At 41.6% G+C, this 57,671-nt stretch carries 52 protein-coding genes, 1 tRNA gene and 2 pseudogenes (2 of these 55 running past the window's edge); 19 read left to right on the top strand and 36 right to left on the bottom strand.

The window, feature by feature from the left end; translation table 11 throughout:
* Positions 1 to 166: the 5' end (the start) of a TetR/AcrR family transcriptional regulator gene (locus N7U62_RS07270; protein ID WP_264137246.1), read on the bottom strand. Its footprint begins 395 nt before the window's first position; 166 of the gene's 561 nt are visible here — the first part of the coding sequence; the start codon lies at positions 164 to 166; its stop codon lies off the left edge, out of view.
* A gap of 77 nt (positions 167 to 243) precedes the next feature.
* Here N7U62_RS07270 and N7U62_RS07265 point away from each other — a divergent pair, with 77 nt between their 5' ends.
* Positions 244 to 819, top strand: coding sequence for an NAD(P)H-dependent oxidoreductase (locus tag N7U62_RS07265; RefSeq protein ID WP_264137245.1), 576 nt, complete (start codon positions 244 to 246; stop codon positions 817 to 819).
* An 11-nt stretch (positions 820 to 830) separates the two neighbouring features.
* On the opposite strand, the gene N7U62_RS07260 is transcribed toward N7U62_RS07265, so the two are convergent.
* From N7U62_RS07260 to N7U62_RS07240, 5 genes are read right to left on the bottom strand one after another with little or no spacing between them, the layout of a single operon-like run.
* Complete coding sequence (locus N7U62_RS07260; RefSeq protein WP_264137243.1) at positions 831 to 1,379, bottom strand: DUF4136 domain-containing protein; 549 nt, start codon at positions 1,377 to 1,379, stop codon at positions 831 to 833.
* An 8-nt stretch (positions 1,380 to 1,387) separates the two neighbouring features.
* Entirely contained in the window at positions 1,388 to 2,212 is an 825-nt protein-coding gene (gene menB / locus N7U62_RS07255; RefSeq protein WP_444875410.1) for a 1,4-dihydroxy-2-naphthoyl-CoA synthase, read from the bottom strand.
* Between the two features lie 24 nt (positions 2,213 to 2,236).
* The gene (menD, locus tag N7U62_RS07250; protein WP_264137241.1) at positions 2,237 to 3,916 is read right to left on the bottom strand and encodes a 2-succinyl-5-enolpyruvyl-6-hydroxy-3-cyclohexene-1-carboxylic-acid synthase; all 1,680 of its coding nucleotides are present in this window, start codon (positions 3,914 to 3,916) and stop codon (positions 2,237 to 2,239) included.
* Positions 3,916 to 5,133, bottom strand: coding sequence for a chorismate-binding protein (locus tag N7U62_RS07245; RefSeq protein ID WP_264137240.1), 1,218 nt, complete (start codon positions 5,131 to 5,133; stop codon positions 3,916 to 3,918). Before N7U62_RS07245 ends, menD begins: the two co-directional genes overlap by 1 nt.
* Positions 5,130 to 5,552 (bottom strand): hotdog fold thioesterase, encoded by a 423-nt coding sequence (locus N7U62_RS07240; protein WP_264137239.1) that lies wholly within the window; start codon positions 5,550 to 5,552, stop codon positions 5,130 to 5,132. The genes N7U62_RS07245 and N7U62_RS07240 overlap by 4 nt, the downstream gene beginning before the upstream one ends.
* Before the next feature lie 57 nt (positions 5,553 to 5,609).
* On the opposite strand from N7U62_RS07240, the gene N7U62_RS07235 reads away from it, so the two are divergent.
* Positions 5,610 to 6,233, top strand: a complete 624-nt coding sequence (locus N7U62_RS07235; RefSeq protein WP_264137238.1) for a histidine phosphatase family protein — start codon at positions 5,610 to 5,612, stop codon at positions 6,231 to 6,233.
* 269 nt (positions 6,234 to 6,502) lie between these two features.
* Here N7U62_RS07235 and N7U62_RS07230 read toward each other — a convergent pair.
* Positions 6,503 to 6,576, bottom strand: a tRNA-Asp gene (locus N7U62_RS07230).
* 291 nt (positions 6,577 to 6,867) lie between these two features.
* Between N7U62_RS07230 and N7U62_RS07225 the strand changes: the two genes are divergently transcribed.
* On the top strand, positions 6,868 to 8,667 hold the full coding sequence (locus N7U62_RS07225; RefSeq protein WP_264137237.1) for an acyl-CoA dehydrogenase: 1,800 nt from the start codon (positions 6,868 to 6,870) through the stop codon (positions 8,665 to 8,667).
* Between the two features lie 251 nt (positions 8,668 to 8,918).
* Here N7U62_RS07225 and N7U62_RS07220 read toward each other — a convergent pair whose 3' ends face one another.
* The 5 genes from N7U62_RS07220 to N7U62_RS07200 form a co-directional block, all read right to left on the bottom strand.
* On the bottom strand, positions 8,919 to 9,107 hold the full coding sequence (locus N7U62_RS07220) for a hypothetical protein (protein ID WP_264137236.1): 189 nt from the start codon (positions 9,105 to 9,107) through the stop codon (positions 8,919 to 8,921).
* Between the two features lie 76 nt (positions 9,108 to 9,183).
* Complete coding sequence (locus N7U62_RS07215) at positions 9,184 to 10,479, bottom strand: response regulator (protein WP_264137235.1); 1,296 nt, start codon at positions 10,477 to 10,479, stop codon at positions 9,184 to 9,186.
* Positions 10,480 to 10,495: 16 nt separating this feature from the next.
* On the bottom strand, positions 10,496 to 12,397 hold the full coding sequence (locus N7U62_RS07210) for a sensor histidine kinase (protein ID WP_264137234.1): 1,902 nt from the start codon (positions 12,395 to 12,397) through the stop codon (positions 10,496 to 10,498).
* Between the two features lie 30 nt (positions 12,398 to 12,427).
* Complete coding sequence (locus tag N7U62_RS07205) at positions 12,428 to 12,973, bottom strand: hypothetical protein (protein ID WP_264137233.1); 546 nt, start codon at positions 12,971 to 12,973, stop codon at positions 12,428 to 12,430.
* A gap of 21 nt (positions 12,974 to 12,994) precedes the next feature.
* A complete protein-coding gene (locus tag N7U62_RS07200) occupies positions 12,995 to 13,567 on the bottom strand; it encodes a SiaB family protein kinase (protein WP_264137232.1) in 573 nt (190 codons plus the stop codon).
* 250 nt (positions 13,568 to 13,817) lie between these two features.
* On the opposite strand from N7U62_RS07200, the gene N7U62_RS07195 reads away from it, so the two are divergent.
* From N7U62_RS07195 to thrS, 3 genes are all read left to right on the top strand, one after another.
* A complete protein-coding gene (locus tag N7U62_RS07195; protein ID WP_264137231.1) occupies positions 13,818 to 13,979 on the top strand; it encodes a hypothetical protein in 162 nt (53 codons plus the stop codon).
* A 120-nt stretch (positions 13,980 to 14,099) separates the two neighbouring features.
* Entirely contained in the window at positions 14,100 to 15,095 is a 996-nt protein-coding gene (locus tag N7U62_RS07190; protein ID WP_264137230.1) for a tetratricopeptide repeat protein, read from the top strand.
* Positions 15,096 to 15,110: 15 nt separating this feature from the next.
* Positions 15,111 to 17,048 carry a threonine--tRNA ligase gene (thrS, locus tag N7U62_RS07185; protein ID WP_264137229.1) on the top strand — a complete coding sequence of 646 codons (1,938 nt, stop codon included), beginning with the start codon at positions 15,111 to 15,113 and terminating at the stop codon, positions 17,046 to 17,048.
* 168 nt (positions 17,049 to 17,216) lie between these two features.
* Here the strand turns inward: thrS and N7U62_RS07180 are convergent, their stop codons facing one another.
* Both N7U62_RS07180 and N7U62_RS23220 read right to left on the bottom strand, forming a co-directional pair.
* Positions 17,217 to 18,161 carry an FKBP-type peptidyl-prolyl cis-trans isomerase gene (locus tag N7U62_RS07180; protein WP_264137228.1) on the bottom strand — a complete coding sequence of 315 codons (945 nt, stop codon included), beginning with the start codon at positions 18,159 to 18,161 and terminating at the stop codon, positions 17,217 to 17,219.
* Positions 18,162 to 18,446: 285 nt separating this feature from the next.
* Positions 18,447 to 19,540 (bottom strand): annotated as a pseudogene (locus N7U62_RS23220) (ISAs1 family transposase).
* Between the two features lie 119 nt (positions 19,541 to 19,659).
* Between N7U62_RS23220 and mnmE the strand changes: the two are divergent.
* From mnmE to N7U62_RS07145, 5 genes are all read left to right on the top strand, one after another.
* Positions 19,660 to 21,015 carry a tRNA uridine-5-carboxymethylaminomethyl(34) synthesis GTPase MnmE gene (gene mnmE / locus N7U62_RS07165; protein WP_264137227.1) on the top strand — a complete coding sequence of 452 codons (1,356 nt, stop codon included), beginning with the start codon at positions 19,660 to 19,662 and terminating at the stop codon, positions 21,013 to 21,015.
* A gap of 29 nt (positions 21,016 to 21,044) precedes the next feature.
* Entirely contained in the window at positions 21,045 to 21,368 is a 324-nt protein-coding gene (locus N7U62_RS07160) for a hypothetical protein (RefSeq protein ID WP_264137226.1), read from the top strand.
* A gap of 17 nt (positions 21,369 to 21,385) precedes the next feature.
* Complete coding sequence (locus tag N7U62_RS07155; protein ID WP_264137224.1) at positions 21,386 to 21,754, top strand: hypothetical protein; 369 nt, start codon at positions 21,386 to 21,388, stop codon at positions 21,752 to 21,754.
* A 198-nt stretch (positions 21,755 to 21,952) separates the two neighbouring features.
* The gene (locus tag N7U62_RS07150; RefSeq protein ID WP_264137223.1) at positions 21,953 to 22,921 is read left to right on the top strand and encodes a retron St85 family RNA-directed DNA polymerase; all 969 of its coding nucleotides are present in this window, start codon (positions 21,953 to 21,955) and stop codon (positions 22,919 to 22,921) included.
* A 1,148-nt stretch (positions 22,922 to 24,069) separates the two neighbouring features.
* Positions 24,070 to 25,194: an ABC transporter substrate-binding protein gene (locus N7U62_RS07145; protein ID WP_264137222.1), complete on the top strand. Its 1,125-nt coding sequence runs from the start codon at positions 24,070 to 24,072 to the stop codon at positions 25,192 to 25,194.
* Between the two features lie 81 nt (positions 25,195 to 25,275).
* On the opposite strand, the pseudogene N7U62_RS07140 reads toward N7U62_RS07145, so the two are convergent.
* The 11 genes and pseudogenes from N7U62_RS07140 to N7U62_RS07085 form a co-directional block, all read right to left on the bottom strand.
* Positions 25,276 to 26,069, bottom strand: a pseudogene (locus tag N7U62_RS07140) (ISAs1 family transposase).
* Positions 26,066 to 26,368 carry a transposase family protein gene (locus N7U62_RS07130; RefSeq protein ID WP_264137221.1) on the bottom strand — a complete coding sequence of 101 codons (303 nt, stop codon included), beginning with the start codon at positions 26,366 to 26,368 and terminating at the stop codon, positions 26,066 to 26,068. The pseudogene N7U62_RS07140 and the gene N7U62_RS07130 overlap by 4 nt, the downstream one beginning before the upstream one ends.
* A gap of 72 nt (positions 26,369 to 26,440) precedes the next feature.
* The gene (locus N7U62_RS07125) at positions 26,441 to 26,671 is read right to left on the bottom strand and encodes a hypothetical protein (RefSeq protein ID WP_264137220.1); all 231 of its coding nucleotides are present in this window, start codon (positions 26,669 to 26,671) and stop codon (positions 26,441 to 26,443) included.
* On the bottom strand, positions 26,668 to 26,850 hold the full coding sequence (locus tag N7U62_RS07120; RefSeq protein WP_264137219.1) for a hypothetical protein: 183 nt from the start codon (positions 26,848 to 26,850) through the stop codon (positions 26,668 to 26,670). Before N7U62_RS07120 ends, N7U62_RS07125 begins: the two co-directional genes overlap by 4 nt.
* Before the next feature lie 47 nt (positions 26,851 to 26,897).
* Complete coding sequence (locus N7U62_RS07115; RefSeq protein WP_264137218.1) at positions 26,898 to 29,330, bottom strand: TonB-dependent receptor; 2,433 nt, start codon at positions 29,328 to 29,330, stop codon at positions 26,898 to 26,900.
* Positions 29,331 to 29,591: 261 nt separating this feature from the next.
* Positions 29,592 to 30,107, bottom strand: coding sequence for a GIN domain-containing protein (locus N7U62_RS07110; RefSeq protein ID WP_264137217.1), 516 nt, complete (start codon positions 30,105 to 30,107; stop codon positions 29,592 to 29,594).
* 21 nt (positions 30,108 to 30,128) lie between these two features.
* On the bottom strand, positions 30,129 to 30,497 hold the full coding sequence (locus N7U62_RS07105; RefSeq protein ID WP_264137216.1) for a GntR family transcriptional regulator: 369 nt from the start codon (positions 30,495 to 30,497) through the stop codon (positions 30,129 to 30,131).
* Between the two features lies 1 nt (position 30,498).
* Complete coding sequence (locus N7U62_RS07100; protein WP_264137215.1) at positions 30,499 to 31,251, bottom strand: hypothetical protein; 753 nt, start codon at positions 31,249 to 31,251, stop codon at positions 30,499 to 30,501.
* Between the two features lie 4 nt (positions 31,252 to 31,255).
* Positions 31,256 to 32,089: an ABC transporter ATP-binding protein gene (locus N7U62_RS07095; protein WP_264137214.1), complete on the bottom strand. Its 834-nt coding sequence runs from the start codon at positions 32,087 to 32,089 to the stop codon at positions 31,256 to 31,258.
* Positions 32,090 to 32,205: 116 nt separating this feature from the next.
* Positions 32,206 to 33,267, bottom strand: coding sequence for an acyltransferase family protein (locus tag N7U62_RS07090; RefSeq protein WP_264137213.1), 1,062 nt, complete (start codon positions 33,265 to 33,267; stop codon positions 32,206 to 32,208).
* Positions 33,268 to 33,286: 19 nt separating this feature from the next.
* Positions 33,287 to 33,856, bottom strand: a complete 570-nt coding sequence (locus tag N7U62_RS07085; protein WP_264137212.1) for an ankyrin repeat domain-containing protein — start codon at positions 33,854 to 33,856, stop codon at positions 33,287 to 33,289.
* A 235-nt stretch (positions 33,857 to 34,091) separates the two neighbouring features.
* Between N7U62_RS07085 and N7U62_RS07080 the strand changes: the two genes are divergently transcribed.
* Positions 34,092 to 36,152: a helix-turn-helix domain-containing protein gene (locus N7U62_RS07080; protein WP_264137211.1), complete on the top strand. Its 2,061-nt coding sequence runs from the start codon at positions 34,092 to 34,094 to the stop codon at positions 36,150 to 36,152.
* On the opposite strand, the gene N7U62_RS07075 is transcribed toward N7U62_RS07080, so the two are convergent.
* Both N7U62_RS07075 and N7U62_RS07070 read right to left on the bottom strand, forming a co-directional pair.
* Positions 36,141 to 36,863 (bottom strand): DUF3307 domain-containing protein, encoded by a 723-nt coding sequence (locus tag N7U62_RS07075; RefSeq protein WP_264137210.1) that lies wholly within the window; start codon positions 36,861 to 36,863, stop codon positions 36,141 to 36,143. The two genes, N7U62_RS07080 and N7U62_RS07075, sit on opposite strands and share 12 nt — an antisense overlap.
* Positions 36,860 to 37,462, bottom strand: a complete 603-nt coding sequence (locus N7U62_RS07070) for a SatD family protein (RefSeq protein WP_264137209.1) — start codon at positions 37,460 to 37,462, stop codon at positions 36,860 to 36,862. The genes N7U62_RS07075 and N7U62_RS07070 overlap by 4 nt, the downstream gene beginning before the upstream one ends.
* A gap of 211 nt (positions 37,463 to 37,673) precedes the next feature.
* Between N7U62_RS07070 and N7U62_RS07065 the strand changes: the two genes are divergently transcribed.
* Genes N7U62_RS07065 through N7U62_RS07055 form a run of 3 tightly spaced genes read left to right on the top strand, consistent with a single transcriptional unit; the run spans position 37,674 to position 40,017 of the window.
* Positions 37,674 to 38,255 (top strand): RNA polymerase sigma factor, encoded by a 582-nt coding sequence (locus N7U62_RS07065; protein ID WP_264137208.1) that lies wholly within the window; start codon positions 37,674 to 37,676, stop codon positions 38,253 to 38,255.
* A complete protein-coding gene (locus N7U62_RS07060; protein ID WP_264137207.1) occupies positions 38,245 to 38,934 on the top strand; it encodes a hypothetical protein in 690 nt (229 codons plus the stop codon). Before N7U62_RS07065 ends, N7U62_RS07060 begins: the two co-directional genes overlap by 11 nt.
* 6 nt (positions 38,935 to 38,940) lie before the next feature.
* Positions 38,941 to 40,017 carry a hypothetical protein gene (locus tag N7U62_RS07055; RefSeq protein WP_264137206.1) on the top strand — a complete coding sequence of 359 codons (1,077 nt, stop codon included), beginning with the start codon at positions 38,941 to 38,943 and terminating at the stop codon, positions 40,015 to 40,017.
* 60 nt (positions 40,018 to 40,077) lie between these two features.
* On the opposite strand, the gene N7U62_RS07050 is transcribed toward N7U62_RS07055, so the two are convergent.
* Positions 40,078 to 40,791: a pirin family protein gene (locus tag N7U62_RS07050; RefSeq protein ID WP_264137205.1), complete on the bottom strand. Its 714-nt coding sequence runs from the start codon at positions 40,789 to 40,791 to the stop codon at positions 40,078 to 40,080.
* Between the two features lie 138 nt (positions 40,792 to 40,929).
* Between N7U62_RS07050 and N7U62_RS07045 the strand changes: the two genes are divergently transcribed.
* Together N7U62_RS07045 and N7U62_RS07040 are read left to right on the top strand one after the other, a co-directional pair.
* A complete protein-coding gene (locus N7U62_RS07045; RefSeq protein WP_264137204.1) occupies positions 40,930 to 41,427 on the top strand; it encodes a GNAT family N-acetyltransferase in 498 nt (165 codons plus the stop codon).
* Between the two features lie 38 nt (positions 41,428 to 41,465).
* A complete protein-coding gene (locus N7U62_RS07040; protein ID WP_264137203.1) occupies positions 41,466 to 42,539 on the top strand; it encodes a hypothetical protein in 1,074 nt (357 codons plus the stop codon).
* On the opposite strand, the gene N7U62_RS07035 is transcribed toward N7U62_RS07040, so the two are convergent.
* The 5 genes from N7U62_RS07035 to modA form a co-directional block, all read right to left on the bottom strand.
* Entirely contained in the window at positions 42,536 to 43,141 is a 606-nt protein-coding gene (locus N7U62_RS07035) for an ATP-binding cassette domain-containing protein (RefSeq protein WP_264137202.1), read from the bottom strand. The two genes, N7U62_RS07040 and N7U62_RS07035, sit on opposite strands and share 4 nt — an antisense overlap.
* Positions 43,135 to 43,812 carry a molybdate ABC transporter permease subunit gene (modB, locus tag N7U62_RS07030; protein ID WP_264137201.1) on the bottom strand — a complete coding sequence of 226 codons (678 nt, stop codon included), beginning with the start codon at positions 43,810 to 43,812 and terminating at the stop codon, positions 43,135 to 43,137. The genes N7U62_RS07035 and modB overlap by 7 nt, the downstream gene beginning before the upstream one ends.
* A gap of 82 nt (positions 43,813 to 43,894) precedes the next feature.
* Positions 43,895 to 47,029 (bottom strand): T9SS type A sorting domain-containing protein, encoded by a 3,135-nt coding sequence (locus N7U62_RS07025; protein WP_264137199.1) that lies wholly within the window; start codon positions 47,027 to 47,029, stop codon positions 43,895 to 43,897.
* A complete protein-coding gene (locus tag N7U62_RS07020) occupies positions 47,001 to 51,959 on the bottom strand; it encodes a beta strand repeat-containing protein (RefSeq protein ID WP_264137198.1) in 4,959 nt (1,652 codons plus the stop codon). The genes N7U62_RS07025 and N7U62_RS07020 overlap by 29 nt, the downstream gene beginning before the upstream one ends.
* A 201-nt stretch (positions 51,960 to 52,160) precedes the next feature.
* Positions 52,161 to 52,895 carry a molybdate ABC transporter substrate-binding protein gene (gene modA, locus N7U62_RS07015; RefSeq protein ID WP_264137197.1) on the bottom strand — a complete coding sequence of 245 codons (735 nt, stop codon included), beginning with the start codon at positions 52,893 to 52,895 and terminating at the stop codon, positions 52,161 to 52,163.
* Positions 52,896 to 52,925: 30 nt separating this feature from the next.
* On the opposite strand from modA, the gene N7U62_RS07010 reads away from it, so the two are divergent.
* Positions 52,926 to 53,309, top strand: coding sequence for a DUF423 domain-containing protein (locus N7U62_RS07010; protein ID WP_264137195.1), 384 nt, complete (start codon positions 52,926 to 52,928; stop codon positions 53,307 to 53,309).
* Positions 53,310 to 53,340: 31 nt separating this feature from the next.
* Here the strand turns inward: N7U62_RS07010 and gyrB are convergent, their stop codons facing one another.
* A complete protein-coding gene (gene gyrB, locus N7U62_RS07005; RefSeq protein WP_264137194.1) occupies positions 53,341 to 55,299 on the bottom strand; it encodes a DNA topoisomerase (ATP-hydrolyzing) subunit B in 1,959 nt (652 codons plus the stop codon).
* A gap of 282 nt (positions 55,300 to 55,581) precedes the next feature.
* On the opposite strand from gyrB, the gene murB reads away from it, so the two are divergent.
* Positions 55,582 to 56,598: a UDP-N-acetylmuramate dehydrogenase gene (murB, locus tag N7U62_RS07000; protein ID WP_264137193.1), complete on the top strand. Its 1,017-nt coding sequence runs from the start codon at positions 55,582 to 55,584 to the stop codon at positions 56,596 to 56,598.
* On the opposite strand, the gene N7U62_RS06995 is transcribed toward murB, so the two are convergent.
* Both N7U62_RS06995 and N7U62_RS06990 read right to left on the bottom strand, forming a co-directional pair.
* Positions 56,595 to 57,647, bottom strand: coding sequence for a VWA domain-containing protein (locus N7U62_RS06995; RefSeq protein WP_264137192.1), 1,053 nt, complete (start codon positions 57,645 to 57,647; stop codon positions 56,595 to 56,597). The genes murB and N7U62_RS06995 overlap by 4 nt on opposite strands.
* Positions 57,640 to 57,671, bottom strand: the 3' end of a protein-coding gene (locus N7U62_RS06990) for a hypothetical protein (protein ID WP_264137191.1). The gene runs 820 nt beyond the window's last position; the window shows 32 of its 852 coding nt (coding positions 821-852); the start codon falls outside the window, past its right edge; its stop codon occupies positions 57,640 to 57,642. Before N7U62_RS06990 ends, N7U62_RS06995 begins: the two co-directional genes overlap by 8 nt.

The following is a 57,671-nucleotide window of genomic DNA, read 5'->3' as shown; positions in this document are numbered from 1 at the left end:
CGATCAGCAGACTGCTTTGGTCTTTAAAGTAGTACTGCAGATTGCTCAACGTGATGTTGGCCTCCTTGGCTACTCTTCGCATACTCATCTGCCCCTGACCCTCTTTTAGCAATATGTCAGTGGCTGTCTGAAGTATGTTTTGTACCGTTTCTTCTCTTTTTCCCATCTTTTATCATCAATGATTTTTAAATATAGGTCAAACGACCTATAATTGTTAGGTCAAGCGACCTAAAACATAGAAAGATGAAAAGAAAAATCTTAATAATTAATGGTAATCCTCAATCGGACAGTTTTTGTCATGCCCTGGTAGAAGCCTACATGAAAGGTGCCAATGGCACGGAAGTGAGGAAAATAGAGATGTCAGCTCTTGAATTCGATAGCAATTTGAAGGAGGGGTATAAGGAGCGACAGGATTGGGAGCCCGATCTCCAAGAAGCCATGGATCAGATCCTATGGGCCGATCATTTGGTTTGGGTGTATCCCGTCTGGTGGTACAGTTTGCCTGCGAAGATGAAGGGGTTTATCGATAGGCTGTTTTTGCCTCAGGTGACCTTTAGTTTTGAAAAGGGGTCTCCATTGCCTAAGCAGCTCCTGAAGGGGAAAACAGGCAGGATTATTACCACTGCTGACTCACCCAAGTGGTATTACGATTGGTTCATGAAGGCACCAGCGACACATCAGTTGAAGAGAGGAACGCTACAGTTCTGTGGTGTGAAGCCAGTGAAGACGGCCTTTTTTGGTCCTATGAAAGGGGCCTCTGATAAGAAGTTGAATCGCTGGTTGAGCAAAACAGAAAAGATGGGAAGGATTGATGCCTGATTGGATCTGGGCTATTTTTCTTTGACGATTTTTTCGTTTGAGCCAGCTTCGTATGGGTAGGTTTCGAATATTCTGTCTACCGCTTGTTTGATTGCCAAATCAGCGGTAGTCTTCTTCCCAAACCTTAAATCAAGGCTGGCTTGCCATACCAATTTTTTCCTGGACTTGTCTCTGAACTCTATCAGTAGGATGGCATCAGTGTAGTTTTTGGATTGGGCAGGGGGAGTGTAGTAGTAATAAGGATCGTAGTAGTAATTGTAGTTTCGTTGCGTCTCAGTAGTCGTGGTAGACATCAATTCATATCGGACGATCAGATCAGGATTATTGCGGTCTGAAGTGAAGTTTTTAAGCTTCATGTTGAGCTCAATCTCCTTTTCGATCTGGTCGAAAAGATGGAGTCCTTCTTGAGAGTAGTCCTTGTTTTCAGATTTGAAATTGATGAGACGATAGCTTTTGTAATCGCTAAAGTCCATGTCCGAGTTAACGAATTCAATCACTTTGGCAGGCCCACAGGTACTTGCCAAAGTGATTAATATGATCCATAATCCTATAAACCTCATGATAGGTTTTACGGGAATTTTGGATACTTGTCAAAATCTGGATCTCTTTTTTCCAAAAAGGCATTTTTACCTTCTTGTGCTTCTTCCATCAGGTAGTACATCAGGGTAGCATCTCCGGCAAATTCCATTAGTCCTCTTTGTCCATCCAACTCGGCATTCAATCCGCGTTTGATCATACGGAGGGCCATTGGGCTTCTCTTCATCATGGTGCGACACCAGTCTACAGTAGTCTCCTCCAGTTTGTCTAGCGGCACTACTGTGTTAACCATTCCCATTTCTTCTGCTTCTTTGGCAGTGTACTGATTGCAAAGGAACCAAATCTCTCTTGCTTTCTTTTGGCCTACGTGCCTCGCCAGGTAAGAGGAACCAAATCCTGCATCGAAGCTACCCACTTTAGGTCCTGTCTGACCGAATTTGGCATTGTCAGAGGCAATAGTCAAGTCACAAACCACGTGCAATACATGACCGCCCCCGATGGCATATCCATTGACCATGGCCACTACAGGCTTAGGCAGAGAGCGGATGGCTTTGTGCAGATCCAATACGTTCAGTCTAGGTACACCATTTTCACTGATGTAACCCCCAACGCCCTTTACGTTTTGATCTCCACCCGAACAGAATGCTTTGTCTCCGATACCTGTCAGTACCACTACTCTTACATCTTCACGCTCTCTGGCAATTTCCATCGCGTCCAACATTTCGAAGTTGGTTTCTGGACGAAAGGCATTGTAAACCTCAGGTCGGTTGATGGTGATTTTAGCGATACCCTCGAAAAACTCGTATTTGATATCTGTATATTCTTTGATGGTTTCCCAATTGAAATTACTCATGATATTGAAAGTTTTAGTCCGTCAAAATTAATTCGATAGGGATAAATCCCTCATTTTTTTAAATAATTGTTTGTAAGCCTTTTTGTTATCTTCTGCCTCAGTGAATATTTCCAGTATGCTTCTCTGGCCTTCGAAGGAGAAAAATTGGGGCAAATGTTCGTCTAATTCCTCCATGCTGGCAATAGGTCTGTAGTTGAAACCGAATTCTTCCGCCAGATGCAGGGCAGTCGATCGCTGATCCGTTTCGAAGAACTCCTTGAGCTCGGGTTGTTCAGACGGGCCTTGAATCATTCGGAAGATATTGCCCCCCTGGTTGTTGAATACGACGATTCGGAGCTGGTCGGGCACACGATTGTGCCAAAAGGCATTCCGATCATAAAGGAAGGCTACATCTCCAGTGAAAAGCAAGGTATTGCGCTTAGATGCAAGGGCGGTTCCTACAGCGGTGCTATTTGACCCGTCGATCCCACTGGTGCCTCGGTTGCAGTAGATTTCAATGTCTTTTTGTTTGATGCCCATCACATTGGCATATCTCACGGCCATGCTGTTGGCGAGATGCACATCTGTGTTTTGAGGGAGCTCTTTCATCAATCGGGCATAAAGGCTGCTTTCATTCCAATCCATGGGGTCGATGCCTTCAAGCAAAGCGTTGGCTTGTTGATTGGCTTTTTGCCAGTCTGAAAAGAAGCTTTTTTGCTCTGCAGATGGGTTTAAATCACTTTTGTTCCACGCATTTAGGAAGTCCAAGGCTGTGCAAGATAGCGTTTTACTCAGGTGGTCGTAGGTGTCTGCCGCATCTTCATTAGGCGTGATGTGCCAGTGTGCTATGTCCTTTTGTTCTCTTAGGAAAAGCTTTAGGTTTTTAGAAATCACGGATAAGCCAAAAGAAATCACCAGGTCGGGTTTGAGCCTGCTGTCTCGCTGGATGAGGAAAAGGTCTTGATGCTGGATGCAGTCTGTTACCTCTTGCGCGTTGGATATCACATCAGCGACTACAGGTATGTTTCTCTCTCTCGACAGTTGGCTCAAAGACTCATTCAATTCTGAATCCTTATGGCCTTGTCCTACTATGATCAAAACTCGTGGATATTTATCCATTTCCTGAATTTGTTCAGGCTTGACCTGTGTTTGGGGTGGAACTGCTTTGGTGATTCTAATGTTTTTTCGGGCCTGATAGCTTTTGTCTTTTTCAGGATAAAAAGGCTCCTGAAAAGGGATGTTGAGATGAACAGGGCCTTTTGCGCCCGTTAGGCAGGTGTTCAGGGCCTTTTCTAGTAGTTCCTGGGCTTGATCAGTGTCATCCTCCAGGGAGGGGAAGTCAAAATAAGCCTTGACATGAGGACCGTACAATTCTTTTTGGAAGATGGTCTGACCATCTCTCTTACCGATGAGTTCTGGCGGTCGATCTGCCGTCAGGATCAACAGCGGTACTTGATTGAAAAATGCTTCTGCCACAGCAGGAGCATAATTGAGACCGGCTGAGCCTGAGGTACAGACTATGACGGTCGGTACTTGTGTTTTGAGTGACAAACCTAAGGCGATGAAAGCCGCTGATCGTTCGTCAGGTACGCTTAGGCACTCGATCTGGGGGTGGCGGGCAAATGCAATGGTTAAGGCAGCATTGCGAGAGCCTGGTGAGATCACTGCATGCTTCACGCCAAACTGAAAGCAAATTTCTGGTATATCAAAGGTGGATTGGAGGTTCATCAGATGTTTTCGAAGACGTTGAGCAAGGTCCTGAATTTGATTTCCGTTTCGTTCCACTCCAGCTCTGGTATGCTGTCTTCTGTAACTCCCGCTCCAGCAAAAATAATCCCGCCATCTTTGAAGATCTGGGTACAACGTAGGTTCACAAAAACAGAGGTGGTTCCTTTGTCATTGACTGGACCCAGGTAGCCGCTGAAGAAGCTTCGGTCATAGCCTTCGTGCTGTTCCAGAAACTGTGCGGCTGGTTTCATCGGCATACCGCATACGGCGGAAGTAGGATGGAGGAGCTTGAGCATGACAGTGGCCAACTCCGGGAAGTTGGTGGCTTTCATGTCCACCTCAAAGCTCGTCTTTAGGTGAATCAAGTTACCGGCTTTTACGGTCTTCGGGCCATGCTCACTGAATTCGCGCAACCTGATCTGCTTGAAGCAGTTGATGATATAGCGACTGACGAGCGCCTGCTCTTCGATCTCTTTCTGGGTCCAGGCCGCCTGTGATAAGTTGAAGTTCTTAGGGATGCCCTGAGTACCTGCCAGAGATACGGTTCGGAAATATTGATCGTTTTCAGTCTCAATCAATAGTTCTGGGGTGGCTCCCAGCCATAGGCCATGCTCAGGAGTATACACTAATGAAACGAAAGCATTTTCATAGCTTTTGCAGAGCTTCATCAACTCATGCACAGGATGAAAGCCTTTGGGTAGCTGATACCGGGATCTTCTCGAAGGAACGATTTTCTGGTAATATCCTTCTTCTATGTGTGTTTTACACTTTTCTACCAATTGGATAAAGGCCTGCTTGTCGTCCAATACATGTGGAGCAGCTTTTAATTGCTCCTGAAAATTGAACTCAGTAGGGTCCTCTTGAAACTGAGCGAACTGATTGAAAAAATGATTCAGTCTATCTGAGCTTTCGAGCTTGGGGCTGATACTCAGGTTTTCGCTCTCCTGATCCAAATTGATTTCTGATCGGATGAAATTGCCCTGTTGGTTGGATTTAAAGCAATTGAAAAGGAAACCGGTAGAGGCGCTTTCAATTTCTTCTACAAAATCCAGTCCCTCGGTTACCTGACAGGTGGCTTGTATTTTTTCTTCTTGAGGTTTTCTCCATATGGCCACAGGGGTGTTGATTGCTACTGCGGTATGGAAGAAGGCTTTTAATTTTTCTTCGAAGCTTTTGCCCTCCAGAGTTTGATTGATCTTCTCTAACTCCTTATTCATTTTTTTCTGTCTAAAACTGCCAATGTTATTCTACTTACACAAACCAACTCCTTCTGTTCATTGGTGATTTTGATCTCCCACACCTGCGTTTTCTTACCTACATGCAGGGGACGAGCGGTGCCTTCTACTGTGCCTTCTCTGGCACTTTTGATGTGGTTGGCATTGATATCTAATCCTACGCAATATTGCTCCTCAGGATTCAATGTCATGGTGGCTGCTACACTGCCCAGAGTCTCCGCTAGTGCCACGGATGCCCCTCCATGTAACAGTCCCAAAGGCTGATGGGTACGTTTGTCCACGGGCATGGTGCCTTTGAGGTAGTCGTCCCCGATTTCGGTGAATTGAATGTCTATATGTTCAACTAAAGTGTTTTTCGACAAGTTATTGATCACTTCCAGCGTAAAGATCTCTTTGAACATATAAAACTTGGTTTTTCCTCTTAATTTCGTGCGGTCACAAACAAAAAGACATTTCCATTGAAAAGCAAAAATATCTATATCATCCGTCATGGTCAGACGGATTTCAATAAGCAAAAAAGAGTGCAGGGTAGAGGAGTGGATTCGGACTTGAATGAATTGGGAAGAAAACAGGCAGAGGCTTTTTTTGAGGCTTATCAGGATGTGCCTTTCGATAAAGTCTATACCTCATCTCTCAAACGTACGAAGCAATCCGTTCAGGGCTTTATCGATGCTGGATTGCCCTATGAGTCATTGTCAGGATTTGACGAAATCAGCTGGGGCGATCATGAAGGTTTGCCCTACGATGAAAAACGCCATGCGCTGTATCTGAAGGGACTCGAAGAATGGGCAAAGGGTAATTATGACTATGCAGTTGGCGGTGGAGATACGCCGTTGCAATTGCAGGCCAGACAAAAGGAAGCCATGGACTATGTGCTCTCGAAGGAAAATGAGGAAAATGTATTAATCGCCACCCACGGACGAGCCATGAGATTTATGATTTGCTGGCTGATGGGACTACCGCTGAATCAATCAGAACAATTTGAGCATGAAAACCTGTGTTTGTATCAACTGAAATATGAAGCAGATGAATTCGAAATCGTTAAACATGCCGATACAGAGCATCTGATGCAACTTTTATGATATAGATCATGAAAAAATCAGGGTACGAAATGAGGTAATATTTACGGAATTAAGTACTTTTAATCAAGTGATCGGCACGGCCCGATTGAAATGGTAGAGCATAGGACATCAGCGCCTACTCAGCCCAAAACCCGGTGAAGCCGGGTTTTGGTTTTTATAGCCTTTCTGATTTACCGTTTATTTAAAAATCCATGATTAGAATGATTCTGTTTTTACAAGAAAGGATTTAAAAACAAAAAAGCTTGTTAGAGTCTCTAACAAGCTTTTTGCGGAACGGACGGGACTCGAACCCGCGACCTCCTGCGTGACAGGCAGGCATTCTAACCAGCTGAACTACCGCTCCTTTTGGTCTGCATTTGTGTGTTTGTTTCCCTCAAATGCGATGCAAAAGTAGGAGCAAAAATTTTACTATACAACACCTTGGCAAGAATATTTTTTAGGAAATATTGAGAGTTATAGAGTGATCAAATCTTCTATGTTGATAATGAGAATTTTAACTTTATAAATGGCTGAAAATAATTTTTAAAAAATATTCAAAACATAATTTCTTCTCAGATAATACCTGTGATAAGAGATGTATTAGTTGCCATTTTGTTATCTTCAAATCCAATTACCAGATAAAATATTTCATAGGATGGCAGAATTCTATTCCCGTAGAAATTTAGAGTTTTTACTAACTGAAGTTTTTGATATAGAAGGTGTGTTGAAACTTGACAAATTCAAGAAACATGACCTCAATAGTATAAGATTGATGCTAGATGCTGCAGACCAGTTGGCTAAGACTCATCTATACCCATCTTATAGAGAAATGGATACTCAGGAGCCAGAGTTCAAGAATGGACGAGTACATGTCCACCCAAAGATCAAGGAGCTCATGAAGCGATTTGGTGAAGGAGGATGGATTGGTGCACAAGCGGATGAGGAGTTTGGAGGGCTGAATATACCTAGTATGGTCGCTTCATCTGCCAATTTTATTTTTGGTGCCGCTAATTTTTCGGCCAGTGTTTATCCTCAATTATCGACAGGGGCTGCACGGTTAATTGAGACATATGGTTCTGACTATCTAAAGCATACTTTTATCCCAAAGCTATACAGTGGTGCATGGCAGGGTACTATGGTCATGACAGAGCCCGAAAGTGGCAGTTCTCTAGCAGGTATTAAAACCTCAGCAACACCAATAGATGAGGATCGAGAGTTGTTTCGAATCAAAGGACAAAAAATATTTATTTCTGCTGGAGACCATGATGGGGTAGGGAATATTATTCATTTGGTATTAGCCCGAATTGAAGGAGCACCAGCCGGAACCAAAGGTCTTTCACTTTTTATTGTTCCTCAAAAAATGACAAATGAGGAAGATCAAATCGTGATGAATGATGTGAACACAGTGGGTATGTTTCACAAGATGGGGTATAAAGGGGCACCAATTGTTCACTTATCCTTTGGGGATAAGGATAAGTGTTATGGTTACCTTCTAGGGGAGGAAAATAAAGGGCTCTCTCACATGTTTCAGATGATGAATGAAGCCAGAATAGGTGTTGGGTTAAGTGCTGCCTCAATAGCATCCTCAGCCTACTACGCTTCGCTCGAATATGCCCAAGAAAGAGTGCAAGGCCAATTGCCTGATGAAAAAGATCCTGATAGCCCACAGGTGCCGATTATAGAGCATTCGGATGTGAAAAGGATGTTGCTGCAGCAACGAGCTATCATGGAGGGGTCTTTGTCCCTATTGATGAACTGTTCCTACTTTTCAGATCGAGCCACTGCGGATAAAATTGAGGTGAGAGAAATTTTTAGACTTACCTTAGACTTGTTGACCCCAGTGGCAAAAACCTACCCAAGTGAGTTCGGGATTTTATCAACTTCTAATGCCGTACAGATTTTTGGAGGGGCAGGCTATTGCAAGGATTTTCCTGCCGAGCAATATTTTAGAGATATTAGAATACATACCCTCCATGAAGGAACGTCTGGCATTCATGGATTAGACCTACTTGGTAGGAAAATAATCATGGGAGGCGGGATTGCATTTCGTGCTTTTACAGAAGAGGTTTCTAAAACAATCAAAAAAGTAAAGCTGGAGATAATAGAATTGAGCAAGTATGGTGAGAAGCTCAATGATGCTCTGTTTAGACTTCAAAACGTTACCATGAGGCTTTCTACCATGGCCATGAAGGAGAAGAAAGAAGTATTCTTGATGGATGCCACGTTGTATTTAGAGCTGTTTGGTATTGTAGCCATTGGTTGGCAATGGTTACTACAGGCTATACCATGCCAGATTGCTATTAATGAGAATAGGGGAGATGAATTTTATGAAAGTAAAATTTACACCATGAGGTATTACTTTGAATACGAACTTCCCAAAGCTGAAGCGATTGTTACCAGATTGAATAGTTCAGATACGTTGTTGATCGAAATGGATAAAAAGCATTTTATGTAATGAGAACTTAATAGGTTCTCATTCTAACTTTCTTTGTCCTTTTTCTTTTAGAGTGTTTTTGGTGGTTATATCTCGAGAAAACCCTGTTTTTAGGCTTGACTACAACTACTCTGTTGGAGAATAACTTAGGGCCGCAGGATGGAAGTCCTAGTATGAGAAGCGTAGATAGGAGGAGTATGATATGTTTTTTGATTCTCATAGGCATAAAAAAAGCTTCAAGGTGAAGCTAATTTTCTAAGTTGAAATTAGCACTACTGTATCTTATCCAAAACTTCTTTTGGAAAGCTAATATTGTAGAGACTATTTAATGCGTCCGAAAAGAGTTTGAACTCTTCTTCCTTGAATGCACGTTCTGGAGATGGTTCTTCGAGCTCTTCCAGTTCGAATCCCTTTTCTCTTAATTCGGGCAGGACCTTGATGATGATCCTTTGCCACGCCAATGGTGTAATGTTTTTATTGCACCAATTCTTTAATGTTATCACCTTTATCTTCATACACTCCTCCTTAGCTGATTCCTTATATTTGAATTCCCATGATCATGATATCATCAGTTTGTTTTTCATTACCGATCCAATCATCCAGAGTCTTCTCAATAATAGATTTTTGTTCGTCCATGGGTTTGTCCATGTTTTCTTCCAGGCATTTCGTCAAACGTGCTGCGCTGAATTTCTTGTTGTTTGGTCCACCAAATTGATCTGGGAAACCATCTGAAAACATATAGAAGCTTGTTTCTCCTTCGATGAAGTCTACTTCATGTTTTGTATGTTTTCTTTCCTGGTCGGTCATTCCACCAATAGAGAATCTATCTCCTTTGACGGTCTCTATTTTACCCTCTTTAGAATAGAGTAAGTTCTGTTTGGCACCTGAAAAATACACTTTAGACTTAGCTCTATCAATTACGAGAATACTAGCATCCATTCCATGGTGGTTTTCATTCTCTTCTTGATTCAGGATTTCAATGATACCAATATTGAGATTCACTAAAATTTCGTCAACGTCAGTGATTTCATGTTCGTGAACAATTTGGTTGAGCAGGGACTCACCGATCATACTCATCAGGGCTCCTGCTACACCATGGCCAGTACAATCTACACAAGCAATACAGGTTAAGGCATTTCCATCTTCATCCTCTACTTCGGCAATCCAATAGAAGTCACCACTTACAATGTCTAGTGGTCTAAAGATCAAGAAGAAATCTGAAATGGCCTCTTTGATCAGTTCTGGAGACACTAGCATGGCATTTTGAATCGTCATGGCGTATTTGATACTATCCATGAGTCTTTTGTTCACTTCTGCTAGTTCCTTGGTACGTTGTTCTACCTTTTCTTCCAGGCTTTCGTTAGCCTTTTCTAGTTCTCTAATTAGATTGATCTTGTCACTTTTTAGCTCATAGGCTTCAAGCGCTTTGTCAATCGTTAATTTCATCTCGCCCTTATCCCAGGGTTTGGTGATATACTTATAGATGCCGCATTTGTTGACGGCCTTTACGATCGCTTCTATGTCTGCAAAACCGGTAAGAATCATCCTAATGACATCAGGGAATTCAGGAAGCACTCTTTCGAGAAGTTCCGTACCTGTCATTTCTGGCATTTTCTGGTCAGTGATCAAACACTGTATATCATTCTCCCTTAGCATTTGGATGGCTTCATTACCACCTAGAGCTGTAAGTACATTGTACTCACGCTTGAATGCCATCCTAAAGATTCTCAGGTTGCTTTCCTCATCATCAACATAAAGTATCGTGTACTTATCTCTTGATTTTGGGGGCTTTGGCGCTTGCTCTTGCTCTACTACTAAATCGTTTTGCTCCATTATAATTTCTAATCAATTAGGCATTTTGAGATTGAGAAACTTTCTCCTGACCCTTCTTCTCTGCCAGGTGTTTTGGCAGTAGGATAGAAAACTCAGTACCTTTCCCTTCTTCACTATTTACATAGATATTACCTCCATGTTTTTCAATAATACCAAAGGTAATAGACATTCCCAGACCTGTCCCAATTCCTACAGGTTTGGTTGTAAAGAAAGGTTCAAATATTCTTCTTTTGACTTGCTCTGACATACCAGAGCCATTGTCTTTAATTTTGATCATGATGTGCTGATCCTGATTTTCAGTATACAGCTGTATTTCTCCATCTTTTCTTTCTTCAGGAATGGCCTGAATTGCATTACTCAAGATGTTCATGAATACTTGATTGAGCTGACCTGGGTAGCAGTTGATTTCATCCAGATCCTCATCATAGTATTTTTTGAGTTCGATGCGGTTTTTCGTTTTGTTACGTAGGAGAGTAAGGGTGGCATCCAATGCATCGTTAATCAATGCTGGCTTCATCTCCTCTTCATCTAGTCTAGAGAATACCCTTAGACCTTTTACAATCTCGATGGTTCTAACTGCTCCTTTCTTAATATCCGCTACCAGTTCTTTGAGATCTTCCAGAAGATCGTCATAAGAGAACTCCTCTTTAAGCTCTTTCAGTTCTTCGAGAGTCGCTTTGTAGTCTTCGCTGGTTTCTAGTTCTTCATATTTGTTTACAATGATCATCAGATCATCAAGCGATACCTTCAAAGTGTCAATACCATTGTAAACGAAGTTGATAGGGTTATTGATCTCGTGGGCAATACCTGCCGTCAACTGACCCAAAGACGCCATTTTTTCTGACTGAACCAGCTGAGATTGGGTACTCTTCAAGTTGTCCAGCGTGTTTTTGAGCTCTTGCTTACTGTCTTTTTCGTGTTCAAGTGCCATTTTCAACTGATTCTCCGTGATCATCAGTTTCTCTGTTGCTTCTAACTGCTCCTCAGCAATATTACGCATGCGCTCTTCTGAGTATTTTACTCGATCGTAGGCTTTTCTAAGTTCGTCCTGTACTTTGATCAATTTTTCGTTGACCTCTATTTGTTTTCTCGAACTCTTCAGGATTTCCTGCTCTGACAGTTTTAATTTTTTGTTACGCTGCTCAAGGGCACGTTGCGAAAGAATCAGCTTCTCGTTGGCTTCCAATTGCTTTTCAGCACTCTTTCTAATTTGCTCCTCAGATTTCTGAAGTCTAACGAATGCCTCATTTGCAGTCAAGAAGTTCTTGTAGGCCAGGTTAATTGCCGGTCTGAAAATAAAGGATGCCTGCACAAGTATGATACCTATAATAATAGCCATGATGATGAAGCCCATAGTGGATGAACCTCCTTTGTTGATACTGGCTTCCTCTTCGTACATGTCTGCTATATCATTGGCCAGCTGGGTATAGTCTGCTTGCTGGTCACGTATATTGATAAATGCACGATCAATGATCTGTTTTTTGGTCTCCAGATCGTCGTTATAACTTACGTTTATGATTTCTTTGGTTGCATCTCTAATTTCTTCAAAATACAAATCTGAATTTTCGAGAAGACTAATAACCTCATAAGAGTTTTCAACCTTGTTCAATCCTAATTCGGGATCGCCTTCTTTCAGGCCTTTTTGGATTTTGACAAACTCTTCGAGTGAAGAAACCAAACGTTTTTGGATAATGCTGAAGTTGCGCTCGCTGTTCATGATTCGATCGGTAGTGATCAGCGTGGCGTTTTTGGCTAAGTCCTCACTCAGGGTGGCTTGTCTTTGCGCGAGTTTTACGAGTCTGGCGTCATTTTTATTTACTCGGATCGTATTCTGAACAAAGAATTGACCAACGAATAACCCGATAATTATCAGTATTAAGGTCAATACATAAGAACGTATCAGATTGTCCTTTTTCATTTTGTTTTGGTTTCAGGTGATATCGTTTAGTTATTTTCCTTCGACGTAAGAAAAACTATTGCTACTCATTTTTCCATCGCTAGATTCGGAGTTTTTTTTATTAAGAATTTTCTTTTTGGTCTGTTTCAAGAAATAACTCTCGAGCATACCTTCAAAGAACTTCAAAAACATCGCGATCACAAGTAAAATGACCAATCCTACATATTCGATATCTATCATATCGTTGATGACAGGGGCTAGAAATTGCTCTTCTGATATGAAAAGGACAATTGCTATCACAAACATGATTCTTGAGGCCTTTTTACCAACCGTCATTTTGTCTAGTTGGTCAATTGTTTCTTCCAGTTCTGTATTCTTCTTCTGGATTTCTACATTTTGAGTTTTAATTTTTTGGTTGGCATGGTCTAATTTCTTCTGTAGTCTATCACTGATTCGGGTGATAACTTTACTTTGATCCAACAGATCCTTGTAATGAACCGCAATGTTTACCGCATCGTCCATACTCAAATCCTTCTGCTTTACCTTGCCGACATAGTCCGACAAAATCTTCTGCTCCTCGTGGTAAAGTTCTTTCATGTTCTTCTTCTTCGTAAGCGATTATGCTTCAGCCAGTTCTTCTTTCTTTAATCTCGAAACTCTTATTTGCAAAGTGAAATAGGAATACTCGTCATTCACTTTATGAAATTCATAGGACAGTTTCTGCCCTGTTTTTCTGGCAATTTCTACAAAACCTAAACCTGCGGTCCCTTTGTCAGAAAACTCTTCATTATATAGTATCTCTTTGTAGAGCTTTTTAAGCTCTTCTTTTTCCAATGTGTTGATGTTGTCAATCTTGGCCTTTATACCGTTAATTTTGTCATTAGGTATAAAGTTTCCCGTCATGATATTGAAAAATTTCTTTCTGGCAGTCACCATGAGTAGGCCTGCTTTGGAATCATAAGTGTCAATGTTTTCGTCAGACACTTCATCCATGTGGTGATATAAGTTCTGAATACACTCAGTAGCTGCTCCGTAAAACTTCTTCTTGATCAATCTATCACTTTCGATTTCACCAATTCTACCATCCAGGGTTTCGATAATGGAGGTGACCAAATCAAAAGTTACTTCACCTTTATACATCAGTAAGATGTTGGTGTCGTAAATGTTTTTATATTTTTTTAATAAGTCCATTTATATCAAAAATTGATTGATCTAACAATCCTGCTCATGCTTATCAACTTAGATGTACAATTAAGTTAAAAGCTATGAATTCAACACATGCTTCAAAATACATCTATTGTTTGCACTATTCAAAGAAAATTAAAGAGGTTTTTTTGATAGGCTTTACTTAAGGTGGTTTGGTTTGCGTAAACCTATCAAAATCGGGATAAGTGAAGTCTCTTTTTCTCGATGAATACTTTTCACATTAAATCAATTGTGAATGTTAGCAAGAATAGCTTTAACATCCAAACATTGCCTTTTTTTATTGGCTTTAAATAAGAGTTCCCCTAATTCACTAGGGGAATTACCTAACTGTATCGGTCAGCAAATGGATAGTTTTGGCGCTATATTATTAGTTGAAAAGAGACTGGGGGATAATTAAAATTAGATCTGTCAAAGTGATTAGTTTTGCAGGATGAGAGAAAGCCATTTCATCCGGACTTGTTTGTTCTTGATTTGCACTTTTTTGTGTAGCTGTGTTCATAGGTATGGCCAAAATGAAATGCATGGTTTGGTAGCTCAGCGCCAAATCGAAATATCTGGACTTACCCTTGATGTCAATGAGGTCTTGCAGGACGAATTCGTGATTCAATACCTGAAGCAGGAGAAGGAAAAAGCCTGGGAGGGTTTTGGATATGCAGAGGCCAATAAGATTTTCTCTTCCCAATTTCAGGATCCATTGGTCAATGTGCTGTTGGCAGAGTATTACTTTTCAGAACAGTCTTACATGCAGGCCATGTCACTTCTGAACCAACTCGATGCTTCCTCCAATGAGTCTTTGGATATCTACGAGTTGAAGGCGAAGATTTATCGGGAGCTGGAAGAATATGAGTTGGCGATAGATCAAATCAATAACGCCATTTTGGTCCATCGTACAAATCCTGTGTTCTATGCAGATAAGGCAGATATTTATCTGAATATGGGGGATAGTTTGTCAGCTCTGGAGTATTACCAGAAGGCCTGGGAGTTGGATCATTCGGATTACAACACGGCCATAAAAGCTGCCACGATCCATGCGGCTAACAAGCAGATAGATGAGGCGATACGATGGCTGGATCGAACGGAAGGCTTTGGTGAAGGAAAGAATGAAGTGAATTCGGTCAAGGTTAAAATACTTCGTGAGCAAGGGGCCAATGAAGAGGCCAACCAAATACTAATGCAGATGTTTGAAAAGGGAAAAGTGCAGGCTGGAGAGGAGTTGGCAAGCTATTACCTGACTGCTCTGCAATACGATTCTGCTTTGTGGTGTGCGACTAAAATTCTGGAAACGGATTCTACTCACCTTGATGCCTTACTGATGAAAGGAGAGGTGTTTGACCAAAGGGGATATTATACCAGCTCTCTTCAGTATTACGACATAGTACTCTCTCTTGATTCTTTGAATGAAGAAGCCTTGGAAGGACAGAGAAAAGTAAATGGAAAAATTGCATATTTGCGCCAAATTAAGGAGAAGAAGGCAGCCATACCTACGTTTGACTTTGCCGCTCCGAAACAATAAGTAAAAATAGGATTGATGAGTGACAACATGATTAAAATCACTCTGCCCGATGGCAGTGTCAAAGAGCTTGAAAAAGGCTCTTCTGGTTTAGATGTAGCATTGAGCATCAGCGAAGGCCTTGCGAGAAACGTACTGGCAGCTGAAGTGAATGGACAGGTGTGGGACGCCACCCGCCCGATAACCACGGATGCGACCATCAAGCTTTTGACCTGGCAGCAGGATGAAGGGAAGGCTACTTTTTGGCACTCTTCTGCTCACCTGATGGCAGAGGCGCTAGAAGCACTCTATCCAGGGATTAAACTAGGAATCGGACCGGCTATCGAAGGGGGATTCTACTATGATATAGATTTTGGTGACCAGGATTTTGATTCTGAAAACCTGAAGGTTTTGGAAGATAAAATGCTCGAATTGGCGCGTGAGAAGAATGAATATGTCCGCAAGGAGGTGAGCAAGTCTGACGCCATTGCCTATTTCGAAGAGAAGGGTGATGAGTACAAATTAGAGTTGATCGATGGCCTGGAGGATGGAGAGATTACTTTCTATACTCAGGGAGGATTTACCGATCTATGTAGAGGGCCACACATACCAAACACCGGTTTTATCAAAGCGGTGAAAATATTAAACGTAGCAGGTGCCTACTGGAGAGGGGATGAGAAAAACAAGCAATTGACTCGTCTCTATGCAGTGACATTCCCTAAGCAGAAAGAGCTGAAGGAACATCTCGAGCTATTGGAAGAAGCCAAGAAGCGTGACCACAGAAAACTAGGTAAGGAACTGGAGCTGTTTACTTTCTCTCAGAAAGTAGGACAGGGCTTGCCACTTTGGTTGCCTAAGGGAGCGATGCTTCGCGAAAGATTGGAGAACTTCCTGAAGAAAGCACAGGTGAAAGCCGGATATGATCCTGTGGTGACACCACATATTGGAAACAAGGAATTGTACGTGACTTCTGGTCACTATGAAAAATATGGCGAGGATTCTTTCCAGCCGATTCATACGCCTAACGAAGGAGAGGAGTTCTTCCTAAAACCGATGAACTGTCCTCATCACTGTGAGATCTACAAGGCCAAACCAAGGTCTTACAAAGATCTGCCAGTGCGTCTGGCTGAGTTCGGTACTGTGTATCGATACGAGCAGAGCGGAGAGTTGCACGGTTTGACGCGAGTAAGAGGATTTACTCAGGATGATGCGCACATCTTCTGTACGCCAGATCAGGTGAAGGAGGAGTTCTTGAAGGTGATCGACCTGGTATTGTATGTTTTCAAGGCTTTGGGCTTTGATGACTATACGGCGCAGATTTCTTTGCGTGATCCGGAGAATAGAGAGAAATACATCGGCTCTGACGAAAACTGGGAGAAGGCTGAAAAGGCAATCCAGGAAGCAGCTGCTGAAAAGGGTTTGAATACAGTGACTGAATATGGTGAAGCAGCATTCTATGGTCCTAAGTTAGACTTTATGGTGAAGGATGCGCTGAAGAGAAGCTGGCAGTTGGGAACGATCCAGGTGGATTACAACCTGCCTGAGCGATTCGAACTGGAGTATACCGGATCTGACAACCAAAAGTACAGACCTGTGATGCTGCACAGAGCACCATTCGGTTCTTTGGAGAGATTCGTGGCAGTATTGACTGAGCACTGTACCGGTAAATACCCACTATGGTTGACACCAGATCAAATCGCTGTGTTGCCGATCTCTGAAAAGTATGCAGCCTATGCCGAAGAGGTCTATGCTCAGATGGAGGAGAACGACATCAGAGGATTCATCGATCACCGAGATGAGAAGATCGGACGTAAAATTCGTGATGCTGAGACCAAGAAGATTCCTTATATGCTGATCGTAGGAGAGAAGGAAAGAGATGAGTCCAAGGTTTCTGCTCGTAGACATGGAGAAGGAGACCTGGGAAGTTTCTCTCATCAGGAATTCATTGATTTGTTCAAAGAAGCAGCAAAGATCTAAGCTGCTCAGAGATAATAAAATTTAAGGCTGTCTCAAAAGGTTCTAGAAATAGAATTTTGTCACATTGAGCTTGTCGAAATGTACCTTTGAAAGGTGAAATGATGTTTCGACTTGGCTCAACATGACAAAGGAATACTTTTGAGACAGCTTTTTTTGTGCACTAAACTTCTACTTCACTTCCAGCAGCTCCACCTCATACATCACAGGAGAGTAAGGGCGGACATTGGTGGTGATGAATCCGTTTTCGAAAAGCTCTTCTCTCAACGAACTAGGCATGACTTGCACACTGCCTCCAAATGCCAGCTCGGAAGGCATGATCAAAAGGGCTTTTTCTCCTTCCTTCATTTCTAGTACGCCTTGATAAAAGCCTTCTACCAAAGCATTTTCGTTCAGCCTAACCGTCAGCGGTTTACTCGCTTCCGTTTCAGCGATAACTGTTCCGTCCAGATAGCTACGCTTGAAATGCAAAGTCACATAATTGTAGCTTAGAGGTTCTTCGCCATCTCCTGCTTCCAGCGTTTTGTGGTATAGCCCATTTGCTTTTGACTGGACCTCAGTCAGGTTGTTTTCTCCGATGTAGGCCTCTATCAGATCTATTTCGGTCTCGAACAGATCGTCCTCCGTTTTGATATCCACCAGCTCTAAGTCAACGATGAAATTGGTGTAAGGACCGAAGGAATTGTCGTCCGGTGAGTAAGAGTCATAGGCCACATGTGCAGGTAGATAGAAACGTCCCTTTTCACCCTCTCGGAGTACGTCAATGCCGTAGTTGATACCTACGGGTAGCACGCTGCTCCAGTTTACTTTGATGTCCACAGTGGTGTCAGTCACCGATTCTAGTAGTTGGCCGCCTAGCGTTTTAATCTCATATTTGACAGAGATCACCTGACCTGCGGCGGGTTCCGCGCCGGCACTGTTGCTGGTGAGCTTTTCGTAGTACAGACCATAACTGGACTGCTCTGCCTGGATGTTGTTTGTTTCTAGATAATTCAGAATTGCCTTTTCATTTGCCTTTTGTTGCTTTTCAATTTCCGATTCTTCCAAACAAGCAAATCCCACGATGGCAAGTGCCGCCATCATCCCTACATTTTTCAGTCTATTAAGCATTTTCATATTTAGTATGGATTAAAATAATTTTTGTCTGCTCCTAAGACACAGGATGTAGTCAATCGGTTGGAAAAAGTATTGTCTTCTTGTCGATTGGTCTTCTGGTCTTCTGGTCTTCTGGTCTTCTGGTCTTCTGGTCTTCATGTCTTCTGGTCTTCATGTCTTCTTGTCCTCTGGTCTTCTTGTCCTCTGGTCTTCTTGTCCTCTGGTCTTTTGATTTTTATATTTCATTCTTAGATGGATCATCATTAAATCCCCCTAGACCCCTTCTAGAAGCAGGGCTGTTGCATTCTAATTGATTAGTTTGTTTAGAGTCTCAATATCATTGGCTACCAGTCTGGTGGCCTTTGCTATTTGATTCATGCCTTGTTTTCTAAATATATTCATTGCACCATTTTTAAGCGTGGATATAATTGATGGAGCGTTGCCTAATCTGATTTTAGAGGCATCTTCTTTCATCGTTACATCTTTGGTCCAGTGTAGACTGTTTTCAATGTGCCAATGATTCCTTATCCCATAGTTGTATAATAATGCACTTCCATTCTTTATGCTGCTTAAATAATACGCGTTTTCTTCCCTGTAGCGTCCATTGACTTTTACTTCTCTTCTAATTTTGATGCCGTGTTGTGCACCAGTCCATTGTTTTTTTATTTCCTCTGGCAAATTGAACACTGTTACATCTCTATTTTCTATTCTTCCTTTGTTTCTCTCTAGCTGAGAATAATAACCTATAGGCTTTTCTTGGGCACACTTTTCGATGCTCTGGTAGAGTGTCTTTTGATTTTTCTTCACTCCAATTACATAATTATTTCCACTAGCTATAATCACTTCTACCGTTTTTTTTGACAATGAAGAGCATCCATAGTAAAGACCACATCTTTGAGATCCAGCATCTCTATTAATTGACGAACTACAGGTATTTCACTCTCTTTTGAGTTAATGACTTCTCCATTGGCTAATACCATTTTCTGTCTGGAAACGAATACGGTCACTAGATTGATGAAATTCTGATACGACTTTGAATAATCACTCATTGTACCACCGATGGCCTTGCCATCTACACTAAGCCACTCTCCAGACTCTATCGAAACATAGGCTTTACTCCACTGATAGAATTGATGAGAAAAGGAATCAAAATCCAATCCCATCAACACTCTTCGAATAGTATAAAAAGTCGGTAATCTGTCTTGTTTGGGCTGAAAAGTAGACAATAAGTTCTCTCTATTTCTTTCTATAAAATCTCCAATAGCACGATAACCATAGTAGCCGCTCATTACCGACATCAGCACGATGACCAGTACCAATTCCAGAGAATGTCGCTGACCCGCACCACGCCTGTGATCCTTCACTTTTCCTAAATACCAAATGATACTTTCTGATGCCATTTTTAATTTTCAAGTTAATCCATTTTTTAGAATGCAACAGCCCTGCTTCTAGAAGGGGGAATTACTTTTAACTTTTAACTTTTCACTAAAGACTCGATACTATCTTTGCGGCTATGCACATGAATGATACTATCGTGGCACTGGCCACACCTCCAGGGGTTGGAGCGATTGCGGTCATCAGGCTTTCGGGATCCCAGAGTCTTTCTATCGCTACGGACTGTTTTGATGGCAAGGACCTGATGGTACAGAAAAGCCATACGGTACACTTTGGCAACATCGTGGATGGGACAGAGATCGTAGACGAGGTGTTAATGACGGTGTTTAAGAATCCCCATTCCTTCACCAAAGAGGACAGTGTGGAGATCTCCTGCCATGGTTCACAGTATATCATCAATCGCATCATTCAACTGCTGAACAAGAAGGGTGCGCGCCTGGCCAATCCAGGGGAGTTTACTCAACGGGCTTATCTCAATGGACGTTTTGACCTGGCGCAGGCAGAGGCTGTAGCCGACCTGATCGCCTCAGAAAATGAATCCTCGCATGCTGCGGCGCTTAACCAGATGCGTGGCGGGATCTCAAAGGAGATCAAAGCCCTGCGTGAGAAGTTGGTGCATTTTGCCTCCATGATCGAGCTGGAGCTGGACTTCTCCGAAGAGGATGTGGAGTTTGCCAGCAGAGAAGAACTGAAGGAGCTGATCAAAGGAATAGACAAGGTGCTCGTGAAGCTGATCGATAGTTTTCAACTGGGCAATGTGATCAAAAACGGTGTGCCCGTGGTGATCGTAGGTAAGCCCAATGCGGGGAAATCTACCTTGCTGAATGCGCTGCTTGAAGAGGAGAAAGCGATCGTATCGGATATCGCAGGAACGACGCGAGACATCATCGAGGACGAGATCAACATAGGAGGGGTTAAGTTCCGATTTATCGATACGGCGGGACTGAGAGACACCACTGATCAGATAGAAGCCATAGGCGTGGAGCGCGCCAATCAAAAGATGAATGAGGCTAGCCTGATCATCTACCTTTTCGACCTGAGCACGGAGAGTCTGGAGACGATCCTGACTACCGAACAACAACTGATCGAAAAGGATAAGCCTTATATACTGGTAGGAAACAAAAGAGACAAGGTGGAAAGTGAGCCGTCCGAACTGCTAGACAATAGCAACTACATCTCTATAGCAGCCAAGCAGGAGCAGGGTGTACAAGAGTTGAAGGACATGATCTTTGCGAAGAGCCAGATGGATAACTTCAAGACGGGCAATGTGGTCGTGACCAATGCCCGACACCACCAGTCGCTGGTCAATACGCAAAATGCCCTGCACGATGTGGTGCGAGGGATTGATAACCAGATCACCAACGATTTTCTGGCGCAGGACATCAGACACTCGCTCTACTACCTGGGTGAAATCACTGGCGAGATCTCCACAGACGACCTGCTAGACAATATCTTTAGCAAGTTTTGTATTGGGAAGTAGTATTTGAATAACAATCATACTGACTAATTATGAGCTATTCTGCGGCGATTTCAACATTAGAGTATTTAAACAAGGCTGCCAGTAAAAAGTCCAAGAAGAATAAAAATGGATGGTATGAATTACGCATGCACCGCCTTTATCAGATTCTAGGAATTGGCACTGGAATTATGGGATTCTCTTTTATGGGACTATTGTCAGGGGGAAATGAAATCAATTCTGTAATAATAATTCTGATGGTTTCAATTGGGTTTGTAGGATTAGGATTGGCCTTAGTCCTTTGGTTTAAAAATCAAATCCCTCTGGGTTGGTTTATATCGATCCCACCAATATTGAAACTGGTGTGGAAGATTTAGTTTCATCATTAAGAAAGATGAAAAAAAAGAGTTCAAAAAGGGATGACAAAATATCACTGCTTCAACTGGAAAACTTCCTGCTTCCCGCGGTGTATTTATTAGAACCAGTGCGTAAAGAAACTTTGATAAATTTAGTTTCTGCTGCTACAAAAGATGAGACCAATGCTTTTCAAACAACCACGACAGCAATAAGTATTTTGACAAAAAAAAAGCAAGTTGAACTAAATACGGAAGGTTATAAGCTGACTTCTTCGGGACTTGAGAAATTCTTTGAATTTAGAAGGACAAAAAGCAGAATAAAAAGGCAGAAAGAAACCGTTGACATTGATAATCTAAGACTTGAAATACTAAATTTAAAAAACAGAAATAAAAAATTGAAAATATAGGGTACGTTCTTTTTAGACGCTGGATGTATTGCTTGCAATATATACGCGAGTGGGTGTTGTTTCGGCATCCGAGTTATAAACTATGAATTATCATCGTAAACTTTAAGTGCAAAAGCTTCTTCGAAGCTTTCACCCTTAAATTTCACTCAACATTTGTGGAGTAAAAAGAACTACCCCTATTTTCGTTTATTATCACATATGGCTAAGACAGAAAAGATCAAATTAAGCATGCTAGGATTACCAGTAATCCAAAATCTTGATGATTTCTCTAATCTTACTCATATATCAAAATACACAATTTATCAACTTTCTTACCATTCATCTTATTACTATCGTACATACACAATCAGTAAAAAATCTGGCAAGAAAAGGGTCATAAGTCAGCCAAGTAAAAAAATGAAAGGACTTCAGTCATGGGTTCTTGTTAATATTTTGAACAAACTTCAGGTATCAGGTTCATGTAAGGGGTTCAGAAAAGGCTCTTCAATATTAGACAATGCATTACCACACCAAGGTGCAAACACTATATTAAATATTGATCTTAAAGATTTTTTTCCTTCAATTAGCTCAAAGCGAGTTTTTAACCTCTATAAATCTTTAGGTTATAACAACCTAATATCAACTGTTCTCACAAATATTTGTACATACGAGAACACTCTTCCTCAAGGAGGTCCATGTTCTCCAATGTTATCTAACCTAGTTACTTGGACTCTTGACTTAAGAATTCAGGGGTATGTGGGTAAGAGAGGTGTAAATTACACAAGATATGCTGACGATCTCTCCTTTTCAGGATTACATCCATCTAAAGTCTTGCATATTATCCCGATGATAAATAAGATAATAAATGACGAGAATTTTGACCTTAATTATTCTAAGACAAGAGTCGCTAGTTCTGCAAGAGCTAAGATTGTCACGGGATTGGTAATCAATGAAGATAGCGTAGGCATAGGTAAAAAGCGATATAAATTACTCCGTTCTAAAATACATCATTTAACCCTATCCTCAGAGCAAAAAAATACCAGCCTTCTAAATCACGTAAAGGGCTGGATATCTTATTTGTACAGCGTTGATAAAAAGAGATATAAGAAGGTTCAAAATTACATTACTGAATTATCTAATAAACATCCTAAAACCTTAGTGTCACAGTTACTAGTACCGGCGAAATAAAATCCCCCAGCTCTTTTAAGTCTTAGCTTAGCGTGACTTGAAAGTCCTGATGAGAGCAAGTCTCCAGACTTGAATGAAAATGGAAGCTAACCAAGAGGAAGAATGCAGTATTCATTGCCTTGGTTGTTTCCAGATCAGACTTCTCGTCACATGGGAAGATTATCCTCTTCCTCTACTCTGTCGAAGTGACGTGTTTATTTTACTTGTGGATCGCTTTAGATCCCAGCCTGTCCGGCAGGTGGATGTAATGCTCTTATATTTAAGTGCGGAATGCCTTTTCCTAGCCCCAGAAGTATCCGAATGGGACTTCTCGTTGCATGGGAAGATTGTCATCTTCCTTTGCTCTGTCGAAGTGACGAGTTGTTAAACTACCAATTACGTATTGATAAACCAGTCGCTTGCGAAAGTACCACAAGTCAAATCCGTGTCATCAGAGACATCTGCCTAAATCCGTGATTCTGACGAAAAAATAAGAAAGCAACACAAACCTTTCCACTTACCCTAAGCCCCAGAAGTATCCGAATGGGACTTCTCGTCGCATGGGAAGATTGTCATCTTCCTTTGCTCTGTCGAAGTGATGAGTTGTTAAACTACCAATTACGTATTGATAAACCAGTCGCTTGCGAAAGTACCACAAGTCAAATCCGTGTCATCAGAGACATCTGCCTAAATCCGTGATTCTGACGAAAAAATAAGAAAGCAACACAAACCTTTCCACTTACCCTAAGCCCCAGAAGTATCCGATTAGGACTTCTCGTTGCATGGGAAGATTGTCCTCTTCCTCTGCTCTGTCGAAGTGACGTGTCTATTTTACTTGTGGATCGCTTTAGATCCCAGCCTTTCCGGTAGGTGGGTGTAATGCTCATGTATATAAGTACGGAATGCCTTTTCCTATCCCCAGAAGTATCCGAATGGGACTTCTCGTCGCATGGGAAGATTGTCATCTTCCTTTGCTCTGTCGAAGTGACGGTTTTTTTGAATTTCGTTCATTTCTACATAAACCCCCGGGCATTCGTCAGGCAGGCTTCAGCCTTCGGCACCTTCACCAAGGAAGGATGGGTTACTGCTGGCTCTTGACTCCTGGTTTTTGATTCCTGAATCTTTCCAATCTTTCTTTTGCAAAAGCAGAAAAAAACCGAGCTTGCGGCATGATCCGAAACCTAGTCATTATTGCAGCGGGCTTTTTAGTTTTAGCCTGTCAGAAGAAGAATACAGAAGAAACCTCCAGGCCTGCAGGTTCTGGGGTTAGCTATGCCCAGCGCTTTTCGATGGAGGAGTATGAGGGCTACAATGTACTAACTGTAAATAAACTGTGGCAGGGCAGTGATGAGAGCGCCAGCTATCTGCTATACGAGGGGGAAGTACCCACAGCTATCGATGCTTCCCAGTATACCTTGATCCCATATCCTGTTCAGTCGATTGTTTCTAACTCGACGACACACCTGGCATTTTTAGAAATCCTGGGCGTGGAGCAGCGCTTGAAGGGTTTTGCTCAGACGCAATACATCTATTCAGAGTCAATACGTTCGCAGCTAGATCAGGGGCTGTTGCAAGAGGTAGGGCACGAGGGACAGTTGGATGTGGAACGCATTTTGGGCATCGATCCTGATGTGATCCTGGCTTTTAGTTCTGGCAGTGAGAACCGACAGCTCGCCAAGCTGGAGGAACTGGGACAGCCTGTGGTCATGACGCCTGATTATCTGGAACCGGATATTTTGGGCAGGGCAGAGTGGATCAAATTCATCGGCCATTTGACGGGTAAAGAAGATGAGGCGGAGGCTTATTTTTCTCAGATTGCAGCGGCCTATGATTCCCTGACTACTATGGTTAATGATGTAGAAAGGCCTTCTGTATTTTCGGGAACCCTATATGGTGGGACCTGGTTTATGCCCGCTGGCAACAATTACAATGCCCTCTTGATGAAGGATGCCGGGGCAGAGTATCTATGGACCGATGCTGCTGGTACAGGCTGGATCAACCTGGACTTTGAGGCGGTGTATGCCAAAGCTTACCAGGCCGATTTTTGGATCGGCGTGGCGGATTATCAATCGATCGAAGCATTGGTCGCTGCAGACGAGCGATACGCTAATTTTGAGGCAGTAAAGACCGGTCAGGTCTATGGATATACCAAGCGAATGTCCACCAGTGGCGGAAATGACTATTTCGAATCGGGAAATGCCAATCCCCACCTTTTGCTAGCGGATCATATCAAGATCCTGCATCCAGAGCTGCTGCCGGACTATGAGCTTTTTTATTATAAGAAGTTGGAGTGAGGGCACATTGTGTTGAATCAAACAACTGTTTGCCTCACCTAACATCCCCTAACCCCCTTAAAAGGGCAGGGCTGTTGCATTCTAATTGATTAGTTTGTTTAGAGTCTCAATATCATTGGCTACCAGTCTGGTGGCCTTTGCTATTTGATTCATGCCTTGTTTTCTAAATATATTCATTGCACCATTTTTAAGCGTGGATATAATTGATGGAGCGTTGCCTAATCTGATTTTAGAGGCATCTTCTTTCATCGTTACATCTTTGGTCCAGTGTAGACTGTTTTCAATGTGCCAATGATTCCTTATCCCATAGTTGTATAATAATGCACTTCCATTCTTTATGCTGCTTAAATAATACGCGTTTTCTTCCCTGTAGCGTCCATTGACTTTTACTTCTCTTCTAATTTTGATGCCGTGTTGTGCACCAGTCCATTGTTTTTTTATTTCCTCTGGCAAATTGAACACTGTTACATCTCTATTTTCTATTCTTCCTTTGTTTCTCTCTAGCTGAGAATAATAACCTATAGGCTTTTCTTGGGCACACTTTTCGATGCTCTGGTAGAGTGTCTTTTGATTTTTCTTCACTCCAATTACATAATTATTTCCACTAGCTATAATCACTTCTACCGTTTTTTTTGACAATGAAGAGCATCCATAGTAAAGACCACATCTTTGAGATCCAGCATCTCTATTAATTGACGAACTACAGGTATTTCACTCTCTTTTGAGTTAATGACTTCTCCATTGGCTAATACCATTTTCTGTCTGGAAACGAATACGGTCACTAGATTGATGAAATTCTGATACGACTTTGAATAATCACTCATTGTACCACCGATGGCCTTGCCATCTACACTAAGCCACTCTCCAGACTCTATCGAAACATAGGCTTTACTCCACTGATAGAATTGATGAGAAAAGGAATCAAATCCAATCCCATCAACACTCTTCGAATAGTATAAAAAGTCGGTAATCTGTCTTGTTTGGGCTGAAAAGTAGACAATAAGTTCTCTCTATTTCTTTCTATAAAATCTCCAATAGCACGATAACCATAGTAGCCGCTCATTACCGACATCAGCACGATGACCAGTACCAATTCCAGAGAATGTCGCTGACCCGCACCACGCCTGTGATCCTTCACTTTTCCTAAATACCAAATGATACTTTCTGATGCCATTTTTAATTTTCAAGTTAATCCATTTTTTAGAATGCAACAGCCCTGCTTCAAAGGGGGAGTCTTGTTTTGAACTCACTCCAGCTCCTCACAAAAGAAGCCTTGATTCACCACTAGCGAAATCACTTCTCTTTCTTTCAGGCTTTGTTTTGCGACGACTCGCAGCACCTTGTCGACATCTTCGGTATCCACCGACCAATCCAATATGGTTGGATGGTTGTTTAGCAGGGGGCGAAGGCTCTTGGCTCGCTGATGGGTCTGGATATTCGTTTTGAATACCAATACATGAGAGACTTCCTGATTCATATGCTGAGGTATTGGAAAGCTTCGAATACAAAAAATGCAGGCCATACCAGGGCTTTTAAAAAGCCCAATACACCCGCCCAAAAGCCAGCGGCATTGGAGATGAAATACACCGCAGCTCCTATCATGCCAAGGAAGTAAATGCAGCTCGGAGAGCCTCCGAAGTTTTTAGAACTTTTCATGGTTTCGTGGTTTATGTTTTTACAATCAGTGTTCATGGTTATTTGTTTTAGAAATAAACTTTATACATCAGGTTAGGGAAGAATTCGAACTGGCGCAGATATCCGATATTGTTGGGTTCAGATTCGTCGTAGTATTCGGTTATTCTTCCATCGTTTCCAGTCAGGTTATTGAGGTCGACAAAAAGCTCGTGAGTCGCCTTAGGTCGGTTCCATTTGTAGCTGACAGAAAGGGTTGTTTGAAAAAGATCGTCTAGCCCATCATTATAGGCTTTGTCATAATCCCAATATTGGTTGTTGGCCGGATCGACGTTCAGGTTTTGTTGATCGTCCCTGAGGAGAGGGATGATTTTCTGTGCACCACCATAGTAGGCTCTAAGGTTGATGCTCAGCACCTGATTGCGCTTTTTGCCCAGATTAACAAAGTCCTTTCCGGCCAGTAGGTTGAAGACATACTCGCTGTTGAATTTGGTATTCCTTTCTATTCCCTCCAGCGTCTCATATTTGGATTGATAAACTGAGCCATTGATCATGTAGTGGTAGTTGTTGGCAAAGAAGCGTTCTAGAGTAAGTTCCAGGCCGTAGTTCTGTCCTTTGCCCGCGTTTACCAAAGTGATATGCTGAAAGTCTGTTCCTTCATTGATAGTGGAAAAGTAGCTGGAATCACTAGCCACAGGTAGGTCATAAAGGTATTGGTAGTACATCTCGACTGAAAGCCTCATCTGCTCACCTATGTACTGGGTGATGCCCAGGACGTAGTGATGAGCCTTCAGCAGATCTAGGTCCTTGTTAGGTTCCGAGTAGCTGCCATCCTCTTGTTCTACTTTGGCAAAGTAGTGATGAATGGTCTCCATCGAGCTATGACTGCCATAGCCGGCATGGATCGACATGTTGGGTGCCAACTGCCAGTTGATAGAGAACCTGGGCTCCAATGTAGATTTATGATTGTACAGTACATTCATATTGTGCAGACCTGTAACCAGCGTCAGTTGGTTGTTAATTCTATATCGCCAGCTGATGAAGTTTCTTAATGTACTGATGTTTTCATCAAAATCTACTCCTGTGATTCTTTGGTCTTTTGTGTCATTGAGCATGCTTTGCTCCATCATGTAGTCGAGTCGAGCATATTTGGTTCCCAGCTCTACTTTGTGTTTCGCGTTGAATTTGTGATGGTAGGTGAGAGCTGATCTGATTGCGCTTTTGATCAGCTGATTATCGAAATTTTTTTGTCTGTTGACGATTGAATCCTGGTTCGAGTCAGAGTTGCTACTCATGATGCCATATTCATAAACATCATCTGCTATGCCTTCATTAGAATAGAGCAGCGTGGTGTTCAGGAAGCTAGATTTGGTAATAGGGATGTGATGAGAAAAGCCCAAATTGATCAAGTGCGCCTGCTTTTGGTAATCTTCATGTATGGAAGCATTCCTGGCTTCATCTCCGGGTGTCTCCCATATGTCTGGTTTTACATCTTCAAAGATGAAATGGCTAAGGCCACTCAACCCAAATAGTGAAAAGCTTCCAGCCTTTTGAGTAGGAAAGTTCAGCTTGAAGGCTGCATCTTGAAATACCGGTACTCCATTGACATCTGCTAGACCAATCTCGTTGATCAAAGAAATGGTAGAATATCTATAGTTGACGACATAGGAGGCATTGCTTTTTGGACTAAAGGGCCCCTCGAAAGTCAAATCTGTTCCTAATAACCCCACGCCAGCTATGGTTTCTCGTTTTTGATTGTTACCACTCCTGAGTCGGACGTCGTATACTGCGGACAGTGCATCTCCATACTCTGCAGAGAAGGCCCCTGTATAGAAGTCTGAAGTCGATAGCATGTTGTTGTTAAGTGCGCTGATGGATCCACTGGTGGTGCTTTGATCTGCGAAATGATTCGGGTTGGTGATCTCAATCCCTTCTAGTCTCCATTGCACATATTTAGGCGCATTGCCTCGCACGATGATTTCATTACCTCCATCTGGTTTGGCATTGACTCCAGCGAAATTGGATACTGCACGAGAAGGATCATTAAACCCTCCTGGAAAACGTTGAGTTTGCTCTGGTGACAGGGATCTGGCACTGACCAGGGCCATGTCGTTGATGGGTCTTCCCTCTTGCTCTTCTGACTGGATGACGATCTCGTCCATTTGAACAATAGACTCTTCCATTTTCAGGTTGAGGATGACTTCCTTGCCAGAATCCACTATGATGTTTGGGATGCTTTGACTGATGTATCCTATAGAAGAGATTTGAAGTGTGACTCGGCCAACAGGCACATCAGACAATTCGAATACACCATTGATATCCGTACTGGCGCCTATGATAGGAGAGGAGCCTTTTACGGTGATATTGGCTCCAATAATTGCCTCATGACTGGCCACATCCTTAAGTGTACCGCGGATGCTTTGTGTTAACTGCTGAGCACTAACTGCAAATCCAATTAGCAGTATGGCAAGGGTAAAACATACCCGTGAACTAACTTGTTTCATTTTAGTTTGAATTAGTGGTTTAAGCCTGCATTGTCATGCAGGAGTTAATTATTATTTGGTCTTGACTTGCCTGATGGCTGTCAGAAATAATAGGTGATATTCATTCTCAATGGCTTTTTTCTCATTTAGAAGGACCTGTGTACAACTGGATTTTGGTGCTCAATATCAGATTCTAGATCAATTAAACACTATTTTACAATTAACTGTTTTTCCAGTGGTTCCCGGTCAGGCATTTGCCTCAACCAGTATTTCTATGCATTACTATTTCATCGGATCATCTATCAGCTGAATCCACGAATTACCTGAAGTTTCGATGGTGGTCTTTTCCAACATGTTTTCCGAACTGATAAATGAACTATTGTTTTCTAATCTGATCTCTAAAGAATCTGAATCAAATCCATCCATATAGATTTCGGTCCCATTGCTGGCATCTATTTTATTGATTAGGGGAGATGAAATCCTCAAATGGAGCGCTTGATTCTCAGGGTTTTCATGTTTTGTTATCATTAAAACCCCATTATCTACTTTGAATAACTTGTTCATGATATCCTTAGCACGGCCTTCTACTTCTACTTTGTGTTGCGCTCTTTGGCGCAGCTTGATAGACCAGTTGCCATCCACCTTTATCGAGTGGAATTGATTACTTGAGACTGTCTCGTATTCGTACCCAATATTGGGTAGGGCCTCCAGATCACTTCTCAGGAGCATCATGCCGCATATCAGTAGGGCAATCAATACCCCAGTGAAGGTGAGTAGTATTTTTTTACTTGTTTTCATGGTGATTTATAGTTTGGGTAGTTAGAGGTTTTTAGATTGATAGTCTTCAAATAGGGCTTCTACATCCTTCATCGACATGTTGAGTAGCGTCATCTCTTTGAATATTCGGGGTAGTTCCTGATGGATGAAGTCATTCTTTTTCAACTCCATGGTTTTGGCATATCCTTGCTCAGAGACAAAGTACCCGATTCCTCTTTTGTTGAAAATGATTTCTTTTTCTTGTAGATAGTTAAATGTTCTCATGACAGTGTTTGGGTTGACTTCCATGTTGATGGCCGTTTCGCGAACGGACGGGATTCTATCGCCCGGTTTCCATTCCTGGGTTAAGATGTTTTCACAGAGCAATTCTGCAATTTGAAGGTATATGGCCTGATTGTCGTTGAAATCCATTTTAAGCCTCCTGTTCTCTCAGCCCCAGATAAGTGAGTACCCAGCAAAGAGGTGCCAATCCCCACCAAAAAGCATATACAATGCCTTGCCAGAATATGTGACTGGTCGATTGGACCAGCTTTTCGGATTCTACCAGACACATTTCATTGTCTTCCATTCTTTCACCTACTCCCAAGTATAGCATCACGGCCATTGGGATGGCTACTATTATCAAAGTCGCCAGCGTTTTGGGTAGTACATAGGACCTAAACTGGGTAGCGCCTACGAGGAAAATACCCTGTAAGACCACATATATTTTGATCATCATTAAAGCAAAGGGACCAAGTGGGTCGAACTCCTCAAAGGTAACATGACCGAAGAGTGCACGTCCAAGTGGGTTGGCCAGTTGGACAAATACCCAAAAAGTGAAACTGTAGAGCAATACCCAACCAAGGCAAGTCAGTAGCCACATACTCAGAAAGCGCTCAAAAGCTGAAACGGGCAAGGTTAGAAACCTACTGCGTTTCAGAGGAGAGCTGAGATCTCTGAAGGCCAAACTACTAAGTACAAATCCTCCTGCCAATAGGGTGAAGGCATAGTTTTGATGATGTTCGTAAACGATTAAACTTGGGTCTACTATTATAGCGAGCAAGAAGCCAAAGAAGAAGAGCATTCCCATCGTGATGTCTAGCGTGATCAATATTCCTTTTCTGAATTGGAAAAGTTCCAGTTTCACAAGTAGCCAGAATCGATTGAGGTCGAAATGTTTATTCATGGTACTAGGAATTGAAGATTTGATAAAACTTTTCTTTATTCTGTGTCACCGCATTGAAGAGTAGTTCTAAGTTGAAATTCCCTTCGTTTTCGCCATCGTTTTCTGTCACTATGGTATATTGTCCGAAAGTGGATTCGGCATATATCACCCCTTCATCCGGTAGTTCCTTGGTTTTGCCCATCGATATTTTCTGAGTGATGGATTCAAAATCTTCAAAAAAGACAATCTGTCCTTCATCCAGGATGATAATAGGATCTATCAGATGCTCCATGTCTCTGACCTGGTGGGTGGAGATCACAAAACTTCGCTCTTCATGTATGGCACTGGCAACCACCTTTCTAAACTGACTTTTCGAAGGGATGTCCAATCCATTGGTGGGTTCGTCGAGCAGTAGCAGACGACAGTTTGTAGCCAATCCGAAGGACAATAGAAATTTTTTCTTTTGTCCATAGGAGATAGCGTTCAGCTTATCATCCATGCTGAGTTGAAACTCCTGAATGTATTGTTCGAAATTTTCGTGATTGAATCTGGGGTAGAATGAACTGTAGAGATTCAGGTATCGCTTGAGTGACATGTCAGGCAATTGGAATTCCTCTGTTACTAAATAAACCTCTTGCAAAAAGTCGGGACGACGATTTTGCGGAACATGATCAATCACTTCGATCTGGCCTGTTTTTGGAAAAAGCAGACCGGTGATCATTTTGATCAAGGTGGATTTGCCTGCCCCGTTCTTGCCGAGCAGTCCATATATATGTCCTGCCGGCAAGCTCAGGTTAAGTTGGTCAAAGAGCATTTGCTTTTGACCATAGTTGAAAGAAAGGTTTTTAATATCTATCATTTAGATCAGTATTCTAGTGTATTACTTAACTAATACACTGCAATTCTAGTAAAAGGTTTCAAGATTCCGAAATTATTTTTCAGAAAGTTGTTGCTTAAGGATAGATCTTCAGGCGTTTAGCTTGCTTTCTTCTGTTGATATGGAAGGCCAAAAAGAGGTCTGATCAACGGGATTCTTCGAATCAATAGATCATAAGTCAGATAGCATGTGGCAAATGTGAAGCTCATCAGCATCAACCACTGCACATAGCTAGGAAGCTCAAAACTGAAAATCCATTTGGCTCCCAGGTACTGCCAAATCATGTGAATGATGTAAATGGGGTAGGCCGCCTGGCTTAGTGTGCTAAGGGCCTGGCTGGGTCTATTGAGATATTTCAGTCCAAAGGCCAAAGCAGTGAGGACCCAAATGTTGGATTCTAGGCTCATTAGATATAAGGGAGATTTGAGATTCATTACCAAAAGTCTCAAGGCAAAAAGTGCTATACCAAGTATGAGCAAAGCCCAGCGAACTCGTAGGATCAAATTCCAGAAAGCCTCGCCATTGTACACCATCAGGTATCCGAATAAAAAGGCCAGCATTCCCAGAAAGAATCCATGATTGCCCTGCGCATAGAACTCGAAAATGGGAGGGTTCAATAGATAAGCCTCAGCCATGAACAGCAACATCATGACTGCAATACCCAGGGGATGACCCATAAGATTTTTGACTACCTGGTTGATCCGGGAATTTTCATGCCTCTTGATCAAAAAGAAAAATGGAGACAGTATCAGCGTATACACGAAAATATTGGTGAGAAACCAAAGATGTCCCTGATCCGGCATGTACTTCAGTGAAACTCCAGCATTCGCTTGAAAGATGAAGATATGTATCGGTACGAGTGCCACTATTCCGAAGACGAGAGGTAGGAATATCCGACGGCTTCTTTCTAGCATTAGACCTTTCCAGTTTCTTTGTCTCATTGCGAAACAGACACCCATTCCAGAGACGAAAAAGAGCAATGGGATCCGCCAAATATTGAGGAAGGCCATAGGAGCCCAAAGCCAGGTCGCTGGCTTTGGGCTTTGGATGAAGTAGATCAGGCTGGCCCATGGTTGAAAAGAGATGCCAATATGATATATCAGCAGTAAGCCGATGGTAATGACTCTGAGCCAGTCTATGTCGTAGCGTCTATCTTGCATTTTCTGATTCCTTTGGCGATTAATTAAGCATTTCGGCTATCTGTGGTCGGGTCTTTTCTATGTATTCATAGTCCAGAGTCAGTCCCATAGGTCCGAGTTGAGAGGCCAACATTTCATACACGCCTTTGATCTCGGCGAATGGTCCCATGACAGATTCATTGGCCGTAGCGCCGTACTTGTTTCTGATGTTTGGGTCTGCGCCAGCCTTGATCAGCATTTGTACCATTTCTGGTCTGCAAAAGAATGCAGCGGAGATCAGTGCTGTGGACCCTTCGTTGTTTTGAATGTTGAGGTCGGCTCCAGCCTCGATCAGCAGTTTTGCTACTTCGTTTTGACCAAAAACGGCCGCAGTGATCAAAGGACTCGATCCCCCAAATGGATCCTTTTCATTGAGATTTGATCCCGCCGCAATGTGTTGTTTGATTGCATCTATATTGCCTGTAATGGTGGCCGTGTGGATGTCAATATCTGGGGCTTTCACGCCTGTGTCATTCGTGCTCTTTTTGGTGGATCCAGATGTACAACTTGTCATGGTTACCAGTAATAAAAATGATAGAAATTGGATGGTTTTGATTTGAATCGTTTTCATTGTTCGTGTTTTTTGATTTGTTATGATGCAAAGGTGCGGAGGGAGTGTAATGTGTTGATAGTGAATATGAAACGAATGGTGTTAAGTTTGGGGCAGCCATTGAAACTATGATGCAATCATTGAACATATGACGCATTTTGGTCCATTCGATGGTTTTCAAGTCCATTATTTATGTTGGTTCTATCGGATTAATTTCGCTTTTTTGCAGCACCCTTTTTTACGCTGAAAAGACTATATGAACGCTCCAGATTCTGTACAATCTGAATTCACATCCCAACTCATAGCTATTATCCATCGCAGGATGTCCGATGATCAGTTTGGGGTGTCTGAGTTGGCAGAGGAGATGAATATGAGTCGATCCAATCTACTGAGGAAAGTCAAGAAAAGCACAGGTCAATCAGCGAGCCAGTACATCAGGCAGGTGCGTTTGGAGCGCGCGATGGAATTGTTGAGAGCTGGGGATTTGAATGTTTCTGAAGTGGCCTTTCAGGTGGGCTTTGGGAGTTCTTCCTATTTCATTCGATGTTTCAAGGAACAGTTTGGGTATTCGCCCGGAGAGGTGCATAAAATCCCCGAGCTAACAGAAACTACTGACAAGAGGCCTTCTTTTCGTCCAGTCATTGTCATCGGTATATTGGGGCTTTTAGGTTTAGTCCTTGTTTATCGCTTCTTCTTTTATGAAAAAAAAGAGCGTTTTTCGATCCCTCAAACTAAATCGATTGCTGTGTTGCCCTTCATCAACGAAAGCAGTGATTCCACCAATGGTTACTGGGTCAATGGTTTGATGCTTTCCGTTCTCAATAATCTTCAAAAACTGGAAGATCTGAAGGTGGTCAGCAGAACTTCAGTGGAGAAGTTCCGAGAGAGCAACAAAACCATTCCAGAAATCGCTCAAGAGCTGCAAGTAGCCTATGTTCTGGAGGGGAGCGGGCAGAAAGTTGGCAATCGGATTTTGCTGAATGTACAATTGGTAGATGCAGCGAATGACCGACAGATTTGGTCAAGTCAATATGATAAAGAATTGAAAGGTGTTTTTGATCTTCAGAAGGAGCTGTCTCAGCGTATTGCGGAAAACATACAAGTCGTGATCAAACCCGATGAGGCCGAAAGAATCAATCAACCATTAACCGAAAATATAGAAGCCTACGATCATTTTTTGAAGGCAAAAATGCTCATGTCATTGGAAACAAAGGAAGGATTGTTGGAGGCTATTCCTCTTTTGGAGCAGTCCATAGAATTGGATCCATCTTTTGCTTCCTCCTATGCTTATTTGGCCATTGCCTATTATTATTTGGAACTCTATCAGTCCGAAAAGGAGCATACGGCAGAGTTAGGCCTCATGGCAGATAAAGCTTTGCTCTATGATCATCAGTTGCCGGAAGCCTTAATTGCCAAGGCGATGTATTATTTGCAGACCAGAGAATTTGATGAAGCGAAGGATTATTTAGAAAAAGCCCACGAGTATCACCCAGGTTCCACCTGGATCATCAACATGCTTTCGGATTTTTATACCAACTATAGCCCCAATACGGCCAAGTATTTGGAGTATGCTTTGAAAGCAGTGAGGCTAAATCCGGCGGGGAGCGACTCCACAGCCACCAGTTATATTTACCTACATCTATCCAATGCCCTCATCCAAAGTGGGTTTGTAGATGAGGCCTTGTTGAACATCAATCTGTCTTTGGGTTATTTTCCTGAAAACCCATTTTCCAGTTATCTCAAGGCTTATATTCTGCTTGCTAAAGACCGAGACTTTGAAGCTACTGAGGACCGGATGATTTTTGAATTGGACAAGGATACGACGCGGCTAGATATCATGCAGGAGGTGGCTAAACTGTATTATATGCAAGGGGATTTCGAATCAGCACACCGCTATTACGAAAGGTTCTTGAAACAAAGAGAAAGGCGTGAGCTTACCATGTTTCGACATGAACAGGCCAAAATGGCTTTTACTTTCAAAAAGCTGGGATATGACGATCGTGCGGAGGAGCTAATTGTAGATTTTTTAGACTTTGCAGAAAAGGACCAATCCATCTACAAATCTTTACACCTGGCGATGTATCATTCTTATAGAGTTGAAAACGATAAGGCTATTGAATACATCCAGAAGTTTAGCGAAGAGGACAATTATAATTATTGGGTTGTGCTATTCTTTGATCAGGACCCATTAGATGCTGCCATTAGAGATACACCAGAGTTTAAGCGTGCCTTTCAGACCATCAAGACCAAGTTTTGGAAACAGCACCTTGAGATCAAAGAAAGATTGAAAGAGGAAGGCTTGCTTTTAGCTTCCTAATCGAATCATTACTTGTTGATACCCAAGAGCGATCAGTATAGCCAGTCCAAAACTGAGCAAGGTACCAATCAAAATGTATTCTGTGAGTTTCCTGTCCTTCGATCGGGACAAATCACTGAACCTCAAAACAGATTTTGCGGCAATCAATAAACCGATGGCCGACCATTGGTTCAATAAGATAAAAGTGAAAACAAAGAGTCTTTCTAATATACCAATGTATTGCCCGGCATTTCTGAGAGAATGGGATCCGTCATCTTCGGCCAGTTTCCACTGACTCATGATGATGCGCATCAGTACCGCACTCACGTGGGTGAGCATAATCAGTGCTATAAGAAAACCTATGAATGGTGTGGAACCAATCACCTCCAGCGACAAGGAGTAGGGATAATAGACATTTACCAACAGAGCGATCACTATCAAATGTGCGATTTGATCCAGAAAGAAGGCTGTTTTGGAGACGCTGGATTTTTGGAGGTTGAGCTTCAATGCATCTATGATCAAATGGGATAGAGGTATGGTCAGATAGATCGTCCAATAGCTACTGTCAAATCCCAGGACAATGAGTAGCGCCAGCAAATGGATCAAAATATGCAGGTAGAGGTGGGGTGATTTGTGTTTCTTTTGTTCTTTGCTTTTAACCCAGCTACCGGGCTGAATCAGGAAGTCGCCGATGAGATGAGCCAAAAGGAGTTTGAGTAGCAGGTCGGTCATAGTTGTTTTGCGATTTTTCTATAATGCTTTTCCAGGTTCATGATTTCTTCATAGCCGCCTCTTTTTAGGGCTTCACTTACTGTGCTCTGTGCTCTCAGGTTCAGTAGCTCTGCAATTTCCGATTGTTTCAGTGTCGGATTCTCCATGCAGGTTTTAATGATGTGGGAGACAGTCGGTGTCCAGTGCTTCATACAGAGCTGCACCAACGAAAACATCACATTCAGTGCTTCGTCCCAGTCTTCGTCATCGGAACTAATCGCTAGCGTATTCTTCTTAAGCGAATCAAAGCATGTTCCTGACTGAATAAAAGCCGGTCCGTTGGATTCGGTGATTTTTTCACTGCGCGAATCGGCTTTTCCAATTCCAATTCCAATTCGTATATCTGTATTGGGTGTCTGTCTGAGGCTTGCTTTGAGGTGAAGGGCAGCCCAGACAGCTTCTTCAGTGGCCACTGCAAGTTGAAAGCTGTCACCTCTATAGATTTCCCAATCTTTGGGGGATTGGCCATGCAGATTCAGGGATGCCTTGAGCGTCGAGAGCCATTTTTGATTGTTTTGTTGGCTCGAATTGATAATATCTCCCGTAAGAATGGCTAGCATAGAGGTAAGATATCGTAAAAATGTGTGATATGCAATATTATCGCTTTTAATACCGATAATTATAATTATCGTTTAATTTGGCGATATAAGTAGTTGTGGGTTTTGACTAAATTCAAGTCTGAAAGGTGAGTAGAAAAAAAGAATAAAATTTTTCAAGTCGATGCAACCCTTTTTGCCCAAGCTCCATCTTGCTAGTGATTGACATCAAAAAATGCCAAGTAAACCAAAAACATATAGCGAAAAAGATCTAGTGATTCTTTGTAAAAAGAGAGATCAGAAAGGGCAGAGGTCCCTATTTGATCAGGAGTCACGGATTATGCTTACTGTTTGCAAGCGCTATGTGGGTGATAATTACACGGCAGAAGAACTGATGTTGATTGGTTTTATGAAGGTCTTTGATAAGATAGATCAATTCAAACTGGATGGAAGCTTACAAGGCTGGATCAGAAGAATCATGGTAAACACTTGTTTGGAGTGGATTCGAAAGAATAAGGCACTCTACAAAGAGGTGGATATCGAAGATGCAGCGCACGAATTGGATCACGATTGTGCAGAAAGCAGTTTGGAGTCAGATGATTTGATGAAAATGGTATTGGATTTACCACAGGGTTACCGGACGGTATTTAACATGTATGCTATTGAAGGCTTCAATCATCAGGAAATAGCAGAAGCGCTGGGGATATCGGTGAATACCTCCAAGTCGCAGCTGAGTAGGGCACGCAAACTATTGCAAGCCAAAGTAGAGAGTAACGAAAAATATGTGGAACTAAAACGTCAGAGCAATGGGAGCTAAGAAAATAGATGATTTGTTTCGATCTGGATTAGCAGAGAGAGAGTCGGAGGTGAGTTCGGACAGTTGGTCCAAAATGGAAATGATGCTAGAGCATCAGAAACCTGCTAAGAAAATAGGCGTTACTTGGTATCTGGCGGCTTCAGTGGCTCTATTGATGACCGTGTCTTTTGCCTATTTCATATTGGGCTCTCAGCAGGAGTTAAAAGGCTATCAACCCGTTCTCACGGACAATTTGAAAGCGAAATCTCCTGAACTACTTGGGATCAAATTGGCCTCAGTCAATGTTAAGGCTTTGCCGAAGGTAGAAGTGCCTGAAGTGATTGTTGATTTGCCAGCACCTAAGGTTGAGAAAGAAATAGCTCCTATTAAGTTAGAGAAACAGGAAGAAATGATTGCTCAGGTTGAACCTGAAGTGGAATTGGAACCAAGTACAGAATCTGAACCAATTATAGAAGAGAAGCAAAGTGAGTTGCCCATCAAGATAATTTATAAAAAATCACCAGTTCAGACAGTCGAATTGGCTGATGGTAAAAAGGAAAAGAAAAGCCTAAAAGAACTGCTCAATCAAGCCAGAGAGTTTGATCCTAGCGATGTATGGGCAGATATCCGAGATGCAAAAGAAAAAGTACTGGACGACCCGTTCGGTATTCAAAAAACACAACGTCAAAAACTTAAATAAATCAACATGAAAAACGTGAAACTCAAAATTCTAATGGGATTACTATGTCTAAGTCAATTGACCTGGGCGAACACCGGGACGGACAAGGGCGATACTGTAGTAGTCGAATTCGGGAAAGGAAGCAAGATGGTAATCATTGCTGACAATCAGGAAGAGTTAAAGAAACTAGAGCAAATCGATGTGAACCAAATCATATCAGATTTGAATGTGAATCTGGATAGTGCTGATTCTACCACTCAAGAAATAGTGATAGAAGACGAATCGGGTGAAAAGTTCAAAAAGGACAGTACAGATACGAAGGATGACGGTTTGGTATACTACGGTGAAACTGAGTCTTCTGATGCAGATTGGGAATCTAAGGAGTATGATAGCGATGATGACAATGATTGGGACGACTTTGATTTTGACTTCTTTAGCAATGACGAAGAAAAGAGAACCAAACGATCATTTGAGATGGATTTTGGGATGAACAACTGGATTGAAAATGGAAAGTTCCCAGATTCTAATGGAGAACTGTATACCGTCAAGCCCTGGGGTTCATGGTATGTCGCTTTGGGTCATACCAACTCCACTCACATAAGCGGACCTTTGCGCCTCAATTGGGGAGCTAACGTATCCTGGTACAATTGGAAACTTCAGAATACCGATGTGATAATTAGCAAAGGACCAACAGCCACTGAGTTTACAGAACTGAATAACCCAGATATCAATGGAACTAAGAGTAAACTAACTGCTGCATACATCAATTTGAATCTCGTACCCATGCTAGACTTTGGATACAAGGAAAACAAGAACGATGTTGGACCATTCAAAAAATTTAGCAAGCAAGGATTTCGCATTGGTGCAGGGGTCTACACAGGGTATAAGGTTGCTAGCTGGACCAAGTTTGTTTACAAAGAGGACGGAAACAAGCGAAAAGACAAAGACAGTAGCGATTATTACATCAACAATTTCCGATATGGTGTAAGAGTTCGAGCGGGCTATAGAGGGATGGATGTTTTTGCCAACTATGATTTGAACAATGTCTTTGCAGATGGGAGAGGGCCTGACCTGAATGGTTTTAGCTTCGGTATTATACTTTAAATCAAACTCGATCGATGCAAATCAAAAAGAGCGATTCTAATTAGAATCGCTCTTTTTGATTTATTTCATTGGTACTTCCATCAGTAAAACTCTGGAATTAGCATTAGATGAAATGCTGAAATCGGTTGTGTCCCAAATTCCCAATGCATCTCTTTTACCTAGTGTCTTTTGATCCACTGCTACTTCACCTTCCAGAACAAAAAGGTAAACCCCATTGGACTCCTTCTGCTTCAATTGATAGTTAACATTAGCGCCAGCTTCTATTACTCCCAGATGAAACCAGGCATTCTGATGTATCCACACTCCTTCATCATTTGGGTCAGGGGATAGGATTTGTTGAAGTTGATTTTTTGTATCAGAGCTATCTAGAGTGATTTGATCATAGCGCGGGGTTACATTTTCTTTATTCGGGATTACCCAGATCTGTAGGAACTTCACCTCTTGATCCTTAAGTCTGTTGTACTCACTATGAAAAACACCCGTACCGGCGCTCATTACTTGCACATCGCCTGATTTAATTACTGCTTTATTTCCTATGTTATCCTGATGCTCTAGCTCACCTTCCAGTGGGATGGATATGATCTCCATGTTGCTATGAGGATGCGTGCCAAAGCCCATGCCAGGTGCTACCTGATCGTCGTTGAGTACCCTTAGAGCTCCAAAGCCCATCCTTTCAGGATCATAATAATTGGCAAAACTGAATGAATGATAGGAATTTAACCAACCATGATTGGCTTTTCCTCTGCTATCTGCTTTATGATATATCGTTTTCATGGCTTTTCCTTTCTTGTTTGATCAATATAAATGTATAAACATATAAACGAATAATTTTGTTGCAACAAATAAAATATTTGTTTTGGATATAGACATCTGATTAAGGCTGATTAATATTGGATAAATATTTACAGTCAGATGAAGTTAGATTTTAAAGCAGTCAAAGCAGAAGCAGATCAAATAGTCTTAAGAGATCTAGCTTATGAAATTTGGAATGAATTTTTTCCGCCTATCATTGGTCAAAGTCAGGTGGATTATATGCTAGAAAAGTTTTCAAGCCTGGAGGCAATTAAAAATCAAAGTCAGGAGGGGTATCAATATTATTTTATCGTTTTGGATGGACAAAATGCAGGCTATTTGACTTTCAAGATCAGTGATGAAGAGTTGTTTTTGAGTAAACTGTATCTCCATGCGAACTATAGAGGCAAGGGGATTGCTAAAAAGGCGATGCGCTTCCTTTTGGACTGTGCCACTGAACAGGACGTTGATAATATTCGCCTCACTGTCAACCGGGACAATGTAAATAGCATAGCGGCTTATGAGAAGATGGGGTTTGAAAAGGTGGATGAGCAAATAACAGACATAGGGCAGGGATATGTGATGGATGATTATATTATGCGTTTGTTTATTAGGTAGAATAGTTAAATTAGAGGCGATACAACTAACAATAACCCATGAAATCATCCTGTCTTCTTATTGCGACTTTATGGTTCCTTAACTTTTCGTTGCAAGCTCAATCATCAGACACTACAATTTTTCCTTATGTTTTGCCAGTCTGGGGACAAAAAGTACAGGAAAGAGGAATGGCAGATCAGTTGCAGCTTCCTTTTGGTTTGAATGTAAACTATGTCAATGCTTTTGTTGATATGGAAATCACGGAGTTTCAATTGTTGGTAGGTGGCTCAGATCTGACTGGAATCCTTAATACTGAGACTTTGAATTTTACGCAGGTAGGTGCGACAACTAATGGGTTAAACTTAAGAGCGGATGCTTGGATTCTGCCATTTGTCAATGTGTATGGCCTGTTCTCATCAGTAAAAGGTGGTACCAATGTAAGTTTACAACCTACCTGGAAAAATTCACTGGGTGAGATTATACTTCAACTGCCGGAGTTTTCTTCGGAAGTAGAGTTTGACGCCATTGCTTATGGTGCCGGGACTACCTGGATATTTGGCTGGAATGGATATTTTTTAAGTACAGATATCAATTATTCAAGAACTGACACGGAATTGCTAAAGGAACAAGTGGGATATATGACTTTGTCTGCCAGGGCGGGCTATCGTTTCTTCTTGAATAAGAACAATAGAGATCTTTTCATCGCTCCTTACATGGGTATGATGCATAGAAATTTTGTTGGGGCTAGAGGCAGTAGTGGGACAATTGGATTAGATGAAGTTTTTCCTGAGTTAGACAATACTTTTAATAATAGAGTTGACACTAGGTTGAACAGTAATCAGGAAATGATTGATGATCCCAATACCTCTATTGGAGATAGGATTAAGTTAGAAGCGCAAAACACAGCTTTGCGTGAAATCCAAAGTCGAGTGAATGAGAGCGGTTTTTTTACTACAGAAATTGATTATTTTATCGAAAAAGAATTGATACAAACTGTGACTTTTCAATTCGGATTCAATTTTCAAATTAACAAGAATTGGATGCTGAGAGGAGAGTATGGGGTGGCGGATTCTCAGCGCTTCCTTATGACGGGTTTGCAATATCGCTTTGGAGTCAAGAAGAAGGGAATTTAATCCCCCATGTCTAAAATTCTATTTGTAAAGAATTTTAAGTCTCCCATATCGTGGCTCGATATCAATACGATCTTTTTTTTGGTGATGATTTGATTTTTGATGAATTGACTGATTCTTAATTTTAGGTCAGAATGAATAGCCGAAAATGGTTCGTCCAGTAACCAAATACTCTGATCATAAGCAAGGAGTCTAGCCAAGGCAATTCTTTGTTTTTGACCACCTGATAGGTCATCCACAGAACGATTCAAGAGCTCTCTTAACTCTAGATGTTCGATAATGGAATCTACTTCTTCATTGCTGATGCTCTGATTGAAACGAATGTTTCCTTCCGCGTTTAGATTAGGGAAAAGGGCATAATCCTGAAACATGAGACTCATATCTCTCTTTTGTACATCCAGGTGTTTACCATCGCCATCCCATGGATCCGAGCCAAATTGTATACGTCCTTTATATCGATGATTGATCCCGGCAATAGCGTGCAATAATGAGCTTTTTCCAATTCCAGAAGGACCAAATAGTCCCAGGGTTTGTCCTGGTTCAAGGCTGAATCTGGCTTCAGTCTCAAAGCCATTGAAGTGCATGTCTATATTAACATTTAACATAAAATAGGGCGAGTTGGAGATTTTTGAAGTAGCTGCAATACTACCAAAATCGTAAAAGAAAATCCAAGAAGTATGAGCGCATATTGGTTTGCTGAGTCATAGTTCATCATTTCTAATTCATGAAAAATCGCAATAGAGGCCACTCTGGTTTCATCGGGGATATTGCCTCCTATCATTAATATAACTCCAAATTCACCAATCGTATGTGCAAAACTCAGTAGACAGGCAGAGACAATAGAAGGTCTTACGTTGGGCAATAATACCCTGCGAAAAGTATCCCATCGTGATTGACCTAAAGTGTAGGCGGCTTGAGTCATGGATACTGGCAGGTTTTCTATCGCACTTAAAATAGGATTGACCATAAACGGAAAACTAAAAACGACTGAAGCAATTAAAATTCCTTGAAAGCTAAAGGCCAATCTTGAGTCGAAAACAGATTCCCATATTCTTCCTATTAGACTGTCAGGACGAAAAGCCAATAGAAAATAGAATCCTAATACAGATGGTGGCAAAATCAGAGGCAATGCCACGAGGGATTTGACAAGAGGTTTTCCCCAGAAGTGGTACATGGACAATGCAAATAGGATAGGGGCTGAGACCAATAGGAGAATACCTGTGGTATATAGCGCTAATTTCCCGCTGAGTAAAAGAGGTGACCAAAAAGCATCCATGGATAGCGAAGATAGAAAAGAAGCCTGAAGTCAGATAAGAAGCAAACAAAAAAGCTCTGACATTTATCAGAGCTTTTTTTCATTATCTTATTACCAACTTTTGTATGACTTGATTGTAACCTTGACTTACCTTGACGTGATAGATCCCGGGACCTGATTGGTTATTTATATTAATTGGGATGATTTGTGTACCCAATTGTGCTGAATACTGGTTGGAGTAGATCATTTGCCCTGACATATCATAAATCACCAATTGTATCAGACTATTTTCATCACCCGAATTAATTTTCAAATTAAACTCACCTGATGTTGATGGATTTGGATACAAATTCAAATCAATTCCTTCTTTGAATTGATCATTGTTGATCGATAATGGACCGAAAATGCTTTCCGTTCCGTCAAAATCATATTGAACAAGTCTATAATAGGAAATCCCAAAATAAGGTCTATCGTCAATGAAACTATAATCTTGTCGTTCGTTGGTAGTGCCAAAACCTGTTACCTCTCCAAGTGCTTCATAGATTTTTCCATCTGTTGACCTTTCAATTACAAAATAATCATTGTCAATTTCTGAAGCGGTTGACCATTTGATCTCTACGGCATCTTCCAATAGATTTGCAGTAAAGCTGATCAACTCTACTGGCAAAGCAGAGGGGTCCTCACTACCACTGGTTACGATCCTTTCATTAAAGGATAAGGTACTTGTAGAAGTTACATTAGCAGAACTTGGTACTCCCGTACTTGTACCACCCAAATGATCCCATTCTCCATTGGTATTGTTCCAGGTCATGACTTGAATCAATTCGTCATTGATTTGATCCGTAGTTAAGCCTGTATTACTAATGTCCAGACTGATTTGATCTGCTGTAGCTGTTCCTCCCGGTGTGTCAATTCTCCAATATTCGATTCCGTATACGTTGACCACTTGTTCGTCCGGGTTAGTATTGGTTTGAATCGAATTGATATCTATACCTGTATTGCTCGCACTACTATAGCCACCTGGATTGCCTATATAATACTCCACTTCCCAGGTTAGTGGGTTAGCTGATTGTGAAGCATTTTGTATGGCTATGGCTAATGGCTTAAAGCTGGAGCTCTTTCCAACAGGGAAGGAGAAATTATTCCCATCATTCAAATCTACTTGTAAAGGGCCACTTACAAAACCGCTGTTCTGGGTGATACTTCCAACTCCATTTGTCATTCGTAGAGTTGCTCCAGTAGCTTGTGTGTTTAGATTTCCACCATCAAGAGTCAGCGTGTTACTAATATAAACAGAAGCATTAGTCGCTAAATTTAAGCTCCCCGCACTTTTGTTAACCTGTACATTATTGAATGTTTCGCTTGAGAAGTCACCAGCCAGGCTTTGGTTTGTTGTACCGTCAAAAGAAAAAGTTCCATTGTTGTTATTGAATGTAGCAGATGCACCTAATGTCATGTTTCCTGCTATGGTATGCACACCACTTCCAGAGTTGAATGTGCCTCCATTGATAGCCAAATTTCCAGACAGGTCTAACACTCCACCTGCGCTGGTGAATGTGCCTGCAGTTAACGTGAAATTCTGAGCAGCCAGAGTAGCACTGCTGTTCCCCAGATTCATAGTGCCGTTCACTATATCTGCATCACCGGAGATACTGACACTATTATTATTAACTGAATTGTCCAATATAGTGGATTCATCTATTGTTAGACCATCTGAACCAATACTTAATGAAAATGAAGGTAGCGTCTTAGTGCCACCTCCAGAAACGGTCAGAGCGCGAATAGCGGTGAAATCTGGTGAAATAGTATAGCTTCCGCTTCCGGCCAACTCTAGTGCACCATCAGTTGTGGTGAAAAAAGCATCATAATCTCCTCCAGGCAGTGTGCTGCTATAAGTCTTGAGTGTACCTGAACCTGTGACCTCACCGAAATTGTGTCCATCCGTATCTGCAATATTTAATACTCCATTGATCTCCACGCTGAAAATGTTTTGATTATTGTCTGTGGAGGTGGACATGGTCATTTCATGCCCTGTTTCTACTACAACAATAGAACCTGGTTGAGGAATGATCTCCAATGGCGCATCATCAGTAGCCTCATTGTACACCTCATCTGCATCTCTATCCACATTCCAGTTAGTTCCTACGTTCCATGATCCAGTATTTACGGAGGTGAATTTTGCCAGAATATTGGGTAAATCATTTCCAATGGTGAATTCTCCATCGAAGGTGGTGCTTCCGCCAGAGGATAAGTCACTATTAGTAAAGGTCATAATGTTGTTGGTAATATCTACCAGATTGCCAGAAGGCTTGAGCCAGGAAGGGGTAATTAGTCTTGCGGCTTTATTCTCCCAAGTAGATTCATTTTGGCCTGTATTGTTGGCGTCCTCTTCTTCATATTGAAACGAGATGCTACCTACAAAATTACTGACTGTAAATGGATTGGTTGAGATGACCCAATAGTAATTAAGGGCATCAAGACCTGTGGCTGAAGGGTGAATGCTATTAATAGGTTTAATCAAAATAGAACCAGGATCATCCGAATTGTCTACATCCAAAGTTACCGGAGTATATTTGTCCGGAGTACCAATGGGAATTACAAATGGTGCGGTATCAACGCTTGCCGCGAATTCTTTTTCAACCCCATCACTTTTCTTAACTCCATTGATAGATATCATTCTTGTAGTACCAAAGGAAAGGGGATCAGTCGTGGTAACAGTTGCATCTGGGTCTAAAATCAGTCGATTATCCTCTATTCTGAGGTTACCTTCATCCAGTCCCAAATTTACATCAATGGTGAGAGAGGTAGAAGTAGCTGAGTTGTCTGTTAGAGACGCTCCATATGGATTGTTGATATACAAAAGGTCAACTTCTGCTTCATTATCAGGGAGATAAATGGTTTGGCTGGTGGTTTGGTTGTCTAGATAAATACCACCGGTACCATCACTCACGTGTTCTGTCGTAATATATAGATCTCCTTCCAGGCTTATATTGTTCCCATTGTCATTTAAGAACCCAGTGTTGATACTTAGATCTTGAGACACACTAATTGTATTTTGTAATGTTAGGCTTGTGGTAGAATTAACAGTTAAGTTATTAAAAGTAGTGCTTGTGCTCCCAGAAATGTTTTGAACACCTCCATTAAAGTTGGTAGTGTTTGCTCCTGCATCGTATGTGTTATCATTGATAAAATCACCAGAGACAGAAAGGTCATAGCCATTCGAGAACCAAGGATCCACTATTTAGAATGGAAATATCACCCGAAACGCTTGTTGATTGAAAAATCAATTCCACTGTAGGTGCATTTAAGTTTCCATTATCAATTCTCAAATTGGGGAGAGTTACTCCAGAATTGATTTCAAAATTTTCGCTAGCGGCATTTTGTACTGTCACTCCAGCTATACTACCATTATACCCGAAATCTATTATTGCATCAGATGAAAAAGTAGAACTGATATCTGAATCCAGTATCAATGTTCCTTGTTCTGGAGAATCTTGTGCTCCTACGATGGTGAAAAGGGTAGAGGCACCAGATAGTTCAAAGGAGCTGGTACCCGCTGCACCTGAGTTGATTATTTCAAATACACCTTTGCTATTCTCAGGAGTGTAATTGATGCCAAAAGCCGCATTTCCTCCAGTTTGGCTATACTGAATAATACCATCTTCTGAATACAGACTTCTCCTAAATTGGGAGCCTACTATGAGATTTCCGCTGGTTATTTCTACAGATGCAGAGCCGCCAGATCCATATTCGATATAGTTGTTAGCCGAGCTTCCACCATTCAGTATCATGCTGCCACCATTAATAGTCAATGGGCCTTCAAGTCTTAAACCATTACCTGATCCTGAACCAGTTGAAGAAATTCTTGTTGTTCCGGCAGTTAGAGTTAAACCTCCCGAGCTGGGAATGGTAAAATCTCCACCACCCAAATTCAATTCTATGTCAATATTAGCATCATTGATAATGGTTTCTCCATTTTGTATGTCTAAGGCTTTAGTTACTGATGAATTATCACCTAGTAAATTGAAGTCAGCATCAAAGGAAAACGAAGAACTAGTGTCAGTTCCTTTATCAACTACTATTGTTCCGAAGTTGGCCACATCACCGTCTACTTTTGAATAACTATGGTTACCTTCCCCAGTTAGATATAGTTCAATGTAATCATAGCCATCTGCAGTATATAGTTGAAGCCCATCATCTGCAGCCCCACCACCATTGTCGGTGTCTTGAATGATATCTCCATGAACAATGAGTGAATGAATATTTTGCGTGGTGTTTTCTGGGTTGAATACTCCAATAAACATACCCTCATACTCCATTTTTATATCTCCCAGTACCTCTACAGTTCTATCTATACTATTTGGAAATAGTAATTCACCTCCACCTCCAGATTCATTTCCAAAGACGTTAGACCTGAATAATCTCAAATCATTTCCGACTGTTATATCCCCCTCGACTTCTGAACTAATTCCAATATTCCCGTCACCTAATATTTCTAGATTCATATTGGTTGTAAAGCCGGTTGTGAGAATCAAATTAACGTCATTGTTACCCCATCCATTTGAAGCAAATAAAAGGTTTGGGACAGCTTCTGGGATGTTTGAAAAGGTGTTTGTATTGTAAAATTCATAGGTGAAGTAGGATGAGTCCTCTGTCACAAAAAGGCCTAAATCTGAATCAGACCAATCTGGATCAGAAACTGTAGTTGTTCCAGTACTTCTTACCCAAAAATTTCCTTCTCCTGAGATGATGCCTGCGTTTGCATCTGCCCCAGGGTTAATTACCACTGTCGGTCGAAATTGAAAATTGGTAGCATAATCGCGAGCTGTAGGATTTCCGGATGCATCTAACATTTGAGTAAATACCAATTGTGCTAAATCATATGCGTTATCCATTTTTATTCCGTGGGGTTTTCCTCGGTCTGCAGTATTAGGATCATTATGTGGTACCCAACCAATCACAGCAATATCTCCACCTTGAGGGTAGTCACTGGCTTGTGGTTGACGACTGTCATGTACCTCATCTGCGTCTACTGTGCCATTACCATCAATGTCATTAGTGGCCAAAGTCCAATAGCTAGTGTTTTCCCAATCTGCTGAAGCACCGTTGGGACTGTATTGGCGGGTGTAATATATTTCAGGAGCACCATTCCATGCATTGCTACCTGCTGCACTATAGTTGGCATTGATTAAAGTGTAGCGATTACCAGGAAAAGCCCCGTTGTTTGATGTGCCGTTAAATACTAATTCATTGATAGTTCTATCATCATCGTTAGCGTCTTGTTCTTGTCTGGTAAAGGGAATCTCATCTAAGACATATCCTGCATTGTAATTGTTTTCATTGCCAGTGATGTCCTCATCGTTGTAGTAAAAAGCAAAAGAAACGTTTGGAAGAGTTGTGAAATCGCTGTGGTTTACTCTCCAATAATAATCAAGCTTGGCAGTTTCAGTGGGATCTATTGTGGGAAGGAATTGATCAGCCACACTTATCTTAATGTATCCAGCATTTGAAGCACTCGTGCCTGTGATAGACATGATGGCTGGTGTGTATTTGTTTGTGCTGGTTTCTTTATCGGTTCCCATTGGGAAAAGGTAATTGTCCTTATCCGATTGGATATAGTAATGTATCCCGTCATCAGAGGCATTTCCTGCTGTGCGGATGTATCTGGTGTTATCAAAATTGCTAACCCCATCAGCATCGTCTAGTATAGGATTGGTTGCTGTACTATTAATGGTCAATTGATAAACATCAATATCTAGAATCCCATTCACTAGGTTTAAAACACTATCGATTTGTTGATCAGCAGCACAGGTAACGTTGAAATTGGTGTCATCAATGGTTAGTATTTTGAAGATTCCATTTCCATCACCGCCAAGTTCGTGACCGCTGGCTCCACCAGTTATTTCTATGCTTCCTGGAGAACTGACATCTGTAGTATGGATACCTGAATTGTACAGGTTACCGTTTACTTGAATGGTTTTACCATCATCGTTGAATGTTACACCTGAACCTATAGTGAAATCATTTAATACTACATAAGTAGCTAGGTCACCACTCAAGTTTTTGGTAGTCCCTGAAGTCGAAAGTGTCAAGTTATAAAATCCACCCCCTACGATCGGAGTAGTACCGTTTAGGCTAATGGATTGCATGGAAGAACTTCCACTTAGAATGGTAGCATTTGTACCAGGGTCATATTCTGCGCCATTAGTAACAGTAAGGAGGTTTCCAATGGTAATATTTTGATCATTGGCGTCTAGGCGGCCATCAGTGATGATGAGGTTGTTTAATATGGAAAGTGCTGCAGCATCTTCTGCGGGTGAACCTACAGTTCCAGATTCGTCGGTAGAAGGGAGTCCTCCGCCCGATATATAATCGCCATTAGAGTCCGGTGTATTGTCAATGATGATTTCTCCTGTTCCAGAATCCGTTATGTCCAAATTGTATAAAGGGGCTGTGGAGACAATTTTGTAATCCGTATTGACGGATTTGATGATATTGATTTCACTGGTTCCGATATTGTAATTGCCTTCAGCTACTCCGATTTGAATGGCAGTATTGGCTTTGCCACGATTGTCTGCATCCAGCGTGATATTAATCACAGGCGGATCTGCCTGGTTAGCGGCACTCAAAATGAAAACCTGATCATTCCATGGTAAACTGAAAATGGCATGATTGGCATCAGCATCTCCGCCTCCAATATTCAGGGTTCCACCAGTCATTACAAAGGATCCACGCGGAGTACTAGATCCAAAGTAGTTTCTAAATTGTGTTAGGTCAACTGTACCACCAGTCATTTCAAAACTGCCTTCATTGTCTATGAGTATCGCTCTTTGTCCAGAACCTGAAAAGGTATAGGTGGCATCATCAGATATTTTGAATTTCCCTAGTACCTGACAACCTGTAGCTACAGATTTTGTAATGCTGGAATTGCTTGACAACCATAGCTGCGCATCTTCATCTATCACATAGTTACTACTTGTACCTTGAGTTCTGGCCTGGGTTCCGTTGGTGTCGTCCTTAGCGATCGCCGATATTAGGATGTTGGAACCTAATTTTAGTATGCCCGCTTCTAATCCGAGTGCTCGGTCATTATTTATAGAGGGAGAATTAGAGAAATCATCGGATTGACCCATGGCAATTCTTCCTAAAAGTCGAAAATTGCTACTGCTGCTGGCAGTGATTATTGCAGCGTAAGTCTGACTTGTCCCTTTGTTGATTTCAATTCTATATAGGTCAGTAGAGCCATTACAGGAAAGCGTCTGATCATGTACTGCGCTCGTAAATAATAACTCAACCACTCCGTATTCACTTGAAGGTATTACTGGTGATACGGAGTTGTCATCGTCAGATGCGCTTGGGTATTTATCTAGATATCTTTCATCTGCTATGGATGTGCTGGAGAGGTTGGTGAACGAAACAGTTCCATTATTGTTGAAGTCACCTTTGATTTCAAATTGGTGAAAACTAAATATACCGAAAGAACCTACCGCTGTGACAGCATCTACATTACCCACAGTTATGGCTGTGCCACTGGAAACAGAGACATCTCCATTGATTAATAAATTGAGTGGAGTATCGTTGTCTGAATAACCATCAGATGTATTATCGTTAATCTGATAGGTGCCTGAATTAATGGTCAGGTCACCATTTAAAGTAATATCTGCTAGCTGGATTAGTGTGTTGCTTGCTAGATTGACAATCATGTTATTGAAAGTATGTACACTTTCTATTGCATAATCTGCAGCCGGAGATTGATCAACGAATTCCACGGTACCGTCTCCTTCACCATTAAAATTACTGTAGTCTCCACTTGGAAAGTTGTCACTAGCGATTTTAATCTTTCCAGACCCGCTGATTGAGGTAAAGTTATGTGAGTCTGTTTGCCCTAAAATTAATACCCCACCATCATTGATGGTAAGTGAGGCAACACTGATTCCATTGGTACCTACCGTGATTTCGTCACCATTCAAGATGTAGACATTGTCAGTAGATAAATTTGGGTACAAAGATGAGGGGTTGGTCCTTAAAGTACCAGATGCATCTGTAGTCCAGTTGTCCGCATTGGTCCAATCACCAGATTTGTATGTGTACCAATCTGTGGCCTGACCTATGGCAGGAATGGAAAATAAAAATAATCCAACTAAGATTCGAATAAGGTTTGGTGTCATAAGTTAATTTAATATCAAGAGCAACCTGGTTCTTATCTTGATTGTTCTTGAATGGTTTTCATTTACAGATGGTTATACTACCCCTCTTTTACAAAAGTAGATAAACCCTTTCTTGTTTTTTTAGTGTATTCACCTAATTTAAAAAATCAGATATCCTCCTATTTTATTTTATTAATATAAGAAAAACACAATTTATTATTTTTATTTTAACATATATCCATATTTCAATAGTGTCTCATTTGAAATTTCGTTTTGAAACAAATAATTAATAAAAGAAGAACCTTGATTATTTAGTAATAAAGCACTCTGGGCTATGCTCCCTAGTTGATGAGGCTCTATGATTGTCCAAAAATCAGGCTGTGTTTTTTTTAGTTTTATAAAGGAGGAAAGTGAAGTAAATGCAGCATCCACGGATTGAGCATATATATATTGATTGATCATGGATATGTTATTTCCATAAACCATTTTGTTTTTTACTTGGCTACCAAGCTGAAGACTGTCAGTGATATACAGGGATGCCAAAGAACCAAAAGGGGCTAACTCGGGTTGAGCAATCGCAATTGATTTACAATTGTCATTTGTTAAGGTGTTTGAAATGCTTTCAATGGGGTGTTTAGACCAAAAAACCAACTGGCTATAAGCAAAGGTCATGGGTTGATTTATGCCTATACCTTTTTGAAATAGGGCATTAGTATATTTCTCATTGGCTGACAGAAAGACATCGAAAGGTGCCCCGTTTTGGATTTGATTGGCTATTGTTCCCGAACTGTTGGAGATAACTTCAAGCTCTATCCCAGTTTCTTTTTCAAACTTAGATTCAAGCTCCAGAAGGAAATCAGTCATGCTCGAAGCTGCTGCCACACGAATAGCTTGTGCCTTGGATAAGTTCTGAAGAAAAAGGAAACAAAAGATGAGTAGAATTACTCTTATTTGCATGCTAGATTAATTTGACTCAAATCTATACTAATGAACAATAATGTAATAAAAACAGGAGCAGTTTTTGGCTTTTTGACGGTGGCCATTGGAGCTTTTGGGGCTCATGGGTTGAAATCGACTCTAATAGCACATGGTACATTGGATACATTCGATACAGGGGTGCTTTATCAAGCGATTCACACTTTTGCGATCCTGATCACAGGAATATTATTTAAGGAGTTTCATTCTAGCCGATTGAACTGGGCATTTTATTCATTTGTAGCTGGAATAATTATCTTCAGTGGCTCACTTTACATACTGAGTGTGACTGGTATCAAAGTTTGGGGTGCCATAACTCCAGTAGGAGGGATTGGGTTTCTTGTAGGTTGGATTTTGATGCTATTGGCTGTCAATAAAAAAAGGGATACCGAATAGCATCCCTTTTTGTTTTTTTTATGTGAGCGGATTAAACATCCACATTGGCATATTTTGCATTCTTTTCAATGAATTCCCGTCTTGGTCCTACTTCGTCTCCCATTAATACAGAGAACAAGTGATCTGCTTCAGCAGCTGATTCTACGGTTACTTGTTTCAAACTACGGAATTCAGGATTCATAGTAGTGGTCCAAAGCTGCTCAGGGTTCATTTCACCAAGACCCTTGTACCTCTGAACGCCGACATTCTCTTCTTTGCCATCTCCGGCAAGCTCTGCTACTACTCTTGCTCTGTCTTCTTCAGACCAGGCATAGCGCTCTTTCTTTCCTTTCTTTAAGAGATACAATGGAGGTAGAGCGATGTATAGATAACCATTGTCGATCAAAGCTCTCATGTATCTGAAGAAGAATGTCAAGATCAAAGTTCGAATGTGACTACCATCGATATCGGCATCCGTCATGATGACAATTTTGTGGTAGCGAAGTTTTTCCATGTTCAGCGCCTTAGGGTCGTCATCTGTTCCGAATTTGACACCTAATGCAGTGATCATATTCTTGATCTCTTCATTGTCGTAGATTTTGTGCTCTTGGGCTTTTTCTACGTTTAGGATCTTACCTCTCAAGGGTAGGATCGCTTGAAATTTTCTATCACGACCTTGCTTTGCAGACCCACCCGCAGAGTCACCCTCTACTAGGTATAATTCTGAGTGCATAGGGTCTCTGGAAGAACAGTCAGCCAGTTTACCAGGTAGCCCGGTTCCAGAAAGTACATTCTTCCTCTGAACCATCTCTCTAGCCTTTCTCGCAGCATTTCTAGCTTGAGCAGCCAGGATTACTTTCTGAACAATCGTTTTTGCTTCTTTAGGATTCTCTTCTAGGAAGTTGAAAAGGATTTCACTCACACTGGTGTCCACAGCGCCCATAGCATCAGAGTTGCCCAGTTTTGTTTTGGTCTGTCCTTCAAACTGCGGTTCAGCAACCTTTACGGAGATAATGGCCGTAAGGCCTTCTCTAAAGTCATCGCCGGTGATGTCTATCTTCACCTTGTCTAGCATGCCAGACTTGTCAGCATAGGATTTCAGTGTTCTTGTCAAGGCTCTTCTGAAACCTGCTACGTGTGTTCCTCCTTCGATCGTGTTGATGTTGTTTACATAAGAAACTACATTTTCTGAGAAAGATGTGTTGTAAGTCAAGGCCACCTGAACGGGGATTTCTCCCTTTTCCCCTTCCATGTAAACGGGTTTGGGGATCAGTTTTTCTCTAGAGCTATCCAGATATTCAACGAATTCTATCAATCCACCTTCGGAATGGAAGATGTCACTTTTGAAGTTTCCGTCTTCTTCCGTTTCTCTTTCATCTGTAAGTTTAACAGTGATTCCTGCATTCAAGAAAGACAATTCTCTCAATCGGGAAGCCACCGTTTCGTATTTGTACTCGTTAACCGTGAAGATGCTTGTGTCAGGCCAGAAATGAACATGGGTACCAGTGATGTCCGTTGTCCCTATTTCTTTCACGTCATATTTGGGTATACCAGTAGAGTATTCTTGTTGGTAGACCTTGCCACCTCTGTGCACAGTCACTTCCAGTTTGGTAGACAAGGCGTTCACACAAGATACCCCTACACCGTGAAGACCCCCAGATACTTTATAAGTGTCTTTATCGAATTTACCCCCGGCGTGAAGCACGGTCATTACAACCTCTAGTGCCGATTTCTTTTCTTTTTCGTGGTAATCAGTTGGGATGCCTCGACCATTGTCAGTCACCAGGATGGAGTTGTCTGGCTTGATGGTTACATTGATGGTGTCACAATGTCCAGCAAGTGCCTCATCGATAGAGTTGTCTACTACTTCCCAGATCATGTGGTGAAGACCTTTGACGCCCACATCTCCGATGTACATGGCAGGTCTTTTTCTTACGGCTTCTAGTCCTTCGAGGACGGTAATGTTACTGGCTGAATAATCTGCTTTTGGTGTTTTATTCTCTTCGCTCATTTCCTGTGATTGATCCTGCACATTGTTGTGTCAGGAAATTGAAATTTTATCAGACCGAAAACCTATTGACTTTTTCAAGTCTCTTGTTTTCAGTAGTTTAAAACCAAATTCTTTTGAATTATAAATTAGCAGTTCGATCTACTAATTAAAATCCTCCAAAGCTACTAAAAATACCCTTTTTATGGGTGCTATTATTGAGTTTTTTGAGGGTTTAGAAAGGATATCTGAAAGGCTTTCATAAATTGCATTTTTTACCGCTTTGTCGAGGAATAATACTGATTCATGTCTGAAATTTTAGAAGGCGTTTCGCTTCAACCCTACAATACCTTCGGCCTGGAGGCCAAGGCTGATTTTTTTACTGATATAACCGAATTAGAGGATCTAAAAAACGCACTCAAATGGGCTGGTAAGCATGATTTGGCCTACTATATTTTGGGTGGGGGGTCAAATGTCCTTTTGACTGGCGATTTTGACGGGTTGATCATTAAAAATAGTCTGAAAGGAATAGAGGTCCTGGAAGAATCAGATCAGGAAGTAGTTCTAAAAGTGGCGGCAGGAGAGGTTTGGCATGATTTAGTTCTGTATACAATTGAACAGGGTTGGGGAGGGATAGAAAATATGTCCCTGATTCCTGGGACAGTTGGGGCTGCTCCGATGCAAAATATTGGGGCCTATGGTGTAGAGATCAAAGATGTTTTTGTGTCATTGGAAGCCTTGAATAACCGATCGTTAGAATTGGAGACCTTTGATGGAGAGGCTTGTCAGTTCGGTTATAGAGAAAGTGTCTTCAAGAAGGAATTGAAAGGGCAGTATGTGATCAGTTCTGTGACGATCAAATTGACCAAAAATCCTATCCTGAATACGAGTTATGGGGCGATCAATGAAACCTTATCTCAAAGAGGAATTACTCAACCAACGATCAAAGACGTAAGTGACGCAGTGATTTCTATTCGCCAATCAAAATTGCCAGATCCGGTGAAGATTGGGAACTCAGGGAGTTTTTTCAAAAACCCTGTAGTGACTGAAGCCAAGTATGCAGCACTGAAGGAGTCATATGATGCGCCGGGCTATCCGCAGGGCAGTGGAGAAGTAAAAGTCCCGGCAGGCTGGTTGATTGAGCAAGCAGGGTGGAAGGGCAAGCGTATTGGAAATATCGGTGTGCACGACAAACAGGCATTGGTTCTGGTCAACCATGGCGGTGGCAGTGGTAAAGAGTTGTACCAATTGGCCCTTGATATTCAGGCTTCTGTCCTTGCGAAATTTGATATCACTATCCATCCAGAAGTGAATATCCTTTAGTCCTGCAGGATATTGCTGATAAAAGTGGACTTCAGTAGCATCCAAAGAAGGAAGAAAACAATACCCCACTTAAGATAAATAGGGTAGAAGTCTGTCGTATCCTTGAAACGATTTTCTTTGATTTCAGCTTTTTCGTATTTGTCGATCAGCGCAAATACGTTCTCCAGCGCTTTGTTGTCAGATACACGGTAGAATTCGCCATGTCCGATTTCTGCTATCTTCCTTAAGGTGGTTTCGTTTAGTGTGTTTTCAACATAGCGCGTTCTTCCAAAATAGTCCTTTCCGAAAGGTACTCGACCTTCTTTTCCAATAGCGATGGTGTAAATTTTGATATCGTAGGCATCGGCTAGTTCTGCAGCGATGATGGGGTCAATGTTGCCTGCATTGTTGTCCCCGTCGCTTAGCAAAATCATTACTTTGGACTTAGAATCTGATTCGCGCATGCGATTGGTTCCTACTGCAAGGGCACTACCCATGGCCGTCCCACCTTTTTGGATCAGGTCAAAATCTATGTCATCGATGTAGGTATTCAGGAGGTCATAATCGGTGGTAAGTGGAGAACGCGAATAAGCCTCTCCTGAAAAGACCACCAAGCCTATTCGATCTTGAAATCTACCCATGACAAACTCTCTGGCTACATTTTTGGCAGCTTCCAGTCTGTTGGGACGGAAATCTTCGATCTGCATGGATTCAGAAATATCTATCAGTAACATGATGTCAATCCCTTCTGTCCATTGCTCTACTTTTTCATTGGTCTTTTGAGGACGCGCCAATGCCAAGAGCAATAATGCGAATGATAGGATCAGAATGAAATTAGGAATCAATCTGAGCAAACTGACCGGGCTCCATTTGATATCACTTTTGGTAAGAGCGATCGATAGACTCTGACGCTTTCTTCTGTCTATGATAAACCAAATAAGTAGGATCAAGGGAAGTGCTATCAGGGCATAAAAAACCATTGGGAATTCCCAATTGAAGTTTTGCAGCGTTTCCCAGCTAAACCAGTGCCATGACAGCCATTGCGAAGAATTAGCGATTTGCTCACCCATTTTTTACCTCCTCTCTTTTTCTCT

The organism is Reichenbachiella ulvae (assembly GCF_025833875.1).
GTDB lineage: Bacteria > Bacteroidota > Bacteroidia > Cytophagales > Cyclobacteriaceae > Reichenbachiella > Reichenbachiella ulvae.
This window is presented reverse-complemented; position numbering and strand designations above follow the sequence as displayed.

Excerpts from the sequence above, each read along its gene's own strand:
- N7U62_RS07145 (WP_264137222.1), top strand. The coding sequence starts at position 24,070 with ATGATCCGAAACCTAGTCATTATTGCAGCGGGCTTTTTAGTTTTAGCC.
- murB (WP_264137193.1), top strand. The coding sequence starts at position 55,582 with ATGTCTGAAATTTTAGAAGGCGTTTCGCTTCAACCCTACAATACCTTC.
- N7U62_RS07110 (WP_264137217.1), bottom strand. The coding sequence starts at position 30,107 with ATGAAAACAAGTAAAAAAATACTACTCACCTTCACTGGGGTATTGATT.
- N7U62_RS07205 (WP_264137233.1), bottom strand. The coding sequence starts at position 12,973 with ATGAAAGAACTTTACCACGAGGAGCAGAAGATTTTGTCGGACTATGTC.
- N7U62_RS07160 (WP_264137226.1), top strand. The coding sequence starts at position 21,045 with ATGAGCTATTCTGCGGCGATTTCAACATTAGAGTATTTAAACAAGGCT.
- N7U62_RS07055 (WP_264137206.1), top strand. The coding sequence starts at position 38,941 with ATGAAAAACGTGAAACTCAAAATTCTAATGGGATTACTATGTCTAAGT.
- N7U62_RS07075 (WP_264137210.1), bottom strand. The coding sequence starts at position 36,863 with ATGACCGACCTGCTACTCAAACTCCTTTTGGCTCATCTCATCGGCGAC.
- N7U62_RS07195 (WP_264137231.1), top strand. The coding sequence starts at position 13,818 with ATGTTAGCAAGAATAGCTTTAACATCCAAACATTGCCTTTTTTTATTG.
- N7U62_RS07035 (WP_264137202.1), bottom strand. The coding sequence starts at position 43,141 with ATGTTAAATGTTAATATAGACATGCACTTCAATGGCTTTGAGACTGAA.
- N7U62_RS07225 (WP_264137237.1), top strand. The coding sequence starts at position 6,868 with ATGGCAGAATTCTATTCCCGTAGAAATTTAGAGTTTTTACTAACTGAA.
- N7U62_RS07215 (WP_264137235.1), bottom strand. The coding sequence starts at position 10,479 with ATGGAGCAAAACGATTTAGTAGTAGAGCAAGAGCAAGCGCCAAAGCCC.
- menD (WP_264137241.1), bottom strand. The coding sequence starts at position 3,916 with ATGAACCTCCAATCCACCTTTGATATACCAGAAATTTGCTTTCAGTTT.
- N7U62_RS07090 (WP_264137213.1), bottom strand. The coding sequence starts at position 33,267 with ATGCAAGATAGACGCTACGACATAGACTGGCTCAGAGTCATTACCATC.
- N7U62_RS07120 (WP_264137219.1), bottom strand. The coding sequence starts at position 26,850 with ATGAAAAGTTCTAAAAACTTCGGAGGCTCTCCGAGCTGCATTTACTTC.
- N7U62_RS07200 (WP_264137232.1), bottom strand. The coding sequence starts at position 13,567 with ATGGACTTATTAAAAAAATATAAAAACATTTACGACACCAACATCTTA.
- N7U62_RS07190 (WP_264137230.1), top strand. The coding sequence starts at position 14,100 with ATGCATGGTTTGGTAGCTCAGCGCCAAATCGAAATATCTGGACTTACC.
- N7U62_RS07115 (WP_264137218.1), bottom strand. The coding sequence starts at position 29,330 with ATGAAACAAGTTAGTTCACGGGTATGTTTTACCCTTGCCATACTGCTA.
- N7U62_RS07065 (WP_264137208.1), top strand. The coding sequence starts at position 37,674 with ATGCCAAGTAAACCAAAAACATATAGCGAAAAAGATCTAGTGATTCTT.
- modA (WP_264137197.1), bottom strand. The coding sequence starts at position 52,895 with ATGCAAATAAGAGTAATTCTACTCATCTTTTGTTTCCTTTTTCTTCAG.
- thrS (WP_264137229.1), top strand. The coding sequence starts at position 15,111 with ATGAGTGACAACATGATTAAAATCACTCTGCCCGATGGCAGTGTCAAA.
- gyrB (WP_264137194.1), bottom strand. The coding sequence starts at position 55,299 with ATGAGCGAAGAGAATAAAACACCAAAAGCAGATTATTCAGCCAGTAAC.
- N7U62_RS07155 (WP_264137224.1), top strand. The coding sequence starts at position 21,386 with ATGAAAAAAAAGAGTTCAAAAAGGGATGACAAAATATCACTGCTTCAA.
- N7U62_RS07070 (WP_264137209.1), bottom strand. The coding sequence starts at position 37,462 with ATGCTAGCCATTCTTACGGGAGATATTATCAATTCGAGCCAACAAAAC.
- N7U62_RS07125 (WP_264137220.1), bottom strand. The coding sequence starts at position 26,671 with ATGAATCAGGAAGTCTCTCATGTATTGGTATTCAAAACGAATATCCAG.
- N7U62_RS06995 (WP_264137192.1), bottom strand. The coding sequence starts at position 57,647 with ATGGGTGAGCAAATCGCTAATTCTTCGCAATGGCTGTCATGGCACTGG.
- N7U62_RS07150 (WP_264137223.1), top strand. The coding sequence starts at position 21,953 with ATGGCTAAGACAGAAAAGATCAAATTAAGCATGCTAGGATTACCAGTA.
- N7U62_RS07260 (WP_264137243.1), bottom strand. The coding sequence starts at position 1,379 with ATGAGGTTTATAGGATTATGGATCATATTAATCACTTTGGCAAGTACC.
- N7U62_RS07050 (WP_264137205.1), bottom strand. The coding sequence starts at position 40,791 with ATGAAAACGATATATCATAAAGCAGATAGCAGAGGAAAAGCCAATCAT.
- N7U62_RS07240 (WP_264137239.1), bottom strand. The coding sequence starts at position 5,552 with ATGTTCAAAGAGATCTTTACGCTGGAAGTGATCAATAACTTGTCGAAA.
- N7U62_RS07060 (WP_264137207.1), top strand. The coding sequence starts at position 38,245 with ATGGGAGCTAAGAAAATAGATGATTTGTTTCGATCTGGATTAGCAGAG.
- N7U62_RS07105 (WP_264137216.1), bottom strand. The coding sequence starts at position 30,497 with ATGGATTTCAACGACAATCAGGCCATATACCTTCAAATTGCAGAATTG.
- mnmE (WP_264137227.1), top strand. The coding sequence starts at position 19,660 with ATGAATGATACTATCGTGGCACTGGCCACACCTCCAGGGGTTGGAGCG.
- modB (WP_264137201.1), bottom strand. The coding sequence starts at position 43,812 with ATGGATGCTTTTTGGTCACCTCTTTTACTCAGCGGGAAATTAGCGCTA.
- N7U62_RS07130 (WP_264137221.1), bottom strand. The coding sequence starts at position 26,368 with ATGGCATCAGAAAGTATCATTTGGTATTTAGGAAAAGTGAAGGATCAC.
- N7U62_RS07180 (WP_264137228.1), bottom strand. The coding sequence starts at position 18,161 with ATGAAAATGCTTAATAGACTGAAAAATGTAGGGATGATGGCGGCACTT.
- N7U62_RS07100 (WP_264137215.1), bottom strand. The coding sequence starts at position 31,251 with ATGAATAAACATTTCGACCTCAATCGATTCTGGCTACTTGTGAAACTG.
- N7U62_RS07080 (WP_264137211.1), top strand. The coding sequence starts at position 34,092 with ATGAACGCTCCAGATTCTGTACAATCTGAATTCACATCCCAACTCATA.
- N7U62_RS07265 (WP_264137245.1), top strand. The coding sequence starts at position 244 with ATGAAAAGAAAAATCTTAATAATTAATGGTAATCCTCAATCGGACAGT.
- N7U62_RS07085 (WP_264137212.1), bottom strand. The coding sequence starts at position 33,856 with ATGAAAACGATTCAAATCAAAACCATCCAATTTCTATCATTTTTATTA.
- N7U62_RS07040 (WP_264137203.1), top strand. The coding sequence starts at position 41,466 with ATGAAATCATCCTGTCTTCTTATTGCGACTTTATGGTTCCTTAACTTT.
- N7U62_RS07010 (WP_264137195.1), top strand. The coding sequence starts at position 52,926 with ATGAACAATAATGTAATAAAAACAGGAGCAGTTTTTGGCTTTTTGACG.
- N7U62_RS07245 (WP_264137240.1), bottom strand. The coding sequence starts at position 5,133 with ATGAATAAGGAGTTAGAGAAGATCAATCAAACTCTGGAGGGCAAAAGC.
- N7U62_RS07020 (WP_264137198.1), bottom strand. The coding sequence starts at position 51,959 with ATGACACCAAACCTTATTCGAATCTTAGTTGGATTATTTTTATTTTCC.
- N7U62_RS07045 (WP_264137204.1), top strand. The coding sequence starts at position 40,930 with ATGAAGTTAGATTTTAAAGCAGTCAAAGCAGAAGCAGATCAAATAGTC.
- N7U62_RS07210 (WP_264137234.1), bottom strand. The coding sequence starts at position 12,397 with ATGAAAAAGGACAATCTGATACGTTCTTATGTATTGACCTTAATACTG.
- N7U62_RS07095 (WP_264137214.1), bottom strand. The coding sequence starts at position 32,089 with ATGATAGATATTAAAAACCTTTCTTTCAACTATGGTCAAAAGCAAATG.